The sequence below is a fragment of the Nocardioides soli genome (assembly GCF_014191495.1).
Lineage (GTDB): Bacteria > Actinomycetota > Actinomycetes > Propionibacteriales > Nocardioidaceae > Nocardioides > Nocardioides soli.
In genome coordinates this window covers 1-48,941 of sequence record NZ_JACHWR010000008.1, presented here as the reverse complement: position 1 = coordinate 48,941, position 48,941 = coordinate 1, and the positions used below count along the sequence as shown (strand labels likewise).

Here is a 48,941-nt window from a genome sequence, read left to right as displayed (position 1 = left end):
CGCTGCAGTCGGGCACGGTCCTCGACGTCACCACCGTCCGCGCCGACCGGGGGCTGATCCTCGGCAACAAGGGCGACGTGATCGTCACCGACCGGGCGGTGACCCGCTTCGGCATCGACCGCTCCCAGGTGCCGGCCAAGCGCGCGGGCGAGTCCGCGCGCCGGCTCGCACAGCTGCTGGACCTCGACGCCGCGGCGTACGCCGAGCGGGTGAAGGCCGCGGGCGACAAGGCGTTCGTCGAGGCGATCGTGATCCGCAAGGACGACGTGCCGGCCGCGGTCGCTCAGGGTTACGGCTCGATCAAGGGTGCCGTCGCGATCGCCGACGACATCCCGCTGGGGCCGAGCCGCGAGTTCGCGCTGCCGATCCTCGGCTCGGTCGGCGCCGTCACCGCCGAGATGCTCAAGGAGCATCCCGACCGCTACCAGGTCGGCGACCAGGCCGGGCTCTCCGGGCTCCAGGCTCGCTACGACGAGCAGCTCCAGGGCGTCGACGGCGCCGTGGTGAACGCCGTGGCCTCCGACGGCGGGGAGCGCGAGCTCTACCGGGTCGACGCGCAGCCCGGCCGGCCGCTCGAGCTGACGATGGACCTCCAGGCGCAGCATGCCGCCGAGGCGGCGCTCGCGGACGTCGGCCCGGCGAGCGCACTGGTCGCGATCCGTCCCTCCGACGGGGCGATCCTCGCCGCGGCCAACGGGCCCGGCACCGACGGCTACAACGTCGCGACCTACGGTCAGGCGGCGCCGGGCTCGACGTTCAAGACCGTCAGCAGCCTGGCCCTGCTGCGGGCCGGACTCACGCCCCGGACCGTCGTGCCCTGCACCGCGGAGGTCGTCGTCGACGGCAAGCCGTTCGAGAACTACGACGACTACCCGAGCGGGGCGCTCGGGGACATCCCGCTGAGCGCCGCGGTCGCCAACTCCTGCAACACCGCCTTCATCGCGAGCGCCGACAAGCTCTCCGACGGCGACCTCGCCGGCGCGGCCGCCTCGCTCGGGCTCGGGATCGACCACGACCTCGGCTTCCCGTCGTACTTCGGCCAGGTGCCCGACCCGAAGTCGGAGACCGAGGCCGCAGCCGACCTGATCGGCCAGGGCGGCATCCTGGCCTCCCCGATGGCGATGGCGACCGTGATGGCCTCGATCCAGGCGGGCGAGACCGTCGTGCCCCGGCTGGTGAAGTCGGTCGAGGTCACGGTGCCCGACGAGGCCGCGCCGCTCGGCAAGGAGGAGGTCGCCGCGCTCCGCTCGATGCTGCGCGGCGTCGTCACCTCCGGCAGCGGGCGTGGCCTGCTCGACGTGCCCGGCGGACCGGTGATCGCGAAGACCGGCACCGCCGAGTTCGAGCGCGACGGCAAGGTGCTCCTGCACGCCTGGATGGTTGCCGCCCAGGGCGACCTCGCCGTCGCCGTGTACGTCGACGAGGGCGACTCCGGCTCCGGCACCGCCGGGCCGATCCTGGAGCAGTTCCTGCGGTCGCGGTAGGGGGTTTCGGCTGCTGACAGCCGAAACCCGCAGGACACGCCGTGAGGCGCCGGCGTGTCGTGCGGGTTCTGGCTGCTGACAGCCGAAACCCCGCAGGGGTCACTCCCGCGGGGCGACGGTGCGCGCGACCTCTTCGGGCATCGGCTCGTAGTGGGCGAAGGACCGGGTGAAGACGCCCGAGCCGTGGGTGGAGGAGCGCAGGTCGACGGCGTAGCGGACCAGCTCGGTCTGAGGCACCTCGGCCTGCACGGAGGTGCGGTCCTCGCCGACCTTGTCGGTGCCGAGCAGCCGGCCGCGGCGGGCGGAGAGGTCGCTCATCACCGGGCCGACCAGGTCGTCGGGTACGACGACGGTGACGGTGTCGTAGGGCTCGAGCATCGTCACGGTGGTGGCGGCCGCGGCCTCCCGCAGCGCGAGGGCGCCGGCGGTCTGGAAGGCCATGTCGGAGGAGTCGACGCTGTGGGCCTTGCCGTCGGTGAGCGTTACCCGCAGGTCGACGACGGGGTGGCCGAGGCGCACGCCCTTCTCCATCTGCGACCGCACACCCTTCTCGACCGAGAGGATGAACTGCCGCGGCACCGCGCCGCCGACGACCTTGTCGACGAACTCGAAGCCGCTGCCCTCCGGCAGCGGCTCCACCTCGAGGTGGCACACGGCGTACTGACCGTGGCCGCCGGACTGCTTGACGTGCCGGCCCAGGCCCTTCGCGGCGCCGGCGAAGGTCTCGCGCAGCGACACCACGAACGGCTCCTGGTCGACGTGGACGCCGTACCGCTCGGTCAGCCGTTCGAGCGTGACCTCGGCATGCGACTCGCCCATGCACCAGAGCACCAGCTGGTGGGTCTCGGGGTTGTTCTCGATGCGGAGCGACGGGTCCTCGGCGGCGACCCGGGTGAGCGCCTGGGAGAGCTTGTCGTCGTCGGCCTTGCTGCTGGCGACGATCGCGACCGGCAGCAGCGGCTCGGGCATCGACCACGGGCGCAGCACCCGGGGCTCGTCGACCGACGAGAGCGTGTCGCCGGTCTCGGCGCGCGACAGCCGCCCGATCGCACAGATGTCGCCGGCGACCACGTTCCCCGCCGGTGCCTGGGCCCTGCCGAAGACGTGGGCGAGCGCGCCGATCTTCTCGTCCTCGTCGTGGTCGGGGTGGCCCGCGGACTCGCCGAAGAACGACGAGAAGTGGCCGGACACGTGCACCGACTGGTCGGCGGCCAGCGTGCCGGAGAAGACGCGCACCAGGCTGAGCCGGCCGACGTAGGGGTCGCTGGTGGTCTTCACGACCTCGGCGACCAGCGGCCCGTCGGGGTCGCAGCGGATCGGGTCGGCGGTCGCGCCCGAGGGGAGGAACACGTCGGGCGCGGGGTGCTCGGCAGGCGACGGGAAGCCCCGGACGGCGAGGTCGAGCAGCTCCGCGCAGCCCACGCCCGTCATCGAGCAGACCGGGACGACGGGGAAGAACGTCGCGCGCGCGACCGCCCGCTCGAGGTCCCCGACCAGCACCTTCTCGTCGATCTCCTCGCCGCCGACGTAGCGGTCCATCAGCGTCTCGTCCTCGGACTCCTCGATGACCGCCTCGATCAGGTCGCCGCGCAGCCCGGTGGCCTCGGCCGCCTCGCCGGGTGCGAGCAGCCCGGTCAGCGCCACCACCTCCCCGTCCTCACGCACGGGCACGAACAGCGGCAGCAGGCGGTCGCCGAAGGCGGCCTGTGCCTGGGCCAGCAACCCCTCGTAGTCGGCCCGCGCCTGGTCGAGCTTGGTGATCACGACGGCGCGCGGCATCCCGACGCTCGCGCACTCGCGCCACAGCGAGCGGGTGCCGTCGTCGACGGCCTCGTTGGCCGCGATCACGAAGAGCGCGCAGTCGGCCGCGCGCAGGCCGGCCCGCAGCTCGCCGACGAAGTCGGCGTACCCCGGGGTGTCGACGAGGTTGACCTTCGTGCCGTCGTGGACAAGCGGGGCGACCGCGAGCGAGATGGTGCGGCCGTGGGCGTGCTCGGACTCCTCGTGGTCGCAGACGGTGGTGCCGTCGCGCACGGAGCCGGCGCGCGGGATCGCGCCCGAGGCGGCGAGCAGGGTCTCGGCCAGCGTGGTCTTCCCGGACCCGGCCGGGCCCACCAGCACCACGTTCCTGATCCGGTCTGGGCTGCTCGCCCCCAGATCTTGTCCCGACGCTCTCCGGTTGCTCTTGTCGGCCATGGCCGACACCTCCCTGCGCTGGCTGAGGCGGCCCCTGTCGAACCCTTGATCCGAGGGAACTCCTCCGCGCGCGTCGACACAAGGGGCAACGGGCCCTCATTCGGCGGCCGAAATGACGCGGGGCCCCGGTGTGCACGCCGGGGCCCCGCTCCTTGGGACTCCGTCGATCCGCCGCGAGGGGGTGCGCCGGATCGGAACATTCCAAGGGTGAGCCCCTCGCTGCATGGGGTCAGCAAGGGGCTCTTGCCGACACAAGGTGCTCCCTCCGAGTCGACCCTCCAAGAGTGTCACGTTTGCGGTGGGGGTGTCAGTGGTTTCCCCGAAGGCGATCGAGTGTCACGCTGGCAGCATGGATGGCCAGATCAACGGACTCGACCTGCTCGGCCCCGACACGCGCGGCCTCTACGTCGGCGGCGCCTGGCGCGAGGCCGAGGGCGGCGAGCGCTTCGACGTGATCGACCCCGCCGACGGGTCGGTGCTCACCGACGTGGCGAACGGGTCGCCGGGCGACGCCGTCGAGGCCCTCGACGCGGCGGTCGACGCCCAGGCGGACTGGGCGCGGACCGCGCCGCGCGAGCGCGGCGAGATCCTGCGCAGGGCGTTCGAGCTGATCACCGAGCGCGCCGATCGCTTCGCGCACCTGATGAGCCTCGAGATGGGCAAGACCGTCGCCGAGTCGCGCGGTGAGGTCGCCTACGGCGCCGAGTTCTTCCGGTGGTACGCCGAGGAGGCGGTGCGCGTCCACGGTCGCTGGATGCAGGCGCCGGCCGGCGGCAGCCGCCTGCTGACCATCAAGAAGCCGGTCGGTCCGTGCCTGTTCATCACCCCGTGGAACTTCCCGCTCGCGATGGGCACCCGCAAGATCGGGCCGGCGGTCGCGGCCGGCTGCACGATGGTGGTCAAGCCCGCCAGCCAGACGCCGCTGACGATGCTCGCGCTGGCCGCCCTGCTGGCGGAGGCGGGGCTCCCGGCCGGGGTGCTCAACGTGGTGACGACCAGCCACACCCGCGAGTTCAGCGAGACCCTGCAGGCCGACGACCGGCTGCGCAAGGTGAGCTTCACCGGCTCGACCGCGGTGGGCCGGGTGCTGGTGCGGCAGTCGGCCGAGCAGCTCCAGCGGCTGAGCATGGAGCTCGGCGGCAACGCGCCGTTCATCGTCTTCGACGACGCCGACATCGACGCCGCGGTCGACGGCGCCATGGTCGCGAAGATGCGCAACATGGGGGAGGCGTGCACCGCCGCCAACCGGTTCCTGGTGCACTCCTCGGTCGCCCAGGAGTTCGGCGAGAAGCTCGGCAAGCGGATGGGCGCGCTGACCGTCGGCCGCGGCCAGGACGACGGCGTCGACGTCGGCCCGCTCATCGACGAGCAGGCCGTCGAGAGCGTGGGCCAGCTCGTCACCGACGCCGTGCACGACGGCGCGAAGGTCGTCGTCGGGGGCTCGGCGCCCGACGGTGCCGGCTACTTCTACTCGCCGACCGTGCTGCTCGACGTGCCCGCCGACTCGGAGATCAACGTGCAGGAGATCTTCGGCCCGGTCGCGCCGATCACGACGTTCGAGAGCGAGGAGGAGGCGATCCGCCGGGCCAACGACACCGAGTACGGACTCGCGTCGTACGTCTACACCCGCGACCTGGCGCGCACCATCCGGGTCGCGGAGTCGCTGGAGTACGGCATGGTCGGCATCAACTCCGGGCTGATCTCCAACCCGGCGGCGCCGTTCGGCGGCGTCAAGGCCAGCGGCTTCGGGCGCGAGGGCGGCTTCGAGGGCATCGAGGAGTACCTCGAGACGACGTACGTCGCGCTGCCCGCCGGCTGACCCGGGTCGGCCCGGCAATCAGCGCGCGGCCTGCCGGGCCAGCCACGCGTCCCAGCCTCGGTCGAGCCGGTCGCGGCCGCGTGCGGCGGGCCGGTCGGATGCCCAGCTGCCGAAGACATCGTCGGGCCCGGCCCCGGTGGCGTGCAGGCGCAGCCAGGCCGGGAGGTCGGTGGCGCCGAGCGCGACCTGGGCCGCCCGCACGAGGGGCGCGAGCGTCCGGCCGTGGCGGGCGACGGTGAGTTGCTCGGGCGTCCTCGCCGCCGCGACGTCGACCGTCAGGTCGAGCCGCACGTGTCCGGCGCGGCGGTCGAGCTGCCAGGAAGGCACCCACACGGGCTGGCCCTCCGCGCCGGCGCCGCGCTGCACGGCCTCGAAGAGGCGTAGGTCGCGGCCCGTCATCCGGCCGGTCGCGGTGAAGGTGCCGGGGCCGCTGTCGAAGACCCACACGGTCCGGTCGCTCCCGTGGCCGATCCGCCGGGCCCGGGCCACGTCGTGCGCCGCGCCGCCCCCGGAGCGGACCCGGACCGTCTCGCCGTCCGGGCCCACGGCGTACGACACGGCTCCGAGCATCGTGTCGGTGAGCCGGAGCCAGGTGCGGAGCACGGCCCTGCTGCCACGCCGATCGCCGAAGCCGTCGCCGACGGTGAGCTCCGACTCCGGCGTGACGGCCGAGACCAGGGTCAGCCGGTACGACGGGTAGCCGCGGTCCGCGGCGACCGCGTCGACCTCCGAGACCAGTGCCGCCAACCCGGCCGCGTCGTCGACGGCCGCGGCGTAGGTGATCCTGATCGCGCCGGACCGGTCGGGGCCCGGCTGCGTGACCTCCGCGGCTCGTACCTGGTCGAGGTGTCGCAGCCCGCTCTGCACGGCGAGTGCCGGGTCGGGAGCGCGTGAGCAGGCCGCCAGCCCGGACAGGAGGAGCGCGCCGGTGGCGAGCGTCGCCGCGGCCCGCCGCCCCCCGACGATCCCCATGCGGAGAATGGTGGCCCATCCGGGTGTCGCCCGGACGGGAAACGGGAGGATCGCACCGGATGGACGTCTACGGCGACACCGCCACGCAGTACTCCGAGTTCGCCGCGGACGCGCGCCCGACCTCAGCGTGCTTCGCGGACTGGGCGAGCCGGGTCGCGTCCGACCCCGAGGTGCTCGCGTGGCTCGGCCGGCTGCCCGTGCCCAAGCGACAGCCGAACCTGGTCTTCGCGGCCGCCCGCTGGCACGGGGTTCCCGCGCCGGGGCCGTACGACGACCTGCGGGCGGCGCTCCTCGGCGACGACGGGGAGATCCGGGCGACCATCCTCGAGCGCGCCACCCAGACGAACGAGGTCGGCCGGCTGGCGACCCTCGTGCCGGCCTTCGCCCTCGCCGCCGGGACCGGGCCGCTCGCCCTGGTGGAGGCCGGGGCGAGCGCCGGGCTGTGCCTCTACCCGGACCGGTACCGGTATCTGTGGCGCACGGACGCCGGGGTCAGCGCGGCCGGCGATCCGGAGGCGCCGACGCTCGCGTGCGACGTGATCGGGCCCGCGCCGCTCCCGCCCACGGTGCCCTCCGTGGCCTGGCGGGCCGGGGTCGACCTCAACCCTCTCGACGTGACCGACACCGAGCGGATGCGCTGGCTCGCGACCCTGATCTGGCCCGAGCACGACGACCGCCGGGCGCGGCTGGAGCGAGCCGTCGAGGTGGCGCGCCGCGATCCGCCGTACCTGCGCCGCGGCGACCTGATCGAGGAGCTGCCGGGCCTGGTCGACGAGGCCGGTCGGCACGGGACGGTCGTCGTCTTCCACAGCGCGGTGATCGCCTACCTGCCCGACGAGCGGCGCGCGGCGTTCCACCGGCTGATGGCCGGGCTGGTCGCGGCCGGCCGCTGCCACTGGGTGAGCAACGAGGGGCCGCGGGTGCTGCCGGGCGTGACCGCCACCGGGCCGGACCTGCCCGAGGACGAGCACGGGTTCGTCCTCGGTGTCGACGGCCGCGCCGTGGCGCGGACCCAGGGACACGGTCGGAGCCTGCGATGGTTGACGTGAAGTTAACTTGAACTTGTGCAATGGGCTCATGCACGCCATCCGTCTCCATGAGTTCGGCCCATCCGACCGCCTGGTCCTGGAGGACCTGCCCGACCTCAGCCCGGCCGTCGGCCAGGTGCGGATCGCCGTCGCCGCGAGCGGGGTGCACCTGCTCGACACGGCGATCCGGCGCGGCGAGCCCGGTCCGCTGCCGCCTCCCGAGCTGCCGACGCTCCCCGGCCGCGAGGTCGCCGGCGTCGTAGATGCGGTCGGCGACGGTGTCGACGAGTCCTGGGTCGGCCGCCGCGTCGTCGCCCACCTGGGGCCGGTGCCGGGCGGGTACGCCGAGCAGGCGGTCGCGACCGTCGACCTCCTCTTCCCGGTGCCCGATCACGTGTCCTTCGCCGACGCGGTGGCCGCCGTCGGCACCGGCCGCACCGCGCAGGGCATCGTCGAGCTCGAGCCGGCCGGCCGCGACGACGTCGTCCTGGTCCCGTCGGCCGCGGGCGGGCTGGGCTGGCTGCTGGTGCAGGACGCCCGGTCACGTGGCGCGCGCGTGGTCGCGGCCGCCCGCGGCACCGAGCGCACCTCCCGACTCGCGGAGCTGGAGCCCGACCAGGTCGTCGACTACGGCCGCGACGGCTGGGAGCGCGAGGTCGCCGACGGTGTCACCCTCGTGTACGACGGCGTCGGCGGCGCGGTCGGGCGCGCGGCGCTGGAGCTGCTGCGCCCCGGCGGCCGGCTGGTGATGTTCGGGTTCTCGGCCGGCGAGCCGACCCGGCTCGACACCGACGACCTGATCGGGCGGTCGATCTCCGCCGGCTGGAGCCTCGGGCCGCGCATGGTCGGGCTCCCCGGCGGCATCCCCGGCCTCGCCGCCCGGGCGCTCGACCGGGTCGCCGTGGGCGGGTGGCGGCCGCTGGTCACGACGTACCCGCTTGCCGAGGCCGCCCGCGCCCATGCCGACCTCGAGCGGCGTCGGGCGCTCGGCAAGGTCGTGCTCGAGCCGCGATGAAATCGGTGGGGCCAGGCGGTCGCAACGGCCAGACTGTTCCCCGGCCCGGAGAGGAGGAGCGATGACCGACGTGGAGCAGCGACTCGAGAACACCAGGCTGCCGCGCGCGCTCACGCCGTTCCGCCACTCGGCGTACCGCCGCCTCGCGGTGGCGCTCGTGCTGGCCACCTTCGCCGGCGGGGTGTGGACGGTCGGGCTGGTCTGGGAGGTCATCCGGATCGGCGGCGGTCCGGCGCAGCTCTCGGTCGTCTCGACCGCGGCCGCGGTCGGCGTGCTGCTGCCGGCGCTGCTCGGCGGAGTGGTCGCCGACCGGGTCCCGCAGAAGGTCATCCTGCTCTGCGTCGCCGGGATCGAGTTCGTCGCGATGTCCGTCGTCGCGCTGCTGTCGGTCGCCGACCTGACGCTGCTGTGGCACCTGGGCGTGGCGGGCTTCGCGATCGGCACGGCGATGGCGTTCTACTACCCGGCGTACTCCGCCTGGCTGCCGGCGCTCGTGCCGGAGGAGGACCTGCTCGCGGTCAACGGCTTCGAGGGCATGGTGCGCCCGACGATCGGCCAGGCGATCGGCCCGGCCGTCGCCGGGGTGCTGGTCGGCGCGGTCTCGCCCGCCGCCGCGCTGAGCATCGCGGCGGTGTCGTCGGTCGCCGGCCTGCTCGCGCTCACCACCGTGCCGCTGACGCCGGTACGTCGTGACGCCGACCAGCCGGTGCGCTCGGTGGGCCACGACCTGCGCGAGGGATTCGTCTACATGGTGCGGACGCCGTGGCTGCTGGCCACGCTGCTGTTCGCGTCGCTGATGATCTTCGTGATCATGGGCCCGCTCGAGGTGCTGGTGCCGTTCCTGATCAAGGACAAGCTGGGCGGCGACGCGGGCGACCACGCGATGGTGCTGGCCGCGTTCGGCATCGGCGGCGCCGTCGGCTCGATGGCGATGGCGTCCCTGCGGATGCCGCGCCGCTACCTGAGCGTGATGAACCTGCTCTGGGGCGTGGGCTGCCTGCCCTTCGTCGTGATGGGCATGGCCACCCAGATCTGGATGCTGGTGGTGGCGGCGCTCGTCCTCGGTGCGATGTTCTCGGCCCCGATGGTGATCTGGGGGACGCTGCTCCAGCGTCGCGTGCCGCCGCACCTGCTCGGCCGGGTCGCCTCGCTCGACTTCTTCGTCTCGGTGAGCCTGATGCCGGTGTCGATGGCGCTGGCCGGCCCGGTCTCCGAGGCGATCGGCCTGCGCACGACGTTCCTGGTGGCCGGGGTGGTGCCGACCTTCGCGGCGATCGCCGCCGTCGTCCTGGCCCGGCTTCCGCAGGACGAGCTCGCCCACCCGCTGGCGTAACGGTCGTCCGCCTCTCGCGGGTGCACACCGAGCGATACCCAGTGACGATCTGGTTGTTCCCGGGGTCGCGGAACGACCAGATCGTCACTGGGTATCGGGACTGGGTATCGGGACGGGGCCGGGTGCAGCTCTAGAGGGTGCGGAGCGCTTCGGCGGGCTCCAGGGACCCGGCTCGCCAGGCGGGAAACGCCCCGGCGAGTACGCCGATCACCAGCCCGGCGAGCGGGGCCGCGAGCAGCCGGGCGTCGAGCACGGGCGCCCAGTCGCGGGCGAGTGCGACGAGCATGCTGGTGCCGAACCCGAGGCTGGTCCCGACGACGCCGCCGAGCAGGCCCACGGTGGCGCTCTCGACGAGGAACTGGGTCATCAGGTCGCCGCGGGTCGCGCCGAGCGCCCGGCGCAGCCCGATCTCGCCGACGCGCTCCATCACCGAGAGCAGCATGATGTTGGCGATGCCGACGCCACCGGCGACCAGCGTGACGATGCCGAGGAGCACCAGCAGCGACGAGACGTCGCCCTGCACCCGCTCCCGCAGCGTGGTGTCGGTCGGCGGGGCCGAGGCGAGCAGCGCGCCCGGGTCCGTGGGCGTGATCGCCAGCGGCGCCTGACGGGCGATCGTCTCGGCGGCGCCGGGCGCGACCTCGACCTGCAGCGACTGCGCTCCCTGCCAGCCGAACAGCCGGGCCGCCGTCGACTCCGGGACGACGATCGAGTCGACCAGCTCGCCCCGGGCGTCGACCGCGTCGATGATGCCGACGACCGTCAGGGCCCGGTCGCCGACGAAGACCGCCGGCCCGTGGGCGAGGTCCGTGATGCCCAGGCGCCGCGCGGCCGCGGCGCCGAGCAGCGCGACCGGGTCGGCGCGGGCGACGTGACCGGCGTCGTACCGCCGGCCGGAGATCTCGGCGTCGACCGCGTCGAGCAGGCCCGGGGAGGCCGCCAGCACCGGGAGCGTGGGGTCGGGCGGCGCCTGGGGGTCGACGACCGGCACGGTCCGCGCCGGGTCGTCCACCTCCAGGCGGGTGAGCGTGCCGGCCGTCTCGACGCCCTCGAGGCTGCGGATCCGCTCCTCGGCGTCGGCCGGCAGCACCGCGCCACGCTCGGCCCGCGACTCCTCCGGCTGCACGGTCACCCGGTCGGCGGCGGCCCGGTCGAAGTGGTCGGCGACCTGTCCGCTCGCCGTGCCCGCCAGGCTGACGGTCGCCACTAGGGCGGCTAGGCCCAGCGCCTCGCCGACCATCGTGAGCACCAGCCGGCCGGGTCGTGCCGACACCCCGGCCATCGCCTCGACGACGTGGGTCCACGGGCGTGCCCTCCCGCGGCTCATGCGGAGAGCCGTCCGTCGACGATCCGCACGCCGCGCGACGCGCGGGCGGCGACGCCCGGGTCGTGGGTGATCATCAGGATCGTCGTGCCCTCGGCGTGCAGCTCCTCGAAGAGCTCGAGCACCGAGGCGGCGCTGGCGGTGTCGAGGTTGCCGGTCGGCTCGTCGGCGAGCAGCAGGCTGGGGCCGGCGACCAGCGCCCGGGCGATGGCGACACGCTGCCGCTCACCGCCCGAGAGCGTCGCGGGCCGGGCCCGGCGCCGGTGCGCCAGCCCAACCCGATCGAGGAGCCGCTCGGCGCGGAGCGCGCGCTCCCGCCCGGACAGGCCGAGGTAGAGCCCGCCCAGGCTCGCGTTCTCGAGCACGGTGAGGTGGGGGAGGAGCTGGAAGGCCTGGAACACGAATCCGAGGCGTGCGGCCCGCAGCCCGGCCCGCCGGCGCTCGCCGGCGGTGGTCGTGTCGATCCCGGCCAGCCGGTAGTGACCGGCGGTCGGCGAGTCGAGGAGGCCCAGGACGTTGAGGAGGGTGGACTTGCCCGAGCCCGACGGGCCGACGATCGCGAGGAACTCGCCCTCGGTCACGGTCAGGTCGACGTCGCGCAGCACGTCGACCGGTGGGTTGCCCCCGAAGGTCCGGCCGACGCCCTCGAGCTCGACGACCGCGGGAGCACCGGCGGCGGTCACTCGCCCACCACCACGCGGTCGCCGTCGGCCAGCTCACCGTCGACGACGCGCACCTCGACGTAGCCCTCGGCGGACAGCCCGACCTCGACCCGGACCGTGCTCGTCGAGCCGTCCCGGTCCACCCGGACGACGCGCGCGGTGCCGGCGGCATCGGTGCTCAGCGCCGCGAGCGGTACGACGAGTACCTTGCCCCGCGTGCTCTCGAGCGGCACGGTCACCTTCACGTTGGCGCCCTGGAGAGCTCGCTGCTGCCGGTCGGTGAGGCCGGGCAGGCGCACCGAGGTGCGGGCGCCGGTCTCGGTGCCCGTGACCGCGCCGAGCCGGCCGCGCACCTCGGCGCCCCCGGGGACGTCAATGACCACGGGCATGCCGGCCTCCAGGACCTCCTGGTCGGCGGTGGTCAGCCCGATGGAGACGACGAGCTCGGAGCCGGAGAGGAGCATCGGGGCCCGCGGCAGCGGCTTGCCCAGCCGGGCCGGCGCACGGTCGACGCGGCGCGGCAGGCTGGGGACGTAGGTGACCTCGCTCATCGGCAGCACGACCTCGTCGGCGTCGGCCGCCGCGGCGCCGGTCGCGGCCTCCTCGCCGGCCGCACCGTCGGGTGCGGAGCCGATCGTGCCCGCGGTCGGCGCCGGGTAGCCCAGGCGTTCGTAGAGGTCGGCCACGGCCGCGCTCGTGTACGTCGTGAACTCGTCGTCCACCTCGCCGGGGTCGAGCCCGATCCGGGTCAGCGCCTGTTCGAACTGCGCGACGTCGGGGCCGACGTCGCCCGGTGCGAGGTCGCGGTACGCCGGCAGCGCGCCGGTCAGCGCGATCACGGGACGGCCGGCGACCTCGAGCACGACCTCGCCCGCGCGGACGGTCGCGCCGCGGTGCCGGGGCGCCGCGGTGACGATCGGTAGCGGCGCGGTCGTGCGGACCACGAGCGGGACCGGGTCGGAGAAGTTGGCGTCGCCCCGCACGACCACGGCCGAGGTGATCTTGCGCAGCTCGACGGCCGCGGTCACCGGACCGGTCGGCGGCGGGGCGTCGCGGCCGGTGGACGGTGCCATCGTGAGCGCCGCGGCGTACCCGAGACCCGCGCACGCCAGCGAGCCCGCCGTGATCAGCAGCAGGGAGCGGAAGCGCCTCATCCCGGACCCGGCCTCGAGGTGAGGTCGGCGGGCGAGGGATGGGAGCGCGGCGGGTCGGGCGTCGGCATGCGGCGAACGTTCGCAGCGGGGTGTGAAGAACCGGTGTCGATCCGGTCAGGATGCGCCTTCACATGTTCTTGGCATCCCGATGCCACGATGTGCCGATGGAGACGGTGCGGGCGACGGCGACGGTGCGGTGAGGTCCCCCGGGCTCCTCGGCCGCTCGATCCTGGCGTCGGTGCTGGTCGCCGCCGTCGCGAGCGTCGCCACCGCGGTGCTCACCGCCGACGCGGTGCGCTCGAGCGCGGAGCGGGAGCAGGTGCGGGTGGCCGACGTGGACCGGACCATCGTCGACCGCCTGGAGGCCTTCGGCCGCGGCGGCCCCGAGTGGGCGGGCGCGGGCGCCCTGCTCGGCGAGCTGGCCGCGTCGTCGGAGCGGCTCATCGTCGTGACCAATGTCGACGGTGCGCCGCTGGCCAGCTCGGCCGGGTCCGACCCCGGGCAGCGGGAGGTCGGGACCCAGGACCCCACCGCGGTCCTCGACCCGCTGGCCGGCATCCTCGCCGCCGCGACGGCGGCCGTGCCCGCGGCGTACGACGAGCTGGCGCTGCCGGCGCCGCTGCTCGCCGCCCGGGCGGGTGGCGGCGACCTGCGGGCCGCGCTCCGCCGCGACTACGACCTCACCGGCATCTGCCTCGACGTCGAGGCCGACGAGGGACCGTCGGGCGGCGTGCCCGGAGACGTGACGGTGCTGACCTCGTGCCGCGACCTCGCATCCACCCGAGCCGGGGCCGGCCGCGGCGGGCTCGCCGATCTGGCCCGGCTGCAGAGTGCCGTCGCGCTGGAGGAGTACCGGTGCCTGCAGCGCCGGGGAGTGACCTCGCAGCTGACCCGGCTCTTCGGCGCCGACGGCAGCGGCGCGCCCGACCTGCTCACCGTGCACGTGCCGGGCGCGGCGGACGGCGCGCGTACGTCGTCGGTGTCTCGTGCCTGGAACGACTGCGCCACGGCCGTGCTGACGCGGCACCTCCGGGCGTCGGTCGCGCCGAGCGCGGTGCTCTACGTCTCCGAGACCCGTGCGGTCGAGCGCGGCCTGGTCGACCGGGTCGGCGGGCGGCGCATCGTCCTCGCCCTGGTCGTCATCCTGGTGGTCGCGGTGGTGGCCAGCCTGGTCGCCTCGCGCCGCGTGCTGCGGCCGGTGCGCCGGCTCACCGAGGCCACCCAGCAGATGGCGGCGGGGGAGCTGGCCACCCGGGTGCCCGTCACGGGCCACGACGAGGTGGCGCGGCTGGGTCGGTCCTTCAACGAGATGGCGCAGGCCCTCGGGGAGGCCGACGACCAGCGGCGCCGGATGGTGAGCGACGTGGCGCACGAGCTGCGGACGCCGCTCTCCAACCTCCGCGGCTACCTCGAGGCGGGGCACGACGGCGTCCTCGAGCGCGACGACGCCTGGACCGGATCGCTGCTCGAGGAGGTGGCGCTGTTGCAGCATGTCGTCGACGACCTCGGCGTGCTCGCCCAGGCCGACGCCGGCCGCCTCGCCCTGCACCCGGTCGACGGCGACGTCGCCGCGACCGTCGACACCGCCCTGCTCGCGATGCGGGGCGCCGCGGAGTCGCGGTCGGTGACGCTCGCCCGGACCGGACTCGCGTCGGCGCCGGCCCCGCACGACCCGCTGCGACTGCGGCAGGTCGTCGCCAACCTGGTCTCGAACGCCGTGCGGCACTCACCCGAGGGCGCCACGGTGACGGTGGACCTGCGGGCAGACGCCGGACCCGACGACCGACCCGGCGTGGTGGTCGAGGTCGCCGACCGCGGCGCGGGCATTGCGGCGAAGCACCTGCCGCACGTCTTCGAGCGCTTCTTCCGCGCCGACCCCTCGCGTACCCGGGAGACCGGGGGGAGCGGCCTCGGCCTCGCGATCGTCGAGCAGCTCGTCGGCGCCCACGGCGGGGCCGTGACCGCCGGACAGCGGGCCGGCGGGGGCGCCGTGTTCACGGTCTGGCTCCCCGCCGGCCGGTCCCAGGACTGAGAGCCGGGGCCGCTGCGCCGCCTATTCCTGGTCGGCGACCGCGGCGGCCATCGCGGTGCGGAACGCCTCGAGCTCCTCGAGGTTGTCGCGCACGAACCGCTCCTCGGTGTCCAGCTTCACCGCCCGGAAGGTCCGTCGCCAGTCCCGCAGGCAGGCCTCGTCGGCGACGGCCAGGTCGACCTCGGCGGTGCGGAGGGCGGCCAGGCGGGTCGGATCGGCGTCCGCCATCCCCGACAGGTCGGGGCCGAGCAGCTTCCGGGCGTCGTCGCGGGCGCGGGCCCGGGGCTGGTCGAGCTCGGTGAACCCGCGGTGCCCGGCGGCGGCCAGGCAGCTCGACCAGGACGACGTCGCGGCCTCGACCCGCGGGTCCGCCAGCTGCTCGTCGCGGAGATCGCCGACCCGCTTCAGCAGGCTCGCGAAGCTGTCGCGCACCCGCTGGGCGCGCTTCTCGGCACTCCGGCGCTCGTCAGCGGTGGGCTCGCCGGCGTCCGCGCGGCCGACGCAGGACGTCTCCGTGTTCGACATCGCGGTGCCCGCCAGGTAGCCACGGTCGTCCAGGGTGTTGACGTCGCCGTAGAGCGCCTGGTGGTAGGCGACCCGCTCCGCGACGCTCATCCGCGCGACGATCGCCTCGTTGGGGTCGCGCTGCTCCTCACGGTCCGCCGGCGGCTCGGTGCTGATGCCGTAGCCGAACCGCGCCGCGAACTCGTCGGGCGGCAGGTCGGGGAAGCTGCCTCCGGTCACGTCCAGCGTCATGGAGCCGTCCGGCAGCAGCGTCGCGTCGACGTCGGGCACGAACGGCACGTACTCGAACCCCTCGGCGGCCATGCACCGCGCGATCTCCTCCTCGAACTCGAGGTACTCGGCGTCGTCGGTGCTCAGCGCGGCTCCCGCGCCGACCCCGATGTAGTCGTCGAGCGGGCCGACCGGCAGGCCGCCGTCGTCCGACCCGTCGTCGGAGTCGTCCGACCCGGTCTCCGGCGTACCGGACGCGGCGGCCGGGGAGGGGTCGGGATCGTCGGCTCCGGAGGAGCAGGCCGAGAGGCCGAGGAGCAGGGCGAGGACCGCCGCGGCGGCGGCCGGGTGCAGGAGTTGTCGACGCATGGCGCGACGGTCGCAGCGCCTCGTGAAGACGCCGTCAAGAACCGGTGTGGGTGCGCACCCGTTCGTTCTTCACAGGTTCTTGGCAGCCGGCTGCCAGGATGACGCGGTGAGCGCACGGATCCTGGTGGCGGACGACGACCGCAAGCTCGCCGCACTCGTCCGGACCTACCTCGAGCGGGCCGGGCACTCGGTGGTCGTCGTTCCCGACGGCCGGGCCGCGCTCGTCGAGTGCCGGCGTCGGCAGCCGGACCTCGCCGTCCTCGACATCATGATGCCGCTGCTCGACGGTCACGACGTGTGCCACCTCCTCCGCTCCGAGGGTGACGTGCCGATCATCTTCCTCACCGCGCGCGCGACCGAGGACGACCTCGTGCAGGGCCTCCAGCTGGGCGCGGACGACTACGTCACCAAGCCCTTCAGCCCCCGCGAGCTGGTGGCCCGGGTCGAGGCGGTGCTGCGGCGCAGCCGCCCCGAGCCCGGTGACGCGGTCACCCGGGCCGGCTCGCTCGTCCTCGACGAGGAGCGCCACGAGGTGCGGCTCGGCGGGCGCCTGGTGCCGTGCACGCCGGCCGAGTTCCGGATCCTGCGCGAGCTGGTCACCCACCCCGGGCGGGTCTTCTCCCGGCAGCGGCTCCTCGAGGCGGCGTTCGGCTTCGACCACGACGCGCTCGAGCGGACCGTGGACGTGCACGTGATGAACCTGCGCCGCAAGCTCGAGCCGGACCCGACCGACCCGCGACACCTGGTCACCGTCTACGGCGTCGGCTACAAGTACGTCGCCGACGACGCTGCTCCTTGAGGTCGGACCGCCGTCGGCCGAGGTCAGATGCCGGGACCGAGCACCGAGGCGAGTGAGCCGCGGGAGCTGATGCCGAGCTTGCGGTAGACGTGCGAGAGGTGCCACTCGACGGCCTTGACCGTGACCACGAGCTGGTTGGCGATCTCGCGGTTGGTCAGCCCGGTGACCGCGAGTCGGGCGACGCGCTGCTCCGCCGCGGTCAGCGACGCGAGGGTCTCGCCGGCCACCGGCTGCGGCTGCTCGCCCAGGCGGCCCAGCAGGCGGCGGATCCGGCCGAGCAGCGGCCAGAGGTTCTCGCTCCCGGCGTATCGCTCGGCGCGGCGCAGCAGCGCGAGGACCTCGCCTCCGCGCTCGGGGCCGGCGAGCAGCAGCAGCCCGGCGAGGTCGGTCTCGATCTGGGCGGTGAGCCGCGCGCTCGGCACCCCGTCGAGCTCGTCGAGCGCCTGGCGCAGCAGCGAGGCGCGGTCGGTACGGGCGTCGACGGTGGCGAGGGTGCGCAGGCCGAGGGCGATCGGGTACGCCGCGCCGCTCACGCCGGCCAGGGTGAGGTGCTCGCGGGCCAGCGCGGTGCCCTCCACCCGGTGGCCGAGGCGGACCGCGGTCAGCGCGGCCGCCGTGCGCCAGGGCAGCACGTCCGGGTCGTCCTCGCCCGGACGCAGCAACCGGGGGACCCGGGCGAAGTGGTGGGCCGCCAGCTCGATCTCGTTGACCGCGGCGCACAGCTCGCCGCGCCCGTAGTGGGCGGTGGCGCCGACCAGGCCGGCGTGGTCGAGGTGGACGCCGAGCCGCTCGCCCGCGACCCGCGCCTCGGTCAGCTCGCCGCGGGCCAGCCGGCAGTCGATCAGCGCCGTCAGCAGGGCCGCGCGCTGGGGGACGTCGAGGGCGTCGGTCGCGGCGGCCCGGTCCAGGTAGCCGACCGCGGCGCCGATGGCGCCGGCGCGGGTGTTCACGAGGCCGCGCTCGAGCAGCTCCAGCGGATCCTCGACCGCACCGGCCTTCCTCGTCGCCGCGTCGGAGGCAGGGGTAACCGAGGCCGCGGGCATGCGGGAGAGCCTAGGAAGACCCGCCGCGCTCCGGGGCGGAATCGGGTAAAGGATCGTGGCGGTCCAGTCAGGTCCGGCCCGGCCGGCGGCCCAGGAAGGCGAGCAGCCGGGCGTCGGCCGGAGCGTCGGCGGGCGCCGGCAGCGCCGGGGCGAACCGGATGCCGCGGTCCGCCCGGGTCACCGCGGCCCGCGCGATCGGGAGCAGCGACTCAGCGAGATCGACCGGGATCGGGGCGTCCTCGCCGACCGCGCGGCCGACGTCCCAGCCGTGGGTGGTGACCTCCAGCGCCGCCGTGGCGACCAGCAGCGGGCTGACCAGGTCGTGGCGGCCGGTCGCGGCCTCGATCACGACGTCGCCGGGCGAGGGTCGCGACCAGGCGCCCAACAGCGCGGTCGCCTTGGCCCGGATCGTCGGGACCGGGCCCGCGGCCGACCGGGACCGGTGCACGTCGACCGAGCCGCCCGCCGCCTCGGTGAAGGCGTCGAGGGCGTCCTCCATGTGCGCGAGCAGGTCGGCGAGCCGCCAGCACGCGCACGGCGTACGTCGGTCGAGGAGGTCGTCGCGGACTCCGGCGAGTCGACCGCAGGTGTAGGCGAGGGACCGGTCGAGCAGCTCGACGGACCCGCCGAGCGTCACGCTCACGGCCAGGGTCACCGAGGGTTCGGGGCCGGTGCGTGGTCGGCGGGCAGCCGGGTCGGCAGCCCGAACCTCTCGAACAGCGCCTGGTCGAAGAACGCGGTCACGTGCCGCACCCGGTCGCCGTCGAGCTCGAGCACCTGCAGCTGGAACGGCGTGAAGTCGCCCTGCGGGGTGCGCATGTACAGGCCGTAGGCGGGCTGCCCGTTGGCCTGCGTCGGCAGCATCGGCATGTCGTTGGCGCCGCCGGGGCACTCGTTGCCGATCAGCCAGCCGATGTTCACGGGCCCGCGGAACCAGCTCGTGAACGGCGGCATGTCCCAGGTCGCCTCCGCGGTCAGCATGCTGACGATCGCGTCGACGTCCTTGCGCCAGAAGGCGTCGACGTAGCGCTCCAGCAGCTGCTCCTGGGCGGGGGTGAGCTCGTTGCAGACGGTGTCCTCGGTCAGCCCGCGCTCGGCGAGCTGGGCATGGGCCCGCTGGAGCGCGGAGTTGACCGCCGCGGTCGAGGTGTCGAGCGCCGCGGCGACCTCGGCGGCGCTCCACCGCAGCACGTCGCGCAGGATCAGCACGGCGCGCTGCCGGGCGGGGAGGTGCTGCAGCGCGGCGACGAAGGCCAGCCGGATCGAGTCGCGCTCGGCGACCACCACGGCGGCGTCGGGCACCGGCTCGAGCCAGGTGATCTCGTGGTCGCTCTCGAGCGCGTCGCCGGCCATCGCCTCGGGCGTACCCAGTCCGGCGGGCAGCGGCCGGCGCGGCTTGTTCTCGAGGTTGGTCAGGCACACGTTGGTCGCGATCCGGTAGAGCCAGGTGCGCACCGAGGAGCGGCCCTCGAACTTCCCCGCGGCCTTCCACGCCCGCAGGAACGTCTCCTGCACGAGGTCCTCGGCCTCCTGGACCGAGCCGGACATCCGGTAGCAGTGCGCGAGCAGCTCACGTTGGTAGCGCTGCGTCAGCGTCGGGAAGTCGTCGAGCTCGGCCCCGGGATCGTTGTCAGGTGTCGTCATGACCGCTCCAGTCTGCATGGTGGTACCGACAGCCGTCGACGCCGAATTTCATCGGACCAGCGCGAGCGCCCTCTCCGCCGCGGGCTCGGCGAGCGCGCGGTCGGCCGGGACCAGCCCGACCCGGGTGCGCCGGTCGAGCAGGTCGTCGACGTCGGCGGCGCCCTCGTGGGTGACCCCGAAGACCAGCTCGGCGAGCGTCACCGGCACGCCGTCCGCCACGGGCGCGAGCAGCTCGTCGTCGGCGAGCCCGGTGACCTCGCGGGCGTTGTCGAGCACCAGCCGGGCGTCGGTGCCGAAGCGCCGGACCAGCCGCGCGGGTTCCTCGAGGTCGGCGAGCGCGGCGCGGGGCGCGGCGCCCAGCAGCGGCAGCGCGGCGGTGCGGCACGGCCCGGCGGGCAGCCCGGCACGGGCGACCGCGGCGTCGACGGCGTCCTCGGCCATCCGGCGGTACGTCGTGAGCTTGCCGCCCACGATCGTGACGACGCCGGTGCTGCTGGTCAGCACCGCGTGGCGGCGGGACAGGTCGGCGGTCGAGCCGGAGCCCCCGCCGTGGTCGGTGTCGAGCAGCGGCCGGAGCCCGGCGTACGCCCCGACCACGTCGGAGCGGTGCAGCTGCCGGGAGAACGCCGCGGACACGACGTCGAGCAGGAACCCGATCTCGGGCTCGGTCGGCTCCGGGACGTCGGGCACCACGCCCTCGACCGGCTCGTCGGTGAGGCCGGCGTACACCGTGCCGTCGGGCTGCGGCAGCACCATCACGAACCGGTTGCTCTCGCCGGGCACCGGGCAGAACACGGAGATCTCCAGGCCGGGCAGCGTCTCGCGGCGCAGCACCAGGTGGGTGCCCCGGCTGGGCCGCAGGGTGATGCCGTCGACGAGGGTGTCGGCCCAGACGCCGGTCGCGTTCACGACGGCCCGGGCGGTGACGGCGGTGGTCGTCCCCGTGAGTTCGTCGCGCAGCTCGACGCCGGTGCCGGTGGCCGACAGCACCCGGGCGCGGGTGCGCACGTGGGCGCCGTACGCCGCGGCCGTGCGGGCGACGGTGACGACCAGCCGGGCGTCGTCCTCGAGCTGCCCGTCCCAGCCGAGCATCGCGCCGCGCAGGCCGGCCGGGCGCAGCGCCGGCACCAGTCGGAGCGTCTCGGTGACCGAGAGGTGCCGCGGCCGCGGGAGGGTCGCGGCGTCGGTGTGCGCGCCGCGGCGCAGCAGGTCGCCGGCGAGCAGCCCGCTGCGGGTGACGAGTGTCTGGAGGCGGCTCACGCTGGAGGAGAGCGGCACCAGCATCGGCATCGGCCGGGTCAGGTGCGGGGCGGTGACCTCCATCAGGACACCGCGCTCAACCGCGCTCTCGTGGGCGACGCCGAGCTGGCCCTTCGCGAGGTAGCGGAGCCCGCCGTGGACCATCTTCGACGACCAGCGGGAGGTGCCGAAGGCGAGGTCGTGGGCGTCCACGGCGAGCACGCTCAGCCCGCGGGTGACCGCGTCGAGGGCGACACCGGCGCCGGTGATGCCCAGGCCGACGACCACGACGTCGACGTCGGTCGGTGCGTCGGTGAGACCGGGGGTGATCCGGGTGGGGTTCACGGCTGCAGGCTCCGGGTCAGCGCGAGCGCGAGCTCGGCGTCGAGCTCCTCGCCCGCGACCCGGTCGTCGACCATCGTGTGCGCCGAGAGCACGAAGCCGTGGGCGGCGAGCAGCATCGCCCGGGCCATCGCATCGGGGTTGCCCGCACGGACGGTGCCCTCGGCCTGGCCGTCGCGGATCGCCCGGACGGTCAGTTCCAGGATGCCGTCCTGTGACCGACCGCGACGGGAGAGCAGGTAGGGCAGCAGCAGCTCGGGGTCGAGCTCGACGATGCGGACGAAGAGCTCGTTCTCGCGCAGCCGCTGGATCGTGGTGACGATGTCGCCGACCAGTCGCTCCACGGTCGGGGCGTCGGCGTCCTCCTCCGCGAGACTCTCCGCGACCACCGTGCCCCACTCGCGGGTCATCAGGTCGGCGAGCAGCTGGGGCATGTCGGCCCAGGTGCGGTAGATCGTCATCCGCGAGACCCCCGCCCGGCGGGCGACCTCGGTGAGCGTCGTCCGCCGCCAGCCGACGTCGAGGATGCAGTCGCGCGCGGCGTCGAGGTAGGCGTCGCGACCTTCGGGAGCACGTGCCTCGTTGTGACGAAGTGACGACATATGTCACAGTGTAACGCGTGAACGCCGAGATGCATCCGTCCCGCTGGGGCGACCCGGCCCGCGCGGCCGCCCTGCCCGAGGCCACCCGCGGCCTGGTCGAGATGGTCTTCGGGCTCGATGACCGCCCGGCCGTCGCCGAGCCGAAGCCGCCGCCGTCCGCGCTGGGCCGCGCCGTGATCGACCGGTTGGCCGCGGTGGTCGGCGCGGACGACGTCCGCGTCGATGACGAGACCCGCCGGCTGCGCACCCGCGGCAAGTCCACGCCCGACCTGCTCCGGGCGCGGTCCGGCGACCTGAGCGACGCGCCCGACGTCGTCGTCCGCCCCGGCACGCACGACGAGGTCGCGGCGGTGCTGGCACTCGCGGTGGAGGAACACCTGGCGGTGGTGCCGTTCGGGGGCGGTACGTCGGTGACCGGCGGCCTGGCCGCCCGGCGCGCGGGGTACGCCGGCGTGGTCAGCCTCGACCTGGTGCGGATGAAGCGGCTGCTCGCCGTCGACCACACCTCGATGACCGCCACCCTCGAGCCCGGCCTGCGCGGTCCCGAGGCGGAGGCGCTGCTCGCGGCCGAGGGGCTGACGCTCGGCCACTACCCGCAGTCGTGGGAGTACGCCTCGATCGGCGGCTTCGCCGCCACCCGCTCCAGCGGCCAGTCGAGCGCCGGCTACGGCCGCTTCGACGCCCTGGTCGTCGGGCTGCGGGTCGCCACGCCGCGCGGGTCGCTCGAGCTGGGCAGCGCCCCCGCGAACGCCGCCGGACCCGACCTGCGCCAGCTCTTCCTCGGCTCGGAGGGCGCCTTCGGCGTGCTCACCGCCGTGACCGTCCGGGTGCGCCGGCTCCCGGCACAGAAGACCTACGAGGGCTGGCGGTGGCCGTCGTTCGCCGACGGCGCGGCGGCGATGCGCACGCTCGCCCAGTCGGGGCTGCTGCCCACCGTGCTCCGGCTCTCCGACGAGTCCGAGACCGCGATCAACCTCGCCGACCCGGCCGCGATCGGCGGCGACGGCGCCACCGGGTGCGTGATGATCACCGGCTTCGAGGGCGAGCCCGACGCGGTCGCCGCCAAGCGGTCGGCCGTCTCCGCTGTGCTGACCGGCCTGGGCGGCACCCCGCTCGGCGCGGACGTGGGAGAGAAGTGGGCGCACGGGCGCTTCGACGCGCCGTACCTGCGCGACGCGATGCTCGACGTCGGCGTGCTGGTGGAGACGCTGGAGACCGCGACGTTCTGGTCGAACCTGGACCGGCTGTACGCCGACGTGAAGGCCGCGCTGACCGCGTCGCTCGGCGACCCGTCGATCGTGCTCTGCCACATCTCGCACGTCTACGAGACCGGGTGCTCGCTCTACTTCACGGTGGCCGCGAAGGAGTCGGCGGACCCGCTCGTGCAGTGGGACGCCGCGAAGCGAGCGGCGAGCGATGCGATGATCGCGGCCGGCGCGACGATCACCCATCACCACGCGATCGGCACCGACCACAAGCCGTGGCTCGCGCAGGAGATCGGGCCGCTCGGCGTCTCCGTGCTGCGCGCGGTCAAGGCCGACCTCGACCCGACCGGCATCCTCAACCCGGGTGTCCTGATCCCATGACCTCCCACGGGGACGGCAGGGCGTTCGCCTTCCTGGTCAACCCGTCCTCCGGCGGCGGAGCGGCGCCGGATGCGGTGGTGCCGGTCGCGCGCCTCCTGCGCGAGGCCGGCGCGGTCGTCGACGTCACCTACTCGCCCGGGCCCCAGGCGATGACGCGGCTCGTGGACGAGGCCGTGGCCCGCGGCGACGTGGTGGTCTCGGTCGGCGGCGACGGCATGCTCTCCTCGCTCGCCGGGCTGGTCGCCGGTCGCGACGCCACGCTCGCGATGGTGCCGGCCGGGCGCGGCAACGACTTCGCCCGGATGCTCGGCCTGCCCGACGACCCCGCCGCACTGGCCCGGGTGCTGCTCGAGGGTGAGGTGCGCCGCGTCGACCTGCTGGCCGTCTCCGGCCTCGGCGCGCAGCGACGGATGGTTGCCGGCTCGATCTACGCCGGCGTCGATGCCCGCGCCGCCGCGATCGCCGACCGGGCGACCTGGCTCCCGCGCTCGATGCAGTACCCCTACGCCGCCCTCCGCGCCCTCGCGGCCTACCGGCCCGGCCGCTACCGGGTCGCGGTCGACGGCATTCCGCACGAGTACGCCGCGGCCACGGTCGTGGTCGCGAACTCCGCCTACTACGGCAAGGGCATGCAGATCGCCCCGCCCGCCTCGATCGAGGACGGCGTGCTCGACGTGATCGTCATCGAGGCCGCCTCGCGGCTCGCGCTGATGCGCTCGCTGCCGAAGGTGTACGACGGCCGGCACGTCGCGCTCCCCGAGGTCACCGTGCTCACCGGCAAGCGGGTCGAGCTCAGCGGCACGCTCCGCGGATCCGCGGGCGGCCCGATCCCCGTCGGCGGCGACGGCGAGCCCCTCGGCCTGCTCCCCGCCTCCCTCGCCGACCCGGCCGTCGTCGAGGTCGTCCCCGGGGCGCTGTCGGTCATCTGCTGACGGTGGTTTCGAGGCTCGGCGCTGGCGCGCCTCGCACCTCAACCACCGGCGCCGGTGGTTGAGGTGCGAAGGCCGTCAAGGCCTGAGCCTCGAAACCACCGCGTCAGGCGAACGCCCACACGAGCAGCTCGGTCGGGACCGCGGCGGTGACGCTGACTCCTGAGGCGTCGGTGATCCGGAAGGCGTCGCCGTCCGCGAGCGGCTCGGCCAGCGACGACCGGGCGAGCGCGCCGCCCGCGACGTACGCGTGCAGCAGGGGAGCGTCGGGGAGGGCGACGGTGTCGCCGGCGTTCAGCCGGGCGACGGAGAAGGTCGCGTCGCCGAGCCGCGCCACCTCGGTCAGGCGGCCGGAGGAGAGCGAGACCGGCGTGATGGAGTACGCCGGCGGCGTACCGGTGTCCTCCGGGGTCAGCCACGCCTGCACGAAGCGGGTCGGGCCGCCGGGTCCGGCGATCTCGGAGTGGGTCACCCCGGAGCCGGCCGACAGCACCTGCACCTCGCCGGGGCGCACGACCCCGGCGTGGCCGGAGGAGTCGTGGTGGTGCAGCTCGCCGCTCAGCACCCAGGTCACGATGTCGACGTCGCGGTGCGGGTGGTCGGCGAAGCCGGATCCGTGCCCCAGCAGGTGGTCGTCGTGGCAGACCAGCCGACCGAAGCGCACGTTGTCCGGGTCGTAGTGGGTGCCGAACGAGAACGAGTGGCGCGTGAGGAGTCCCTCATCCCGGGTAAGGAAGCGGTCGGTTCCACGGCGGATCTCGACGCTCACAGGCATCATTGTGCCGTGTCCGACCCCCGCCCGCTCAGCGGACTGCCCCAGCTGCCCCCCGGCTTCCGATTCGGTACCAGCACGGCGTCCTTCCAGATCGAGGGCGCCGCCACCGAGGGCGGCAAGGGCCCCAGCATCTGGGACACCTTCTGCGCCGAGCCCGGGCGGATCAAGGACGGGTCGAGCGGTGCGGTGACCTGTGACCACTACCACCGGTACGCCGAGGACGTCGCGCTGATGAGACGACTCGGCGTGGGCGGCTACCGGCTGTCGGTGTCGTGGCCGCGCATCCAGCCGACCGGCTCCGGCGCCCCCAACCCGGAGGGCCTAGGCTTCTACGACCGGCTGATCGACGAGCTGCTCGCGAACGACGTACAGCCGATGGTCACGCTCTACCACTGGGACCTGCCGCAGGCGCTCGAGGACGACGGCGGCTGGCTCAACCGCGCGACCGTCGACCGGTTCGCGGAGTACGCCGCGATCCTCGGCGAGCGGTTCGCCGACCGGGTCGAGCACTGGATCCCGGTCAACGAGCCCAACGTGGTGATGATGATGGGCTACGCGACCGGCATGCACGCGCCGGGTCGCACGTTGATGTTCGACTCGATGCCGGTCGCCCACCACCTCCTGCTCGGCCACGGCCGGGCGGCGATCGCGCTCCGCGAGGCGGGCGCGACCAGCGTCGGCTGCGCCAACAACCACGCCCCGATGTGGCCGGCCAGCGACGACGCGGCCGACGTCGGGGCGTCCAAGCTCTTCGACGCCCTGTGGAACGGCATGTTCAGCGAGCCGATGCTCCTGGGGCGGTACCCCGCCGACCTCGCGCCGCTCTTCGAGGGCATCGCCCGCGACGGCGACCTGGCGGTGATCCGCCAGCCGCTCGACTTCTACGGGCTCAACTACTACAACCCCTTCAAGATCGGCGCCGCCGGCGCGGACGCCGAGATGCCGTTCGAGTTCCGCGAGCTGCTCGGCTACCCGGTCACCGACTTCGGCTGGCCGGTGGTCCCCGACGCGCTGCGCGAGTGGCTGATCCTGATGCGCGCCCGCTACCGCGCCGCGCTCCCGCCGATCTACATCACCGAGTCCGGCTGTGCCTACAACATGGGGCCGGACGAGGCCGGTGCCGTCGACGACCAGCCGCGCATCGACTACCTCGACGCCCACCTGCGCGCGGTCGCCACGGCCGTGCAGCGCGGCGTCGACGTACGCGGCTACTACACCTGGTCGCTGATGGACAACTTCGAGTGGTCCGAGGGATTCACCCAGCGCTTCGGCCTGGTGCACGTCGACTACGACACCCTGAAGCGCACCCCGAAGCGGTCGTTCGACTGGTACGCCGACGTGATCGCCGCGCAGGGCAGGTCGGTCGGCTGAGCCCGGACCTCTCGGGCAGCTCTGGCACTTCTCGGGTGTTGCGGACCCCCAGCTGTGCAGGGATACCCGGTGAACCGGGTATCCCTGCGGCTCAAGGCCTCACGCCAAGGGCCAACCGATCGACGATCTGCTCCAGCCGCTCGGGGGTGGTGGCGATGTTGACGCGCACGTGGCCCTCGAGGTCCGGCTGGTAGTCGTGCCCCGGGGCGACCCGTACGCCGTGGGCGAGGGCGGCCGCGGCCGGGTCGGCCACGGCGTACCCGCGCAGGTCGAGCCAGGCGAGGTAGGTCGCCTGCAGTGGCCGCATCCGCGCCTTGGGCAGCCGATCCGCGACCAGCTCGGTGAGCAGCTCGCGCTGCGCGGAGAGCCGCTGCCGCAGGGCGGCGAGCCAGTCGTCGCAGTCGCGCCAGGCCGCGGTGCCCGCGATCACGCCGAGGATCGACCAGGTGTTCTGAGCCGGGATCGGCACCGCCGCCAGCCGCTCGCGGTCGGCCGGGTCGGGGAGCACCAGCTGCGCGCCGTGGGTCGCGGGCATGTTGAACGTCTTGGACGGGCTGGTGACGACGATCGCGCGCTCGTCGACGGCGAGGTACGGCGTGAAGGTCGCGCCCGGCAGCACCAGCGGGGCGTGGATCTCGTCGGACACGACGCGCGCGTCGTACTCGCGGGCCAGCGCCGCGACCGCGGCCAGCTCCTCGCGCGAGGGCACCTGGCCCAGCGGGTTGTGCGGGTTGCACAGCAGCAGCGTGCGCGCGCCCGACGCGAACGCGCGGGACACGGCGGCCAGGTCGAGGACCGCTTCGTCGCTGTCGGGATCGAGGGTGACCGGCACGACCTCGCGGCCGGTGACCTCGACGACGTCGCGGAAGGGCGGGTAGCACGGCAGCGGCACCACGACCGGCCCCGGTGGGCAGAGCACCTCGAGTGCGAGCCGGATGCCGCTCATCACGCCCCCGGTCGGCACCGACGCCTCCGGCGCCACCTCCCAGCCCCAGTGTCGGGCCGCGAAGCCGGCGTACGCCGCGCCCAGGTCGTCGCCGTGCGGCGGATAGCCCAGGGCACCGCGGCGGACGGCGTCGACCAGCGCCTCGGTGATCGGCTCGGCCTGCCGATAGTCCATCTCGGCCACCCAGGCGGGGACCACCCCGGGGGTCTCCCACTTCAGCGGCAGCGCGGCCCGAGCCTCCTCGTCGGTGAGATCGTGGATCACCCGAGGCAACCTACCCTTGCCGCCATGAGGCTCCTGGTCGGGTGCGTGGCGGTGCTCGCGCTCGCCGGCTGCACGGGCGGGTCCGAGTCGCCGCCGGTCGACCGGGCCATCACCGACGTGCCGTCGCCGACGCCCTCGCCCGCGGAGAGCGTCGAGCCCACCACCCGGCCGCTCGTGCTCGCGCTCAACGCACGCCGGCCGGCGCTCGATCTCACCGTGGGCCAGGCGCGCCGCGTCGAGCGCGGCGAGATCACCGACTGGCGCCGGCTCGGCGGGCCCCCGGGACCGCTGCGCACCACCGACCGCACCGACGGGCTGCGGCACCTGCCGATGGACACGATCGCGGTCGTCGTCGCCGACGCGGTCGGCCCGGCGGTGCGGGTCGCCACGGTGGGGGGCGTCGACCCGCTGCGCGACCCCGCGGCGTACCCGCTCCAGGTCGCCGGACCCGCCCCGGCCGAGGTCACCACGCTGACCGTGGTCGGCGACATCATGCTGGGGCGCGGGGTGGCCGGTAGCCCCCTCGCGCCGATGAGCGAGCGCCTCGCCGCCGCCGACATCACCGTCGGCAACCTCGAGAGCACGCTCGCGGAGCTCGGCCCGCCGCGGCAGGACCCGGTCACCGACTCCTTCTCGGCCGCGCCGTCGGTGCGGCGCGACCTGCGGGCCGCGGGCTTCGACGCGCTCGACCTGGCCAACAACCACACCGGTGACTTCGGCGACGCGTCGCTGGTGCGCACGGTCGGCCTGTTGCGCGCGGGCGGGCTGCCGACGTTCGGCGCCGGCCGCGACCTCGCGCAGGCCCGGCAGCCGGCGGTGGTGGAGCGCGACGGCGTCCGGTTCGGCTTCCTCGGTTTCAACGCGATCGGCGAGACGGCCGAGGCCGGCCCCGGTCGCCCGGGGGCGAACGCCGTGAGCATGCCGCCGCGCACCGGCCCGCTCGACCGGGCCGAGCTCGACCGCGTGCTCGGCGACGTACGCCGGCTCGCGCGGCGGGTCGACGTCGTCGTGGTGCTGCCGCACTGGGGCACGCAGTACACCCATCGGCCCGAGCCGGTGCAGCACCAGGTCGCCCGTGAGCTCGCGCGGGCCGGCGCCGACCTGGTGGCCGGCGGTCACCCGCACTGGGTGCAGGGCGCCGAGCAGGTCGGGGACACCCTCGTGGTGCACTCGCTGGGCAACTTCGTCTTCGACATGGACTTCATGACCCAGACCATGGAGGGGCTGGTGCTCGAGGCGGTGTTCTGGGGCGACCGGCTGATGGCGGCCGACTTCGTGCCGTATCGGATGGACCGCGCCTTCGCGCCGCGCGTCGTGCCGGCGGCGTCGGCCGGCAGCATCCTCGAGCCGTTCTGGGAGCTCAGCCAGCTGGCGGCGCCGCGCTGAGCCAGGCGAGGAGCAGCCGGCCCACCCGGCGCAGCTGAGCGGGCTCGACGAAGTGCGGCAGGTCCTGGGCGGAGTGGTAGCCGGCGTACGGCGTGCTGCCGATCCGCGCCGCGAGGAACCCGGCGTCGGCGAACGACTCGTGGTCGCTCGCCGAGTCCGTCTCCACGATCGTCGGGATGCCCTCCTGCTCGGCGACCCGCGCCAGCCGGTCGCGCAGCGCGGCCGGCGTGCCCGCCACCGACGACAGCGGCACCACGGAGCCGACGCCGACCCGGTCGAGGGAGACCATGCCGCGCAGCAGCCGGCCCCGGTCGGGAGTCAGCGCCGCGACGTACCGCTTGGACCCGAAGTGGTGCAGCTCGCCCGGCCCGCGGGGCTCCTCGCCGCCGAACGCCACCAGCACCACCTGACCGCGACCCCCCAGCACCCGTGCGACCTCGAGCAGCACCGCGACGCCCGAGGCGTTGTCCTCCGCGCCCGGCGCGACCGCGACCGTGTCGAGGTGCGCGCCGACCACGACGTACGGCGCGGACGGGTCGAAGTCGGCCGGGGTCGCGATCACGTTGCTCGAGCGTCCCTTGCGTACCGGTACGCCCCACGAGTCACCGGCTGGCAGGGGAAACGAGGGGCGACGCACGGCGTACCCGTGCCGCGCGAACTCGTCGGCGACCCAGTCCGCGGCCTCGCGGAACGCCGGACCGGTCGCCAGCCGCGGCCCGATCTCGACCGCCAGGTGGCGGACCGTGCGCATCGCGCGGGTGGCCTCGAAGCGGGCGGGTCGCGTCGGGGTGGACTCCGGGGGTGTCGGCGCGCTCGACGTGGCCGCGGGGGTCGTCACCTCGGGCTGCTTCGGGTCGCCGACGGGCCTGTCCGTGCACCCGGCGGCGAGCCCCGTGAGTGTGATGCAGGCGACTGAGGCGACCAGCCTTCGAGCCATGCGGAGACGATAGCCGGGCCGGCACCCTACGATTCGGGCATGCTCGTACGTCGCACCCTGGCCGCTGCCGCCGTGATCCCGCTCGTCCTCGCCGCCGCCGCGTGTGCCCCGGAGTCCGACGGCGACTCCTCGTCGGCGGCCGACCCGAGCGACACGAGCAGCCCCAGCGCCCAGGCCTGCGCGATCGACTCGCTGCCGCTGAAGACGGCCGGCCAGCTCACGATCGGCACCGACTCGCCGGCGTACGACCCGTGGTTCGCCAACAACGACCCGAGCAACGGCGAGGGCTTCGAGTCGGCGGTCGCGTACGCCGTCGCCGAGCAGCTCGGCTTCAGCGAGGACCAGGTCACCTGGGTCAAGGTCCCCTTCAACACGTCCTACGCCCCGGGCGCGAAGAAGTTCGACTTCGACATCAACCAGGTCTCGATCACGCCGGAGCGCGCCCAGGTGGTCGACTTCTCCGACGGCTACTACCAGGCCGCCCAGGCCGTGATCGCGCTCAAGGGCACCGCCGGCGCCGAGGCGGCCAGCCTCGACGACCTCGAGGACCTGCGCCTGGGGGCGCAGACCGGCACCACGTCGCTGACCGCGATCCGCGACATCATCGAGCCCGAAACGGACCCGCTGGTCTTCGAGGACACCAACGCGGCCAAGCAGGCGCTGCAGAACGACCAGGTCGACGCGATCCTGGCCGACCTGCCGACGGCGTTCTACATCTCGGCCGTGGAGATCCCGAAGAGCGTGATCGTCGGGCAGTTCCAGCCGGAGACCGGCGAGCAGGAGGAGTTCGGGATGCTCTTCGAGAAGGGCAGCGAGCTGGTCCCCTGCGTCAACGAGGCGCTGTCCGCCCTGCGTGAGGACGGCACGCTCGACCAGATCGAGCAGCAGTGGCTCTCCGACACCGTGGGCGTGCCCGAGCTCCAGTGAGCGAGTGGTCACCGAGCCCACGTGAGCTCGAGCGGCGCGGGATCCGCCGGTCCCTGAGGACGCGGTCGATCCTGGTCGCCACGCTCGCGATGATCGCGGTGTTCGCGCTGCTGGTCATCGGCCTGGTCAGCTCGCCCGGCTGGGATCGGGTGCAGGACACCTTCTTCAACTGGCACCACGCCCGGGAGTCGTTCCCCGACATCTGGGACTACTTCTGGGTCAACGTCAAGATCTTCCTGATCGCCGAGCCGCTGATCCTGGTGGTCGGTCTCGCGGTCGCGCTGGCCCGGCAGGCCCGCGCCGCGATCCTCACGCCCCTGCGGGTGCTCGCCGTCGCCTACACCGACGTGCTGCGCGGCATCCCGACCGTGCTGCTGATCCTGCTGATGGGCTTCGGGGTGCCGGCGCTGCAGCTGCAGGGCGTGACCAACAGCGCGCTGGTCTGGGCGACGGTCGCGCTGGTGCTCTCCTACTCGGCGTACGTCGCCGAGGTCTTCCGCGCCGGCATCGAGTCGATCCACCCCTCCCAGCTCGCCAGCGCCGAGGCGCTCGGCCTGTCCCGGGCGCAGACGATGCGGCACGTGGTGGTGCCGCAGGCGGTGCGCCGCGTCGTACCGCCGCTGCTCAACGACTTCGTCTCGCTGCAGAAGGACACCGCCCTCGTCTCGCTCGTGGGCGTGCTGGACGCGGTCTTCGCCGCCCGCGACTACGGGAACTACAACTTCAACTACACGCCGCTCGTGGTCGTCGCCGGCTTCTTCGTGGTGATCACGATCCCGCTCGCCCGGCTCTGCGACTGGCTCCAGCGTCGGATGGTCGAGAAGGAACGGGCGGGCTCGCGATGACGGCACTCCTCGAGGTCGCCGGGCTGCGGAAGTCGTACGGCGACCGCGTCGTGCTCGACGACGTCTCCCTGACCGTGCAGCCGCACGACGTGATCTGCCTGATCGGCTCGTCGGGCTCGGGGAAGTCGACGCTGCTGCGCTGCCTGAACCTGCTCGAGGAGATCGACGACGGCGTCATCGCCTTCGAGGGCCGCGAGATCTCCGACCCGCGCGTCGACCCGCGGGCGGTGCGGTCGCGGATCGGCATGGTCTTCCAGGCCTACAACCTCTTCCCGCACCTGACCGTCCTCGAGAACTGCACCCTCGCCCCGCGGCTGGTGCACGGCGTCTCGCGCGCCGACGCCGAGTCGCGCGCTCGCGAGCTGTTGGGCCGCTTCGGATTGGCCGAGCACGCGACCAAGCACCCCGACCGGCTCTCGGGCGGCCAGCAGCAGCGCGCCGCCCTGGTCCGGGCCCTCTGCACCTCGCCGACGCTGCTGCTCCTCGACGAGATCACCGCCGCCCTCGACCCCGAGCTCGTCGGCGAGGTGCTGTCGATCGTCCGGGCCGAGGCGGAGGCCGGGACGACGATGGTGATCGCCACCCACGAGATGGCCTTCGCCCGCGACGTCGCCACCTCGGTCTGCTTCCTCGACCGCGGCCGGATCCTCGAGCAGGGGCCGCCGGCGCAGATCTTCAGGGCGCCCGAGCAGGAGCGGACCCGACAGTTCCTGCGGCGGGTGCTGCCGGGCGGCGGTGAGTAGGCAACCGTCTCGGTCCGGGGTTTGGTTGCTGGTTCACCGCTGGGCGGGGTGTGGTGCCGGGCGGCGGTGAGTGGGCAACCGTCTCGGTCCGGGGTTTGGTTGCTGGTTCACCGCTGGGCGGGGCGTGTGCCGGGCGGCGGTGAGTGGGCAACCAGTCCGCACGACGGATCGGTTGCTAGCTCACCGCCGATCGGTGGGTCCGGTCGCGCTTCGGGCCCACCGAGACCGAGACTCCCCAGAACAGCAGCTCCCACCGCACGCCGAAGGTCGGCGGCGGTCCGTCGTACCCGCCGGCGACCAGCGTCCGGTAGACCTCTCCGACCAACGTCCTCGGCCGGGCGAGCCGTTCCTTCGTGACCTGCACGTACCGGACCTCGGCGGCTCGCATCAGCCCGTAGCGATCGAGATCGGCGTTGTACCGGTCGCGGTCCTGCTGGTGATGGCTGCCTTCGTACTCGACGACGGTCCGCCAGCGGCGGTACACCAGGTCGCCGATCACCTCGACCTGCTCATTGACATCGACGGCAGCGTTCACCTCGGGCGCCGGTAGCCCGGCGAACCGCAGGATGCTCCGGGTCTCGCTCTCCTTGATCGATCGCGAGCGACCGTCGAGGTGCTCCAGGAGGACGACCGCCTCGTCGGCCCCGTCGCGCCACAGGCACGACAGCGCGAACGTGCGGATGGCGTCGATCGTGGTGTGGTGGTGATGGAGCAGCCAGTCGCCGACGTTGATCGCGTCGATGAGGCGTGCCCGCGCGCAGTAGGCGACGAAGGCCGCCTCGACCGTCACGCCGACGTCATCGGTGGGCGGCAGCCTCTTGGTCCGATGCAGGAAGACGTCGTTGAGGGCGAGGTGGTGGTCGCGGTCCACCACGAAGCGGATCGGCCGGGCCGGCCCGTAGTCCAGGCCGAGCCGCTGGAGCCGGGTGATCCCGGTCAGGTGGGCGTCGTCGGGCAGGGCGAGACGGGCGGCCGCGACCCAGTCCGCCTCTGTCATGACGTGGATCGTGGCCCGCCAGACGTCCTGGTGGAGTCGCGTGAACCGCTTGCCTTGCAGCATCCGGGAGGTCACGCCGAGACGCCGGGCGTCGGTGCGGGTGAAGGGGCCGGTCAGGAGCTCGGGCGGGATCGGTCGCATCCACCCAGTCGACGCCGCCGGCGCCGATGCTGGTGGTGCGCTGGACGGTGGCTGTGGATCCGTCCGTCGAACGTCGGCCTGTGGGCGGACAACGGGCCCGGCTGGCGATGAGTCGGCCGGTTGGCGGTGAGCCAGCAACCGATCACCCCGGGCAAACGGTTGCCTGCTCACCGCCGCACCGACGGGCACCCGCCACCCCAGAACCCCACCAACCGTGACAGCACTTCTGTCATGATGCGGGATATGCCGGACGAGACGTACGAGCTGGGACAGGGCACCGGGCCGCTCCGGGGCGTGAAGGTCGTGGAGATCGCGGGGATCGGGCCGAGCCCGCACGCGTGCATGATCCTCGCCGACCTGGGGGCGGACGTGATCCGCGTGGAGCGGCCGGGCGGTCAGCTGTTCGCGGGCGGGGGCAGCCACATGCTGCTCAACCGCGGCCGGCCCAGCGTCGCGCTCGACCTCAAGAGCGAGCAGGCGCGGGCCACGGTGAAGCGGCTCGTCGAGGGTGCCGACGTGCTGGTCGAGGGGATGCGGCCGGGCGTGATGGAGCGGCTCGGACTGGGGCCGGCGGACCTGGAGCAGGTCAACCCGCGGCTCGTCTACGGCCGGATGACCGGCTGGGGCCAGCACGGCCCGCTCGCCCAGGTGGCGGGCCACGACATGAACTACATCGCGATCACCGGCACGCTCTTCGGCCTGGGCCAGGACAAGGGCCGGCCCCACTTCCCGGCCAACCTGGTCGGCGACTTCGGCGGCGGCTCGACGTACCTCGTCATCGGCATCCTGGCCGCGCTCCTCGAGTCGCGCACCAGCGGGAAGGGTCAGGTCGTCGACGCCGCGATCGTCGACGGCACCGCCCACCTCAACGCGATGACGGCGGCGTTCCTGGCGTCCGGCGGCTACCACGAGGAGCGCGCGGCCAACCTCCTCGACGGCGGCGCGCCGTACTACGACATCTACGAGACCGCCGACGGCCGACACATGTCGGTCGGCGCGCTGGAGCCGCAGTTCTACGACGCCTTCGTCGCCCTGCTCGGCATCGGCGCCGACGCTCCCGACCGCTACGACCCGGCCAACAACGACCGGCTCCGGACCCTGATCGCCGACGCCTTCCGGCAGCGGACCCAGCGGGAGTGGGTCGCGGTCTTCGAGGGCACCGACGCCTGCGTCGCCGGGATCCTCCCGATCAGCGAGGCGTTCGAGCACCCGCACCTGCGCGCGCGGGGGACGTTCGTCGAGAAGGACGGCCACACCCAGCCGGCCCCCGCACCGCGCTTCTCGCGCACCGAGGCCACCATCGGCCGCGCCGCGGAGAGCGCCGGCGACAGCACCCGTACGGCGCTGACCGCGTGGGGCATCGACGACGTCGACGCGCTGATCGACAGCGGCGCGGCGGTCCAAGCCTGACCCTAGGCTTGTTGACAGATATTCAGTAGAGTGCCGGCATGACCGAGCACGTCGACGTCCTCATCGTCGGTGCCGGGCTCTCGGGCATCGGCGCCGCGTGCCGCCTGCGCACCGAGCATCCCGGCCGCAGCGTGGCCGTGCTGGAGGCGCGCGCCGCGAGCGGCGGCACCTGGGATCTCTTCCGGTACCCCGGGGTCCGCTCCGACTCCGACATGTTCACCTTCGGCTACCGCTGGCGGCCCTGGGTCGGCGAGCGCGCACTGGCCGACGGCCCATCGATCCTGCGCTACCTGCGCACGGTCGCCGAGGAGTACGGCGTGGACCGGCTGATCCGCTACCGCCACCGTGTCATCGCGGCCGGCTGGGACTCCGCGACCGCCCGCTGGACCGTCGAGATCGACCGCGACGGCGAGCCCGTCACGATGACCGCGAGCTTCCTGTGGGGCTGCGGCGGCTACTACGACTACGACCGCGGTTTCGCGCCCGACTTCCCGGGGCTGGCGGACTTCCGCGGCACCGTCGTGCACCCCCAGCACTGGCCCGACGACCTCGACTACGCCGGCAAGCGGGTCGTCGTGATCGGCTCGGGCGCGACCGCGGTGACATTGGTGCCGGCGATGGCCGAGGCCGGCGCCGGGCACGTGACGATGCTGCAGCGATCGCCGACGTACGTCCTCTCGTTGCCCGGCGACGACCCGCTCGCCACGCGGCTGCGCCGGCTGCCGACGAAGGTCTCCTACCCGATCGTGCGCTGGAAGGCGATCCTGGTCGCGACGGCGTTCTTCCAGCTCGCCCGCCGCCGCCCCGACCGGGTCAAGGCCTTCATCCGCAAGCAGGCCGCCGGTCAGCTGCCGCCGGAGGTCGACGTCGACACGCACTTCAAGCCGGCGTACAACCCGTGGGACCAGCGCCTGTGCTTCGTGCCCGACGGCGATCTCTTCCGGGCGCTCCGCAGCGGCCGGGCCTCCGTCGTCACCGACCACGTCGACACGTTCACCGAGACCGGCATCCGGTTGCGCTCGGGCGAGGAGCTCGAGGCCGACGTCGTCGTCAGCGCGACCGGCCTGACGCTGAAGGCCATGGGCGGCGTCGAGCTCACCGTCGACGGGACCCCGGTGAAGATGCACGACACCCTCACCTACCGCGCGCTGATGCTCAGCGACGTGCCCAACTTCGCCTTCACGATCGGCTACACCAACGCCTCGTGGACGCTCAAGGCCGACCTGGTCGCCGACTTCGTGTGCCGGCTGCTGCGGCACATGGACGACCACGGCGTACGCCGGGTGGTGGCGCCGCGCGACCCGACGGTCGGCGAGGAGCGGCTGATCGACTTCAGCTCCGGCTACATCCTGCGGGCGCTCGACGAGCTACCCCAGCAGGGGGACCGGGAGCCGTGGAAGCTGCGGCAGAACTACCTGCGCGACGTCCGCGCCATCAACCACCGGCCGCTCGATGACGGCGTACTGGCCTTCAGCTGAGCCCCGATCGGCCACTGACGATTCGGACGGGTGCCGTCCGGCACGGTAGGGTTGGCGGCAACAGCCCGTCCTGTCTTGCCTCGGGCGACTGCGCGAGCCGTGAGTTCTGCGCCCCTCTCGGGATCCATACGCTGGCGAGACACCCCCAGCAGTGAGTGACCCTTCCTTGTCTTCTGCAGCAACCGCTGCGGGCTTCGCCGAGCTCGGCGTGCCCGCGGACCTGTCCACGATCCTCGCCGACCTCGGCATCACCACCCCCACGCCGATCCAGGCCGCGACCCTGCCCGACTCGCTCGCCGGCCGCGACGTCCTCGGTCGGGGCCGTACCGGCTCCGGCAAGACCTACGCGTTCCTGCTCCCGCTGGTCGCCCGGCTCTCCGGCGGGAAGCCCGCCCAGTCCCGCCGGCCGCGGGCGCTGGTGCTCGCGCCCACCCGGGAGCTGGTCGCCCAGATCGAGGCCGCCCTCAAGCCGCTCGCCGAGGCCGCCGGCCTGCGCACCCGCACCGTCTTCGGCGGCGTCGGCCAGAACCCCCAGGTGCAGGGCCTGCGGGCCGGCGTCGACATCGTGCTGGCCTGCCCCGGCCGCCTCGAGGACCTGATCGGCCAGGGCCACTGCGACCTCGGCGCGATCGAGATCACGGTGCTCGACGAGGCCGACCACATGGCCGACCTCGGCTTCCTCCCCGGCGTACGCCGCCTGCTCGACCGCACCCCGCGGGAGAGCCAGCGGCTGCTGTTCTCCGCCACGCTCGACAAGGCGATCGACGTCCTCGTCAAGCGCTACCTGCGCAACCCGGTGACCCATCAGGCCGACTCGGCGCAGTCGCCGGTCGCGACCATGGACCACCACCTGCTGCACGTCGCGCGCGAGCACCGCGTGCCGGTGCTCGTCGACCTGACCAGCGCCCCGGGCCGCACGGTCGTCTTCACCCGCACCAAGCACGGCGCCAAGGCCCTCTCGCGCCAGCTCAACCGCGCCGGTGTGCCGACCGTCGAGCTGCACGGCAACCTGAGCCAGGGCGCGCGCACGCGCAACATGGACGCGTTCCACTCCGGCCGCGCGTCCACGCTCGTCGCCACCGACATCGCCGCCCGCGGCATCCACGTCGACGACGTGGCGCTGGTCGTGCACGCCGACCCGCCGGTGGAGCACAAGGCGTACCTGCACCGCTCGGGGCGGACGGCGCGGGCCGGTGCCCGCGGCACCGTCGTGACGCTGATGACCGACGAGCAGGTGCGCGAGGTGCGCAGCCTGACCCGCGCGGCCGGCATCAAGCCGACCACCACCAAGCTCGCCGACGCCTCGCACCCCGTGCTCGCCACGCTCGCGCCGGGTGAGCGGGTGCTGGTGCCGGGTGGCCTGGTCGTCGAGGCGCCGGCGCCCGCCCAGCCCGCGCGGCGCAAGCAGCCCGCGCGTCCGCAGGGCGGCGGGAGTCGCCCGGCGGGCCAGCAGGGTGGCCGTCGCCGGGGCCGCGGCGGTCGCGGTCGCGGCCGTCGTCCCGCCGCCTGAGGTGCGTCCCTGACGTTTACCGCCGGGGCCGACCGGTCACCGCCTCCCCAAGCACGCGCGATGAAGGAGGCAGTGATGGGACTCAAGGACAAGGCCGAGCACAAGCTCGAGGAGCTCAAGGGCCACGGCAAGGAGTCGGCGGGCCGTGCATCGGGTGACCGCGACCTCGAGGCCGAGGGCAGGGCGGACCAGACCAGCGCCAAGGCCAAGAGCGCCGGCGAGCACGTCAAGGACGCCGTCAAGGACGTGAAGGACGGGCTGCGGAAGTAGCGACCCGCCCACCCCCGGGACCATCGACTCTCGCCCTCGCGACCGGCGACTCCCTACGCTGGAGCCGAGGGCGGGGTCCCGGGAGGTGGAGCATGAGCGAGGAGTCGCCCGTGGTCGAGATGACCACGCAGGAGTGCTGGGAGATGCTGCGCGACCACGAGTTCGGCCGGCTGGCCTTCACGATCGTGGACGAGCAGCACATCACCCCGATCAACTACGCCGTCGACGGCGCGACGCTGCTCTTCCGCACCGCGCCCGGCAGCAAGCTGCTCGGCGTGGTGCTCGGCGCCGAGGTCGCCTTCGAGATCGACGACTTCGCCGGTGAGACCGCGGCCAGCGTCGTCGTCCGCGGCCGGGCGCGCCACCTCGGCGAGGCCGAGGAGCACCGCGCCGAGAACGTCCCGCTCCGCCCTTGGGTCGGCTCCGACAAGTACGACGTGGTCGAGATCGCCCCGATCGAGGTCACCGGTCGCCGGTTCGTCCTCGACCGCCCCTGGCTGCATCTGCGACTCGACGACTGAGCGCCGTGCTGCCCCGGCGTACCCGTCGCTTCTGGGCGTGGCATCGGCCGTGAGGTGCCCGCGATCCGGGATAGTCCGTCACGTTCTGGTGGTCGTTTCTGCCTGGGGCCAGCCGTACTGTGACGGACTATCGGCCTGGCGGCACTCGGAGGTGGGTGTCCCGCCGGGACGACTCGCCGGCCACGCGAACCAGCCACGCGAACCAGCCACGTGTCGGGTCACGAGACCCGGGCCTACCTCGCCCGCCGCTCGATGTTCTCGCGGCGGGTCTCGTCCATGGCGGACTCGTACGCCGCGACCAGGCTGGCGACCGAGAGCGGCTTGAGGTTCTCGACGACCCTGCGCAGCGACTCGGTGGAGGCGCCGGACTCCTTGTAGACCGGCCAGACCATGGTGCGGAAGAGCTCGTTGAGCTCCTTGGCGATCTGGCGTCCGTGCTCGGCGTACACCTCGGAGGCCGCGATCGCCGCCTCGACCGGGAAGCCGAGATCGAGCAGGGTGAGCCCGACCGACAGCTGGGAGACCGCGACCTCGTAGCGGCCCCGCGCCGTCGGGAACACGATGCCCAGCGCCTTCAGCGTGCTCAGGTCGTCGGCGGAGAGCGTCCGGCCGGTGCGCCGGTCGAGCTCGGCGCGCGACATCTCGACGGGCAGGTCGGCCTGCCACGGCGCGAGCATGGTCCGGTGCAGCGCGATGTCCTCGGGGGTGGCGTCGGCGGGGATGCGGGCGACGTACTTCTCGATCGCCGACAGCGTGAAGCCGTGCGCCTGGAGCTCCTGCACCAGCTCGAGCCGTGCCACGTGGTCGGGGCTGTAGTAACCGGAGCGGCCGCGCCGGATCGGGGGCGGCACCAGTCCCTTGGTCGTGTAGAAGCGGATGTTGCGCACGCTCATGCCGACGCGGTCGGTCAGCTCGTCGAGGGTGAGCAGCCCGCTCGACGGCTCGACGGTCTCCTCCATGACCCTCCTCACATCCGGTCCCTGCCTTGACGATGACAGTAATAGTGTCACAATCGAGCGCACAGGTTCTTGTGGCATCGCCCCACCATCATGGAGTAGGACATGGCTGAAGCATTCGTCTACGACCACCTTCGTACGCCGCGCGGCAAGGGCAAGGCGGCGGGCGCGCTGCACGAGGTGAAGCCGGTCGACCTGATCGTCGGGCTGCTCGACGAGGTCAAGGACCGCAACCCCGGCCTGGACCCCGCGCGGGTCGACGACGTCGTCCTCGGCGTGGTGTCGCCGGTCGGGGAGCAGGGCGGCGACATCGCCAAGACCGCCGCCCTCGCGGCCGGCTACCCCGAGACCGTCGCCGGCGTGCAGCTGAACCGGTTCTGTGCCTCCGGCCTCGAGGCGGTCAACCAGGCCGCCTCCCGGGTCCGCGGCGGGTTCGAGGACCTGATCCTCGCCGGCGGCGTGGAGTCGATGAGCCGGGTCCCGATGGGCTCCGACGGCGGCGCCTGGGCGTCCGACCCGGCCACCGCGCTGCGCACCGGCTTCGTGCCGCAGGGCATCGGCGCCGACCTGATCGCGACCCTCGAGGGCTGGAGCCGCGAGGACGTCGACGCGTACGCCGCGGAGTCCCACCACCGCGCGGCCAAGGCCTGGGCCAACGGCTACTTCGCGGGCGCCGTGGTGCCGGTCGCCGACCGCAACGGGCTCACCATCCTCGACCACGACGAGCTGATCCGCCCCGACACGACCGTCGAGGGCCTGTCCGGCCTCAAGCCGAGCTTCGCCCAGGTCGGCGCCGACGCGGGCTTCGACGACGTGGCACTCGAGAAGTACCACTGGATCGAGCGGATCAACCACGTCCACCATGCCGGCAACTCCTCGGGCATCGTCGACGGCGCTGCGCTGGTGGCGGTCGGCACCGAGGAGATCGGCACCGAGCTCGGCCTGACCCCGCGGGCCCGCATCGTCGCGACCGCCGTCTCCGGCGCCGACCCGACGATCATGCTTACCGGTCCGGCGCCCGCCGCGCGCAAGGCGCTCGCCCGGGCCGGCCTCGAGGTCGGCGACATCGACCTCTTCGAGATCAACGAGGCGTTCGCCGCCGTCGCGATGCGCTTCATGCGCGACCTCGGCATCAGCCACGAGATCACCAACGTCAACGGCGGAGCGATCGCGATGGGCCACCCGCTCGGCGCGACCGGCGCGATGATCCTCGGCACGCTCGTCGACGAGCTGCACCGCCGGGACCTGCGCCGCGGCCTCGCCACGCTCTGCGTGGGCGGCGGCATGGGCATCGCCACCATCGTCGAGATCGTCTGAGAGCCGACAGGCGCCAGGTTGACCCGCGTGTCGAACTCGGTGAGGCGGACGCGGGCCGCAGGTCAGAACAGCAACTCCACAGCGGTGGTTCGAGGCTCGGCGCCGGCGCGCCTCGCACCTCGACCACCGTCATCCAGACAGGACAGACCATGAGCACCAGCACCGAGCAGCAGACCGCGGTCCACTACGAGCGCGACGCCGACGGCATCGTCACCCTGACGATGGACGACCCGACGTCGAGCGCCAACACGATGACCGAGCTCTACCAGTCCTCGATGGCGGCGGCCGTGCAGCGGCTGTACGACGAGCAGGACGACGTGACCGGCGTCGTGATCGCGAGCGCGAAGAAGACCTTCTTCGCCGGCGGCAACCTCAAGAACATGATGGCCGCCACCAAGGACTCCGCCGCCGACGTCTTCGCGATGGGCGAGGCCGTCAAGGCCGGGCTGCGCAGGCTCGAGCTCTACCCGCGCCCCGTCGTCGCCGCGATCAACGGCGCCGCGCTCGGCGGCGGCTACGAGATCTGCCTGGCCTGCAACCACCGCGTCGCCGTCGACGACCGCGCGGTCAAGATCGGCCTGCCCGAGTCGACCCTGGGCCTGCTCCCGGGCGGCGGCGGCGTCACGCGCGTCGTACGCCTGCTCGGGCTGCAGCAGGGGCTGATGGACGTGCTGCTCCCCGGCACCCAGTTCTCACCGGAGGCCGCGAAGGAGAAGGGCCTGGTCGACGAGCTGGTCGCGACCCGCGAGGAGCTCGTGCCCGCCGCGAAGGCGTGGATCAAGGCCAACCCCGACGCGGCCCAGAACCCCTGGGACAAGCCCGGCTACAAGATGCCCGGCGGCACCCCGAAGACCCCGGCCCTCGCGGCGTTCCTTCCGGCGTTCCCCGCCCTGCTGCGCAAGCAGACCAAGGGTGCCGTCTACCCGGCGCCGCGCGCGATCCTGTCCGCGGCGGTCGAGGGCGCGAGCGTCGACTTCGACACCGCGTCGCGGATCGAGTCGCGCTACCTGACCAGCCTGATCGTCAACCAGGGCGCGAAGAACATGATCCAGGCGTTCTTCTTCGACCTGCAGGCGATCAACGCCGGCAAGCTCCGCCCGCAGGGCATCGAGCCGTACCGGGCCACCAAGGTCGGCGTACTCGGCGCCGGCATGATGGGCGCGGGCATCGCCTACTCCTGCGCCCGCGCGGGCATGCAGGTCGTGCTGAAGGACGTCTCGGTCGAGAGCGCTGCGCGGGGCAAGGAGTACTCGGAGAAGCTCAATGCCAAGGCGATCTCGCGCGGCAAGCTGACTCCGGAGTTGAGCCAGGAGCTGCTCGACCGGATCACCCCGACCGCCGACCCGGCCGACCTGGCCGGCTGCGACCTGGTGATCGAGGCGGTCTTCGAGGACCCGTCGCTCAAGCAGCAGGTCTTCGCCGAGATCGCGCCGTACGTCAACGCCGACGCGCTGCTCTGCTCGAACACCTCGACCCTGCCGATCACCGAGCTCGCGACCGGCGTGGACCGCCCGGCCGACTTCATCGGGCTGCACTTCTTCAGCCCCGTCGACAAGATGCCGCTGGTCGAGATCATCAGGGGCAAGGAGACCTCCGACGCCGCGCTGGCCAAGGCGTACGACGTGGTGCAGCAGATCAGGAAGACGCCGATCGTCGTCAACGACAGCCGCGGCTTCTACACCTCACGGGTGATCGGCACGATGGTCAACGAGGGCCTCGCGATGGTCGCCGAGGGCCAGCGGCCCTATTCGATCGAGCGCGCCGCGACCCAGTCCGGCTACCCGGTCGGCCCGCTGCAGCTCACCGACGAGCTGAACATGGAGCTGATGGCCAAGATCGCCCAGGCGACCCGGGCCGCCGCCGAACGTGACGGCGCCGACCACGAGCCGCATCCGGGCACCCTGGTCGTCGAGAGGATGATCGCGGCCGGCCGCCCGTCGCGGCTCGCGGGCGCCGGCTTCTACGAGTACGCCGACGGGAAGCGCGGGTCGGTGTGGTCCGGGCTGGCCGAACTGTTCCCGATCGCCGACGCGGTCCCCTTCCAGGACCTGAAGGACCGGATGCTCTTCGTCGAGGCCATCGAGACCGCGAAGTGCTTCGAGGAGGGCGTCATCGAGTCCGCGGCCGCGGCGAACATCGGCTCGATCATGGGCATCGGCTTCCCGGCGATGACCGGCGGCGCCGCGCAGTTCATGCAGGGCTACGAGAGTGCTTCCGGCGAGATCGGCCTGGCAGCCTTCGTGGCGCGTGCCGACGAGCTCGCGGATGCGTACGGCGAGCGGTTCCGGCCCTCGGCGTACCTGCGCGACCTGGCTGCCTCCGGGGGCTCGTTCCCGGCGTAGGCGGGCGGGTTTCGGCTGCTGACAGCCGAAACCCGCACGACACGCCGTGGCTGCTCGGCGCGGCGTGCGGGTCTTGGCTGCTGACAGCCGAAACCGGCTGGCTCCTCAGTGCGACGAGAACCAGGGATGGTGCAGGTCGTAGAAGGTCGCGCCGTGCATGGCGTACTCCAGCTCGGTGCGGACGTCGGGGGGCGGCTCGACCGACTCGCCCTCGCGGGCGCTCGCCTCGTCGGTGAAGGCGACCGTCTCGGTGAAGGTGCCGTCCGGCTCGATCGCGAGCGTGGCGCCGAGGATCTCCGGGCGCATCCGCTTGAGCTCGGTCGGATCGCTGGTCATCATCGCGCGCAGCCGCTCGGGGTCGTCGACCTTGCCCCGGATCACCTGCACGAAGCCGGCGTCGTCGGAGCCGCCGTCGAGCAGCAGGCTGACGTCGTCGCAGTCGTGGAACTCCACCGGGCCGTCGAAGAGCGCCATCATCTCCTCGGCCCACCTGCTCTGCTCGGGGCGCTCGGAGTTCCTCATCGCGAGCTCCCGGTCGGTGAAGCGGACCACGGCGACGAACATGTCGTCGTCGGTGAAGCCGTAGGTGCCCCCGAGCCAGCCCTCGGCCGTCGGCCCGAGCTCCTGCGGCCAGCGATCGAGCACCGTGCGCAGCTCCGGCTGTCGGGTGCACCTCCCCTGGATGATCTGGATGAACATCGTGGACCTCCCTCCGTGCGGATTGCTGACCTTCGGACGCTAGTGCCGTGCGTCAGAAGTTCTGGTGCGCTTCGCGCACCCATGGCACGCGCTCTGCTGCGTTGCCGTCGCTTGCGAGACGAGCGGGTATGGCGGCGCTCCGGCGCCTGGCAGCGCACGCACCGTGAGCACGCCAACCGTTCAACAACTTCCAACGCACGACACTAGTCCCGAACGGCGGCCGGCGAATCGCCCGAATTCGTCGTTCGTCTAGCCTGCGGCGCATGGGCGTGGTGTTGCTGGTCCGGCACGGGCAGGCGTCGTTCGGCGCCGACGACTACGACGTGCTGTCCGGCGCCGGCTGGGAGCAGGGGCGGCTGCTGGGCCGGTGGCTGCGCGATCGGAAGGTCGAGCCGACGACCGTGCTGCGCGGCGGCATGAGGCGGCACCGGGAGACGGCGGAGGCGATGTCCGCGCCGGGCGGCTGGCCGGCGGCGGCCGTCGATCACGGGTGGGACGAGTTCGACCACCTGGGCGTGGTCGCGGCCCACCCCGACGCGCCCGCCGGCGAGCTGGACCGGCGCGAGTTCCAGCGCGTCTTCGAGCTCGCCACCGCGCGCTGGTGCGGCGGCGGCCACGACGACGAGTACGCCGAGCCGTGGCCGGCGTTCCGGGGCCGGGTCCGGGCCTCCTTCGCTGCCGCGGCCGCGCACGCCGGACCCGGCGGGACCGCCGTCGTCGTCAGCTCGGGCGGGCCCATCGCGTCGGTCTGCGCCGATCTCGTCGACCCCGAGGCGGACGATGCGACGCACGCCCGGCTCTGGAGCCGCCTCAACACCGTGCTCGTGAACTCCTCGGTCACCCGGGTCGTCGTCGGCTCCACCGGAGCGCGGCTGCTGACCTTCAACGAGCACCCGCACCTCGAGAGCGAGCACCTCACCTACCGCTGAAGCCGCGCGGCTTGACGGGGCCGCGCCGCTGCCGTTGAGTGGGCCGGTGAGCTTCTCTGGGGTGGCGGGTTCGGCCAGGGTGCGCGTCCTCGGGATCGGAGTCGTCATCGCGGCACTGCTCGCGATCGTCCCGGTCCCGTCGGCGCACGCCAAGACCCGCCCGGCGCCCAGCTCGCTCGCCGACGGCCGCTACATCGTGCTGTTGCGCGCGCCCGCGGCCACGGGCTACGCCGGGGGCACCGGCAGCTACGCGGCGACCCGGTCGACGACGGGGCAGTTCAACGCCCGGTCGGCCCGCGTGGCGGCGTACTCCGCCCACCTCCGGCGCACCCATGCCGAGGTCGCCCGCGACCACGGCACGGAGACGGTGCAGGACTTCACGGTGGCCGCCAACGGGTTCGTCGCGGACCTGACGAAGGAGCAGGCCTTCGACCTGTCGACCGACCGCCGGGTGCTGCTCGTCGAGAAGTCCCGCACCCTGCGCCTCACCACCTGGCACTCGCCGGACTTCCTCGGGTTGACCGGCCGCCACGGCGCCTGGGCGCGGCACGGCGGCCGTCACGACGCCGGCGCCGGCGTCGTGATCGGCGACCTGGACTCGGGGATCTGGCCGGAGTCGAAGTCGTTCGCGGGCGAGAAGCTGACGACGAAGCCGAAGACCACCTGGGACGTCTCGCGCCGAGGCGAGAAGACCCGGATGGAGAAGGTCGACGGACAGGTCTTCCGCGGGCGCTGCCAGATCGCGGAGAAGTGGCACAAGCGCGACTGCACCACGAAGATCATCGGCGCCCGCTACTACGCCGACAGCTTCCTGCAGACGGTGCCGGCAGCCAAGCTGGCCAGGACCGAGCAGCTCTCGGCCCGGGACGGCAGCGGCCACGGCACCCACACGGCCAGCACCGCCGCCGGTGGCGTGGTCGAGAAGGTGCGCACCGAGGGTCGCCGGTTCGGCCGGGTCGTGGGGATGGCGCCGGCCGCCCGGCTCGCGGTGTACAAGGTCTGCTGGGAGGCCGCCGACCCCGACGACAGCGGCTGCAACAACGCCGACTCGATCGCGGCGATCGAGCAGGCCGTCATCGACGGCGTCGACGTCATCAACTTCTCGATCGGCGGTGGCGCGAGCCCGACCCTGGACGCCGTCGAGCTCGCCTTCGAGGGGGCGGCCGAGGCCGGCATCTTCGTCTCCGCCTCCGCCGGCAACTCCGGGCCCGACCCGTCGACGCTCGACCACCCGGCCCCCTGGGTCACGACCGTCGCGGCGACCACCAGCTACAACTACGAGAACACGATCGTCCTCGGCAACGGCAAGCGGATCGTCGGCGCCTCCGTCTCCACCGACCCGGTGCCGAGCACGCGCGTCGTCGACGCCAGCAGGGCGGCCGCCGCCGGTGCGGCCGACGGCGACGCCGACATCTGCGGGCCGAAGTCCCTCGACCGCGACCAGGTGAAGGGCAGGATCGTCGTCTGCCTGCGCGGCGTCTACGACCGGGTGGCGAAGAGCGACGAGGTCGAGCGCGCCGGCGGGGTCGCGATGATCCTGGTCAACCCGTCGCCGAACAGCCTGGACGCCGACTTCCACGCGGTGCCGACCGTCCACATCTCCGACACCGACGGCACCCGGCTCTTCGACTACCTGGGCGAGGCCGGCAGCAAGGCGCGCGCCGAGTTCGTGCTCGGCAACCGGACCAGGCACCAGACGCCGCTGCCGCAGGTGGCGGGCTTCTCCTCGCGCGGCCCGACGCTGGTCTCCGGCGGCGACCTGCTCAAGCCGGACGTCTCCGCCCCGGGCGTGAGCGTGCTGGCCGCGGTCTCGCCGCCGTCGAACTCCGGCCGCAAGTACGACCTCTACTCCGGTACGTCGATGGCCGCGCCGCACATCGCCGGCCTCGCGGCGTTCATCCACGGCGAGCGCCCCCAGTGGACGCCGATGCAGATCAAGTCCGCGCTGATGACGACGGCGCGGCCCGCGCTGACCGAGAAGGGCGCGGAGTCCAAGGACGCCCTCGCCCAGGGCGCCGGCGAGGTCACCCCCCGCAGGTTCTTCGACCCCGGGCTGTTCGTGACCTCCACCCCGGTGCAGTGGCGCGGGTTCGTGACCCAGCAGGGCATCGCGACCGGAACGCCCGCCCTGGCGCCGAAGAAGGTCAACGTCCCGTCGCTGGCCGACGGCGCCGTCACGGCGAAGACCACGCTGCGGCGTACCTTCCAGGCGACCCGGCCCGGCGTCTGGGAGATCTCCGCCTCGGTGCCCGGCTTCACCGTGAAGACCTCGCCGGCGCGGATCCGCTCGGACCGCAAGAACGACGCCATCGACGTGAAGTTCGTGTTCCACCGCACCAACGCGAAGCTCGGCCGCTACAGCCAGGGCGCGGTGGTGCTCGAGGGGCCGACCACCGTGCGGCTGCCGGTCGCGCTCCGGCCGGTCTCGGTCGACGCTCCGGCGGCGGTCACCGGCACCGGGCCGAGCGGCTCGGTGAGCGTGCCGCTCGTCGCCGGCTTCACCGGCGACCTCGACGCCAACGCCCGGGGCCTGGCGCAGTCCACCACCGTGAACGACTCCGTCGCGGCCGGCACGGACGACTACCAGTGCGTGACCGTCACCCCCGAGACCACGCTGGCCCGCTTCCAGGTCGACGCGGTCGACGACACCGCCGACCTCGACCTGACCGTGCTGTCGTCGACGTCGTGCAACATCGAGGACGCGTTCGCGATCGCCGGGCAGTCCGGTACGGCGTCCGGCGACGAGGCCGTCACGCTGCGCAACCCGGATCCCGGCACCTACCTCGTCCAGGTCGCGGGCTTCTCCGCGGGAGACCAGGGCTCCCCGATGGCCTACGGCTTCGACTTCTGGGACGTCAACCCGGCGGCCACCGCCGGCGGCCTCCGGCTCACGCCCGACCCGGTTCCGGTGCGGGCCAACCGGAAGACCTCGGTCGACCTGTCCTGGGGCGGCCTGGTCGCCGGCGTGCGCTACCTGGGCTACCTGACCTACCCCGACTCCGACGACATCACGCTGGTCCGGGTCGACGGCTGACACCCGGGCTGACCCGCGGCAGCCTCCTACTACGGTGGGCGGGTGTCGGACCAGACCCTGAACGCGGTCATCGCGATCGTGCTCGGATCGGGCCTGTCGGTGCTCCTGCTCGCGCCGGTCGCGGCGGTGCAGTACCGACGCGACGGGCGCCTCGGACCGGGCGACCTGCTGGTGCTGGTGAGCGCCGCCGTCTACGGCCTGGCGCTGTGGACCTACACGCTGCTGCCGTTGCCGGCCGGCGACTACCGCTGCGTCGGCCGGCAGACGGTGCCGTTCGCGACGATCGGCGAGATCGACCCGGCGCGGGCGGTCGACCTGCTGCGCGACCCGGCGTTCCTCCAGGTCGCCCTGAACGTCGCGCTCTTCGTGCCGCTCGGCTTCTTCGTGCGGCTCGTCCTGCGTCGCGGCGTCCTGGTCACGACGCTGCTCGGCTTCGGGATCTCGCTGGCGATCGAGTGCACCCAGGGCACGGCGCTGTGGGGCCTGTACCCCTGCCCCTACCGGCTCCTCGACGTCGACGACCTGATCGTGAACACGTTCGGCGCCTTCGTCGGCGGGGTGCTCGCCGCCGGGCTGCTGCGCCGGCACCGGCCGCGGGTCCGGCCGCTGCCCACGCGCGTCAGCGTCGGCCGGCGCTGGACCGGCATGGTCTGCGACGGGCTGTTCGTGCTCGTCGCCGGCGCCGGGGTCGCGATCGCCTGGCGGGCCTGGCAGCTGTACGTCGTGCACCGGCCCGTCGCGGAGATCGACCTCGAGATCCAGACCCTCCTGCAGTGGGGCGTCCCGGCGCTGATCGAGGCCGCGGCCGTGCTGGTGGCCGGCCGCACCGTGGGCGA

General features: G+C 73.5%; 41 protein-coding genes. 24 read left to right on the top strand and 17 right to left on the bottom strand.

The window, feature by feature from the left end; genetic code table 11:
• On the top strand, window positions 1-1,484 hold a 1,484-nt coding region (locus FHU40_RS26170; RefSeq protein WP_183595454.1), incomplete at its 5' end, for a penicillin-binding transpeptidase domain-containing protein.
• Window positions 1,485-1,583: 99 nt separating this feature from the next.
• Here FHU40_RS26170 and FHU40_RS26165 read toward each other — a convergent pair.
• Window positions 1,584-3,680, bottom strand: coding sequence for an elongation factor G-like protein EF-G2 (locus FHU40_RS26165; RefSeq protein ID WP_183595453.1), 2,097 nt, complete (start codon window positions 3,678-3,680; stop codon window positions 1,584-1,586).
• 349 nt (window positions 3,681-4,029) lie between these two features.
• Here FHU40_RS26165 and FHU40_RS26160 point away from each other — a divergent pair, with 349 nt between their 5' ends.
• On the top strand, window positions 4,030-5,499 hold the full coding sequence (locus tag FHU40_RS26160) for an NAD-dependent succinate-semialdehyde dehydrogenase (RefSeq protein ID WP_183595452.1): 1,470 nt from the start codon (window positions 4,030-4,032) through the stop codon (window positions 5,497-5,499).
• Window positions 5,500-5,517: 18 nt separating this feature from the next.
• On the opposite strand, the gene FHU40_RS26155 is transcribed toward FHU40_RS26160, so the two are convergent.
• Entirely contained in the window at window positions 5,518-6,471 is a 954-nt protein-coding gene (locus tag FHU40_RS26155; RefSeq protein WP_183595451.1) for a hypothetical protein, read from the bottom strand.
• A 59-nt stretch (window positions 6,472-6,530) separates the two neighbouring features.
• On the opposite strand from FHU40_RS26155, the gene FHU40_RS26150 reads away from it, so the two are divergent.
• The 3 genes from FHU40_RS26150 (at window position 6,531) to FHU40_RS26140 (ending at window position 9,847) form a co-directional block, all read left to right on the top strand.
• Window positions 6,531-7,520, top strand: a complete 990-nt coding sequence (locus tag FHU40_RS26150; protein ID WP_183595450.1) for a DUF2332 domain-containing protein — start codon at window positions 6,531-6,533, stop codon at window positions 7,518-7,520.
• A 28-nt stretch (window positions 7,521-7,548) separates the two neighbouring features.
• Window positions 7,549-8,514, top strand: a complete 966-nt coding sequence (locus tag FHU40_RS26145) for a zinc-binding dehydrogenase (protein WP_183595449.1) — start codon at window positions 7,549-7,551, stop codon at window positions 8,512-8,514.
• Window positions 8,515-8,575: 61 nt separating this feature from the next.
• Entirely contained in the window at window positions 8,576-9,847 is a 1,272-nt protein-coding gene (locus FHU40_RS26140; protein ID WP_183595448.1) for an MFS transporter, read from the top strand.
• Between the two features lie 130 nt (window positions 9,848-9,977).
• Here FHU40_RS26140 and FHU40_RS26135 read toward each other — a convergent pair whose 3' ends face one another.
• The 3 genes from FHU40_RS26135 to FHU40_RS26125 are packed head-to-tail and all read right to left on the bottom strand — an operon-like array spanning window position 9,978 to window position 12,987.
• Window positions 9,978-11,174: an ABC transporter permease gene (locus FHU40_RS26135; protein ID WP_183595447.1), complete on the bottom strand. Its 1,197-nt coding sequence runs from the start codon at window positions 11,172-11,174 to the stop codon at window positions 9,978-9,980.
• Window positions 11,171-11,854 (bottom strand): ATP-binding cassette domain-containing protein, encoded by a 684-nt coding sequence (locus FHU40_RS26130; RefSeq protein WP_183595446.1) that lies wholly within the window; start codon window positions 11,852-11,854, stop codon window positions 11,171-11,173. Before FHU40_RS26130 ends, FHU40_RS26135 begins: the two co-directional genes overlap by 4 nt.
• The gene (locus FHU40_RS26125; protein WP_183595445.1) at window positions 11,851-12,987 is read right to left on the bottom strand and encodes a permuted SH3 domain-containing protein; all 1,137 of its coding nucleotides are present in this window, start codon (window positions 12,985-12,987) and stop codon (window positions 11,851-11,853) included. Before FHU40_RS26125 ends, FHU40_RS26130 begins: the two co-directional genes overlap by 4 nt.
• 196 nt (window positions 12,988-13,183) lie before the next feature.
• On the opposite strand from FHU40_RS26125, the gene FHU40_RS29230 reads away from it, so the two are divergent.
• The gene (locus FHU40_RS29230; protein ID WP_183595444.1) at window positions 13,184-15,019 is read left to right on the top strand and encodes an ATP-binding protein; all 1,836 of its coding nucleotides are present in this window, start codon (window positions 13,184-13,186) and stop codon (window positions 15,017-15,019) included.
• 21 nt (window positions 15,020-15,040) lie between these two features.
• Here the strand turns inward: FHU40_RS29230 and FHU40_RS26115 are convergent, their stop codons facing one another.
• Window positions 15,041-16,123 (bottom strand): hypothetical protein, encoded by a 1,083-nt coding sequence (locus FHU40_RS26115; RefSeq protein WP_183595443.1) that lies wholly within the window; start codon window positions 16,121-16,123, stop codon window positions 15,041-15,043.
• Window positions 16,124-16,229: 106 nt separating this feature from the next.
• Here FHU40_RS26115 and FHU40_RS26110 point away from each other — a divergent pair, with 106 nt between their 5' ends.
• A complete protein-coding gene (locus FHU40_RS26110; RefSeq protein WP_183595442.1) occupies window positions 16,230-16,922 on the top strand; it encodes a response regulator transcription factor in 693 nt (230 codons plus the stop codon).
• 23 nt (window positions 16,923-16,945) lie between these two features.
• Here the strand turns inward: FHU40_RS26110 and FHU40_RS26105 are convergent, their stop codons facing one another.
• The 5 genes from FHU40_RS26105 to FHU40_RS26085 form a co-directional block, all read right to left on the bottom strand.
• A complete protein-coding gene (locus FHU40_RS26105; protein ID WP_183595441.1) occupies window positions 16,946-17,965 on the bottom strand; it encodes a LuxR family transcriptional regulator in 1,020 nt (339 codons plus the stop codon).
• Between the two features lie 67 nt (window positions 17,966-18,032).
• Complete coding sequence (locus FHU40_RS26100) at window positions 18,033-18,608, bottom strand: TIGR03086 family metal-binding protein (protein WP_221200328.1); 576 nt, start codon at window positions 18,606-18,608, stop codon at window positions 18,033-18,035.
• Window positions 18,609-18,616: 8 nt separating this feature from the next.
• Entirely contained in the window at window positions 18,617-19,609 is a 993-nt protein-coding gene (locus FHU40_RS26095) for a sigma-70 family RNA polymerase sigma factor (RefSeq protein ID WP_183595439.1), read from the bottom strand.
• A 48-nt stretch (window positions 19,610-19,657) separates the two neighbouring features.
• The gene (locus tag FHU40_RS26090; RefSeq protein ID WP_183595438.1) at window positions 19,658-21,193 is read right to left on the bottom strand and encodes an FAD-dependent oxidoreductase; all 1,536 of its coding nucleotides are present in this window, start codon (window positions 21,191-21,193) and stop codon (window positions 19,658-19,660) included.
• Window positions 21,190-21,792 (bottom strand): TetR/AcrR family transcriptional regulator, encoded by a 603-nt coding sequence (locus tag FHU40_RS26085; RefSeq protein WP_183595437.1) that lies wholly within the window; start codon window positions 21,790-21,792, stop codon window positions 21,190-21,192. Before FHU40_RS26085 ends, FHU40_RS26090 begins: the two co-directional genes overlap by 4 nt.
• A gap of 17 nt (window positions 21,793-21,809) precedes the next feature.
• Between FHU40_RS26085 and FHU40_RS26080 the strand changes: the two genes are divergently transcribed.
• Together FHU40_RS26080 and FHU40_RS26075 are read left to right on the top strand one after the other, a co-directional pair.
• Complete coding sequence (locus tag FHU40_RS26080; RefSeq protein ID WP_343058062.1) at window positions 21,810-23,378, top strand: FAD-binding oxidoreductase; 1,569 nt, start codon at window positions 21,810-21,812, stop codon at window positions 23,376-23,378.
• A complete protein-coding gene (locus tag FHU40_RS26075; protein WP_183595436.1) occupies window positions 23,375-24,310 on the top strand; it encodes a diacylglycerol/lipid kinase family protein in 936 nt (311 codons plus the stop codon). The genes FHU40_RS26080 and FHU40_RS26075 overlap by 4 nt, the downstream gene beginning before the upstream one ends.
• Window positions 24,311-24,413: 103 nt before the next feature.
• Here FHU40_RS26075 and FHU40_RS26070 read toward each other — a convergent pair whose 3' ends face one another.
• On the bottom strand, window positions 24,414-25,076 hold the full coding sequence (locus FHU40_RS26070) for a pirin family protein (protein WP_215525678.1): 663 nt from the start codon (window positions 25,074-25,076) through the stop codon (window positions 24,414-24,416).
• A gap of 15 nt (window positions 25,077-25,091) precedes the next feature.
• On the opposite strand from FHU40_RS26070, the gene FHU40_RS26065 reads away from it, so the two are divergent.
• On the top strand, window positions 25,092-26,453 hold the full coding sequence (locus FHU40_RS26065; RefSeq protein WP_343058061.1) for a GH1 family beta-glucosidase: 1,362 nt from the start codon (window positions 25,092-25,094) through the stop codon (window positions 26,451-26,453).
• A 91-nt stretch (window positions 26,454-26,544) separates the two neighbouring features.
• On the opposite strand, the gene FHU40_RS26060 is transcribed toward FHU40_RS26065, so the two are convergent.
• A complete protein-coding gene (locus tag FHU40_RS26060) occupies window positions 26,545-27,663 on the bottom strand; it encodes an aminotransferase class I/II-fold pyridoxal phosphate-dependent enzyme (RefSeq protein ID WP_183595434.1) in 1,119 nt (372 codons plus the stop codon).
• Window positions 27,664-27,687: 24 nt separating this feature from the next.
• Here FHU40_RS26060 and FHU40_RS26055 point away from each other — a divergent pair, with 24 nt between their 5' ends.
• Complete coding sequence (locus FHU40_RS26055; protein WP_183595433.1) at window positions 27,688-29,049, top strand: CapA family protein; 1,362 nt, start codon at window positions 27,688-27,690, stop codon at window positions 29,047-29,049.
• On the opposite strand, the gene FHU40_RS26050 is transcribed toward FHU40_RS26055, so the two are convergent.
• Entirely contained in the window at window positions 29,024-29,986 is a 963-nt protein-coding gene (locus tag FHU40_RS26050; protein ID WP_246391582.1) for a M28 family metallopeptidase, read from the bottom strand. The two genes, FHU40_RS26055 and FHU40_RS26050, sit on opposite strands and share 26 nt — an antisense overlap.
• 39 nt (window positions 29,987-30,025) lie before the next feature.
• On the opposite strand from FHU40_RS26050, the gene FHU40_RS26045 reads away from it, so the two are divergent.
• Genes FHU40_RS26045 through FHU40_RS26035 form a run of 3 tightly spaced genes read left to right on the top strand, consistent with a single transcriptional unit; the run spans window position 30,026 to window position 32,501 of the window.
• The gene (locus tag FHU40_RS26045; protein WP_183595432.1) at window positions 30,026-30,913 is read left to right on the top strand and encodes an ABC transporter substrate-binding protein; all 888 of its coding nucleotides are present in this window, start codon (window positions 30,026-30,028) and stop codon (window positions 30,911-30,913) included.
• Window positions 30,910-31,758 (top strand): amino acid ABC transporter permease, encoded by an 849-nt coding sequence (locus FHU40_RS26040; protein WP_343058060.1) that lies wholly within the window; start codon window positions 30,910-30,912, stop codon window positions 31,756-31,758. The genes FHU40_RS26045 and FHU40_RS26040 overlap by 4 nt, the downstream gene beginning before the upstream one ends.
• Window positions 31,755-32,501 carry an amino acid ABC transporter ATP-binding protein gene (locus FHU40_RS26035; protein ID WP_183595431.1) on the top strand — a complete coding sequence of 249 codons (747 nt, stop codon included), beginning with the start codon at window positions 31,755-31,757 and terminating at the stop codon, window positions 32,499-32,501. The genes FHU40_RS26040 and FHU40_RS26035 overlap by 4 nt, the downstream gene beginning before the upstream one ends.
• Before the next feature lie 175 nt (window positions 32,502-32,676).
• Here the strand turns inward: FHU40_RS26035 and FHU40_RS26030 are convergent, their stop codons facing one another.
• Window positions 32,677-33,639 (bottom strand): hypothetical protein, encoded by a 963-nt coding sequence (locus tag FHU40_RS26030; protein ID WP_183595430.1) that lies wholly within the window; start codon window positions 33,637-33,639, stop codon window positions 32,677-32,679.
• Window positions 33,640-33,882: 243 nt separating this feature from the next.
• On the opposite strand from FHU40_RS26030, the gene FHU40_RS26025 reads away from it, so the two are divergent.
• From FHU40_RS26025 to FHU40_RS26005, 5 genes are all read left to right on the top strand, one after another.
• On the top strand, window positions 33,883-35,049 hold the full coding sequence (locus tag FHU40_RS26025; protein ID WP_281374881.1) for a CaiB/BaiF CoA transferase family protein: 1,167 nt from the start codon (window positions 33,883-33,885) through the stop codon (window positions 35,047-35,049).
• A gap of 38 nt (window positions 35,050-35,087) precedes the next feature.
• Window positions 35,088-36,527, top strand: coding sequence for a flavin-containing monooxygenase (locus FHU40_RS26020; RefSeq protein WP_183595429.1), 1,440 nt, complete (start codon window positions 35,088-35,090; stop codon window positions 36,525-36,527).
• A 166-nt stretch (window positions 36,528-36,693) separates the two neighbouring features.
• Window positions 36,694-38,037: a DEAD/DEAH box helicase gene (locus tag FHU40_RS26015; RefSeq protein WP_221200327.1), complete on the top strand. Its 1,344-nt coding sequence runs from the start codon at window positions 36,694-36,696 to the stop codon at window positions 38,035-38,037.
• 75 nt (window positions 38,038-38,112) lie between these two features.
• Window positions 38,113-38,307 (top strand): CsbD family protein, encoded by a 195-nt coding sequence (locus FHU40_RS26010; RefSeq protein ID WP_183595428.1) that lies wholly within the window; start codon window positions 38,113-38,115, stop codon window positions 38,305-38,307.
• Window positions 38,308-38,399: 92 nt separating this feature from the next.
• The gene (locus FHU40_RS26005) at window positions 38,400-38,828 is read left to right on the top strand and encodes a pyridoxamine 5'-phosphate oxidase family protein (RefSeq protein ID WP_183595427.1); all 429 of its coding nucleotides are present in this window, start codon (window positions 38,400-38,402) and stop codon (window positions 38,826-38,828) included.
• Between the two features lie 233 nt (window positions 38,829-39,061).
• On the opposite strand, the gene FHU40_RS26000 is transcribed toward FHU40_RS26005, so the two are convergent.
• The gene (locus tag FHU40_RS26000) at window positions 39,062-39,787 is read right to left on the bottom strand and encodes a MerR family transcriptional regulator (protein WP_183595426.1); all 726 of its coding nucleotides are present in this window, start codon (window positions 39,785-39,787) and stop codon (window positions 39,062-39,064) included.
• A 102-nt stretch (window positions 39,788-39,889) separates the two neighbouring features.
• On the opposite strand from FHU40_RS26000, the gene FHU40_RS25995 reads away from it, so the two are divergent.
• Window positions 39,890-41,101, top strand: coding sequence for an acetyl-CoA C-acetyltransferase (locus tag FHU40_RS25995; RefSeq protein WP_183595425.1), 1,212 nt, complete (start codon window positions 39,890-39,892; stop codon window positions 41,099-41,101).
• 149 nt (window positions 41,102-41,250) lie between these two features.
• Window positions 41,251-43,443 carry a 3-hydroxyacyl-CoA dehydrogenase NAD-binding domain-containing protein gene (locus tag FHU40_RS25990; protein WP_183595424.1) on the top strand — a complete coding sequence of 731 codons (2,193 nt, stop codon included), beginning with the start codon at window positions 41,251-41,253 and terminating at the stop codon, window positions 43,441-43,443.
• A 105-nt stretch (window positions 43,444-43,548) separates the two neighbouring features.
• Here the strand turns inward: FHU40_RS25990 and FHU40_RS25985 are convergent, their stop codons facing one another.
• Window positions 43,549-44,142: a hypothetical protein gene (locus tag FHU40_RS25985; RefSeq protein ID WP_183595423.1), complete on the bottom strand. Its 594-nt coding sequence runs from the start codon at window positions 44,140-44,142 to the stop codon at window positions 43,549-43,551.
• A 263-nt stretch (window positions 44,143-44,405) separates the two neighbouring features.
• Between FHU40_RS25985 and FHU40_RS25980 the strand changes: the two genes are divergently transcribed.
• The 3 genes from FHU40_RS25980 to FHU40_RS25970 all read left to right on the top strand — a co-directional run.
• A complete protein-coding gene (locus FHU40_RS25980) occupies window positions 44,406-45,071 on the top strand; it encodes a histidine phosphatase family protein (RefSeq protein WP_183595422.1) in 666 nt (221 codons plus the stop codon).
• Window positions 45,072-45,117: 46 nt separating this feature from the next.
• Entirely contained in the window at window positions 45,118-48,105 is a 2,988-nt protein-coding gene (locus tag FHU40_RS25975) for a S8 family serine peptidase (protein WP_183595421.1), read from the top strand.
• A 42-nt stretch (window positions 48,106-48,147) separates the two neighbouring features.
• Window positions 48,148-48,941: VanZ family protein (locus FHU40_RS25970; RefSeq protein WP_183595420.1), on the top strand; the 794-nt coding region annotated here is incomplete at its 3' end.

Excerpts from the sequence above, each read along its gene's own strand:
- FHU40_RS26165 (WP_183595453.1), bottom strand. The coding sequence starts at position 3,680 with ATGGCCGACAAGAGCAACCGGAGAGCGTCGGGACAAGATCTGGGGGCG.
- FHU40_RS26160 (WP_183595452.1), top strand. The coding sequence starts at position 4,030 with ATGGATGGCCAGATCAACGGACTCGACCTGCTCGGCCCCGACACGCGC.
- FHU40_RS26155 (WP_183595451.1), bottom strand. The coding sequence starts at position 6,471 with ATGGGGATCGTCGGGGGGCGGCGGGCCGCGGCGACGCTCGCCACCGGC.
- FHU40_RS26150 (WP_183595450.1), top strand. The coding sequence starts at position 6,531 with ATGGACGTCTACGGCGACACCGCCACGCAGTACTCCGAGTTCGCCGCG.
- FHU40_RS26145 (WP_183595449.1), top strand. The coding sequence starts at position 7,549 with ATGCACGCCATCCGTCTCCATGAGTTCGGCCCATCCGACCGCCTGGTC.
- FHU40_RS26140 (WP_183595448.1), top strand. The coding sequence starts at position 8,576 with ATGACCGACGTGGAGCAGCGACTCGAGAACACCAGGCTGCCGCGCGCG.
- FHU40_RS26135 (WP_183595447.1), bottom strand. The coding sequence starts at position 11,174 with ATGAGCCGCGGGAGGGCACGCCCGTGGACCCACGTCGTCGAGGCGATG.
- FHU40_RS26125 (WP_183595445.1), bottom strand. The coding sequence starts at position 12,987 with ATGAGGCGCTTCCGCTCCCTGCTGCTGATCACGGCGGGCTCGCTGGCG.
- FHU40_RS26115 (WP_183595443.1), bottom strand. The coding sequence starts at position 16,123 with ATGCGTCGACAACTCCTGCACCCGGCCGCCGCCGCGGCGGTCCTCGCC.
- FHU40_RS26105 (WP_183595441.1), bottom strand. The coding sequence starts at position 17,965 with ATGCCCGCGGCCTCGGTTACCCCTGCCTCCGACGCGGCGACGAGGAAG.
- FHU40_RS26095 (WP_183595439.1), bottom strand. The coding sequence starts at position 19,609 with ATGACGACACCTGACAACGATCCCGGGGCCGAGCTCGACGACTTCCCG.
- FHU40_RS26085 (WP_183595437.1), bottom strand. The coding sequence starts at position 21,792 with ATGTCGTCACTTCGTCACAACGAGGCACGTGCTCCCGAAGGTCGCGAC.
- FHU40_RS26075 (WP_183595436.1), top strand. The coding sequence starts at position 23,375 with ATGACCTCCCACGGGGACGGCAGGGCGTTCGCCTTCCTGGTCAACCCG.
- FHU40_RS26055 (WP_183595433.1), top strand. The coding sequence starts at position 27,688 with ATGAGGCTCCTGGTCGGGTGCGTGGCGGTGCTCGCGCTCGCCGGCTGC.
- FHU40_RS26050 (WP_246391582.1), bottom strand. The coding sequence starts at position 29,986 with ATGGCTCGAAGGCTGGTCGCCTCAGTCGCCTGCATCACACTCACGGGG.
- FHU40_RS26045 (WP_183595432.1), top strand. The coding sequence starts at position 30,026 with ATGCTCGTACGTCGCACCCTGGCCGCTGCCGCCGTGATCCCGCTCGTC.
- FHU40_RS26035 (WP_183595431.1), top strand. The coding sequence starts at position 31,755 with ATGACGGCACTCCTCGAGGTCGCCGGGCTGCGGAAGTCGTACGGCGAC.
- FHU40_RS26030 (WP_183595430.1), bottom strand. The coding sequence starts at position 33,639 with ATGCGACCGATCCCGCCCGAGCTCCTGACCGGCCCCTTCACCCGCACC.
- FHU40_RS26025 (WP_281374881.1), top strand. The coding sequence starts at position 33,883 with ATGCCGGACGAGACGTACGAGCTGGGACAGGGCACCGGGCCGCTCCGG.
- FHU40_RS26020 (WP_183595429.1), top strand. The coding sequence starts at position 35,088 with ATGACCGAGCACGTCGACGTCCTCATCGTCGGTGCCGGGCTCTCGGGC.
- FHU40_RS26010 (WP_183595428.1), top strand. The coding sequence starts at position 38,113 with ATGGGACTCAAGGACAAGGCCGAGCACAAGCTCGAGGAGCTCAAGGGC.
- FHU40_RS26005 (WP_183595427.1), top strand. The coding sequence starts at position 38,400 with ATGAGCGAGGAGTCGCCCGTGGTCGAGATGACCACGCAGGAGTGCTGG.
- FHU40_RS26000 (WP_183595426.1), bottom strand. The coding sequence starts at position 39,787 with ATGGAGGAGACCGTCGAGCCGTCGAGCGGGCTGCTCACCCTCGACGAG.
- FHU40_RS25995 (WP_183595425.1), top strand. The coding sequence starts at position 39,890 with ATGGCTGAAGCATTCGTCTACGACCACCTTCGTACGCCGCGCGGCAAG.
- FHU40_RS25990 (WP_183595424.1), top strand. The coding sequence starts at position 41,251 with ATGAGCACCAGCACCGAGCAGCAGACCGCGGTCCACTACGAGCGCGAC.
- FHU40_RS25985 (WP_183595423.1), bottom strand. The coding sequence starts at position 44,142 with ATGTTCATCCAGATCATCCAGGGGAGGTGCACCCGACAGCCGGAGCTG.
- FHU40_RS25980 (WP_183595422.1), top strand. The coding sequence starts at position 44,406 with ATGGGCGTGGTGTTGCTGGTCCGGCACGGGCAGGCGTCGTTCGGCGCC.